Source organism: Salinimicrobium sp. WS361 (assembly GCF_050750585.1).
GTDB lineage: Bacteria > Bacteroidota > Bacteroidia > Flavobacteriales > Flavobacteriaceae > Salinimicrobium.
In genome coordinates this window covers 1-57,671 of record NZ_JBOJLM010000013.1, presented here as the reverse complement: position 1 = coordinate 57,671, position 57,671 = coordinate 1, and the positions used below count along the sequence as shown (strand labels likewise).

Below are 57,671 nucleotides of genomic sequence, written 5' to 3'. Positions count from 1 at the left end.
CTGGGCTACTACCACGGTACGAACTTTAACCGAACAAATTTTTATAGAAGTTCAGCCCGGGGATATTGTGGCTAAAGAGGCTACATTAAGATGGACTCCGGGAAGTGAGGTTACCGAAATTAAACTCAATCCCGGGGATATCACCCATACCATTACAGCAGAGGAAATGAATCAGGGGGTGGCCACGATTACAGGCCTTACTTCAGAAACAGAATATACTGCAACTTTACTCAATGGGGAGAAAATAAGAGGGATTAGAATATTTACCACAGGAATTGACATTGGAGATGGAATATTGGTTACTCCTGAAGACGATCTTTTGCAAATGATCGCCGATGCAGAAGAAGGTGCCATACTGGTACTTGAACCCGGTGATTACACTGAACAAACCGGAACTGTTACTCTTGATAAATCTATTACCATTAGAGGCTTGAGAAGTTTTGACAAGCCTTTGCTTACTTTGAATTTTGAAATTGTTGGAGGTGCTACAGATGTTGCCTTAATAGATCTTGAATTAAATGGGGGTGAAGGTGCAGCATTACTATCAGATGCAATAAGATATACAGGTGCCGGAAATTTCAATTCCTTATTCATTAGTGGAAGTAATATACATGATTATGGCCGCTCGTTTATTGCTGGAAATGAAACTGGTGCGATTTTACAAACGCTTACTGTGGAAAACAGTATTGTTTACAACATTTTAACTGCAGGTGGGGATTTTATAGATTTTAGAAGTTCAGATGTTCTGAATGTCCACATTAATGCAAGTACTTTTTATAACGTTGCCCCAGACCGTGATTTTATTAGGATGGATGCCAGTGGAACGTCTAATGAAACTGGTTTAACTGCCAATATCCTTATTGAAAACACCACCATTTACGCCAGTTCTAATAAAGATAGTAGCAGGTTGTTATATGTCCGGTTTGTATCGAATGACGTAACCGTAAGAAATACGTTAATCGTAAATACTGCATCCGAAGGTTATGCCGATAGATCTGGTATTGATGAATCTCCAACCTTTAGAGATAATAATTACTTCAATGCTCCAGGATTTTATGATACCTCGCAATATATTTTCGATGATAGTAACTATATGACACTTGATCCAGGTTTTGTTGATCCGTCAACAGGAGATTTTACTGTCACAAATCAAACATTAATAGATAATAACGTGGGTGACCCGCGTTGGAGATAAGATGGTAGGTTAGTTTAGATGCGAAAAAGGGGGTGCGTTGTAATGACGCAAACCCTTTTTTACACTTTACTGAGACAAGAGTATTTCAAGAGGATAATCCTTAAAAAAAAGAAGAAGAGCTACGCGCTTTTAAATTTAAAAGCAGTTAAGAATCCTGACATAGGATAGGATGTATTTTTAATTTTAAATCTTGTAAAGAATGATTAAACAATTACACTTCATATCCCTCTTTCTCTTAATAGGGATTTTTACTGGGTACTCCCAGGAGCAAAATATAGTCACTTATGATTTTACCGATGGGACTATAATAAGTGCTAAACAAAGCCCTGATGGCAAACTAACCCTGGGAGGAGATTACTCATTTCACTCAGAGACCTATGGGCTCAATCTCAAAATTGATCAGGAAATAAATGTTTCTGTGGAGGGGAGCGCTACCATACGCTTCATAGGTTCTAAACATTCTGGCCTTAACATGGTAGGTACAGATGTGTCTACAGGAGCATCTTTGGGCGAAGTACCAACAAAGGTAGTCAATGACCTTGAGGACACCTATGAATTTACCTATACAGGACCTGCTACAACTTTAAATTTTAAGACTGTTGCCGGAACAGGTAATGATACCTACCTTCCCGGTTTAGAGGTGGTTACTGAGCAGGCTGTATCAATCCCCTCTGAGGACCTTACCCAGGTTTGGGATTTTGGTGCATCACAACTCGATGAGTCTCAATATTTAAATATGTTGACTGAAGAGATCATCAATTCATGGTACGATGAATCCATTACGCCAGGAAGCTCAGATAATAAATTGCCAGATTTTACTGTTGGTGATCTAAGCTTGACCGGAGGCGGTAGTGATCGTTTACGAACTTCTAATACAAACCTGACCCGTTACGATGAAAATATTTCAGATTACGACGAATTTAAGGGAAGGATCTATATAAATTCATCAGGAGCCACAAACCGGTATTTCAGTATAGAGCTTAATGAGGATGATGTTGTAACTATATGGACGCTTACTCAAGAGGGTAACGGAAATATCCATTTTGAATATATTTCAGATCCAACCTTTCAAAACTATATCGTAGCTGTTGGAGAGGAACTTACTGAATTAAACTTTACTGCAAAAGCTGCAGGCACCTACCGTATCTATGATGATACAGATAAGCCTAGCTACTTTAGAATAGCACGTAAAATTGCTACCTATGCTGCACTTAGTGGAAATGTAGATCTAACTGATGCTGCAGGAATTCCCAATAACTATATCATAAATTTCACTAACGAGGCAGGAAAAACCTGGAGTGCCGAGGTTGATGGGGGATCTTATCAGGTAGATTTACCTGTAGGTTTTGAATATAGCATTTCACTGGAAGGAGCAGAAGGATATGAAATTACTAACGGTACAACTTTAAGTGTCGATGAAAGTACTTCCACTTACAACATTACTGTAGAGGAAATTGGCAGTGGCACATCTAATGGTCTACCAGATGTTTGGGATTTTGGGGCAGCACAACTTGACGAGTCTCAGTACAATAATAAATTAACTGAAGATATTATCAATTCGTGGTATGATGAGTCCATTCCTCCGGGAACTGCAGGCAATGTCTTCCCGGATTTTACTGAAGGTGATTTGAGCTGGGTAGGCGGCGGAAATGACAGGTTACGTACTTCTAATACCAACCTTACCCGATATGATGAAAATGTTTCATCTGAGGAATTTACGGGAAGAGTTTATATTAATTCGAGAGGAGCGCGCGACAGGTACATGAGTCTTGAGCTTAGTGAAGATGATGAAGTGACACTTTGGGTTCTTGGTCAGGATGGAGTTGGTCAACTTCATTTTGAATATGTTGCAGATCCAGACCTACAGGACGATGTTGTAAGTGTGGGCGGTGAACCCATGGAGGTAAATTTTGCTGCAAAAGCCAGCGGAACCTACAATATCTATGACGCGGCCGATAAACCAAGCTATTTTAGAATTATAAGAACTCCGGCTATTTACGCCAGCCTCAATGGAAATGTAGATCTTTCAGCCGCATCGGGGATTCCTGTTGATTATTCTATAACTTTTACAAATAGCGCTGGAAAAAAATGGAATGTCATACCAACAGATGGAACTTACCAGGTAAAATTACCGGTAGGTTATGAATATAATCTATCTCTCGAAGGAGCCAATGGTTATATTATTTCCAATGGTAGCAGCCTGGAGGTAACTGAAAGCACTATATCTTACGACATAACTATCCAAAAAGTAGAGATTTTTACTGTTTCTGGATCGGTGATTGGTCTGGGGAAAAATATCTCAGACCTGGCACTTACTTTTACTCCAGATCCAGATGCCAATAGTATTTATGTTCCTCAGCCTATGCTTGATGTTGATGCTGAAGCCTATTCTGTACAGTTGCAACCTAATATTGAATATACTATAGAGGCAGATGGCGTGAACGATTTTCACATCCCCGATAATACCGTTCAAATTACTGGAGCAACAACTACAGATATTGTTTTTAAACCAAAACCATTACAGAATGTAACAATCGAAACTAATGGATTAACTGAGGCTCAAAAAGGGGATTTAACGTTAACCTTTACAAATATTAATGAACCAGATTATTTTTATACTTTCTCAGATATAAATTCTGTAGCTCTAAGAGACGGGGTTTATGAGGTAAGTGTATCTGGTTTGGAAGCATATCCAGTAGAACTTTCCCTTACTTCTTATTTGACTGTTGATGGAGAAGCAGTTACCAAAACGCTTGACTTTGAAAATGTTTCAAATTGGACTTTTGACGATACAAATATTACTGTTGAAACAGAATATTATAAGGGTCTAATTTTTACAGGAAATATTAAAAATGAGCAGGCCAAAGGCCATCTGTCAGCAGGAAGCGAAGGCACAATTTCGGTTCCCATGCAGCCCGGACAGAAAATGGTGGTTACTTTTTATTATGCTGCCGATTTTACCATTGACGGCGGTGAGGCAATAACCACCAGCAGTGGCAGTACTTCACAAATGGAGTATGTTACCTATACTTATTCGGGTACCGAAGCAGGAATGGCTGAGATCACAATTAATGCTACTTCCTATATTACCAATATTGAGGTAATAGATGTGGTGGCTTATTCTGAAGTAATTACAGTAGGAAAAGATAAAGATTATCAAACCATAAATGCTGCTCTCGTTGCAATTTCAAGGATGGCCAGGCCTAATGATGAACGTGTAACGGTTCTTATAGATTCAGGAAATTACGAGGAAATGGTAGTAATTAAGGAAGATAATATTACTCTAAAGAACGCCGCATCCATTCCAAGTATTGAATTGACAAATGAAGGTGTAGGTATTGCAGATAACGCCGTTCGTATCACCTCCTATTATGGTTATGGTTACAACTATTATAGCCAGGGAACTGATAATAAAGGGAGCGAAGATGCGCTGGAGGTTAATAAAGCCAATGGAAGTCAACCATACAATAACGTTTCAGGAACTACTAATGGTTCTTACTGGAATGCTACTTTAGTGGTTGCAGCAGACGGTTTTATTGCTGAAGATCTAATTATCGAAAATTCCTTCAACCAGTATATCTCTCAAAAAGAATCTGAAGACGTAGTGGTAATGGTTAGCGGTAACAGAGGTGAACGTCCTACCGATTATGGCAATACCAGCGTGCAGGATCGAAGCTTTGTTGAACGTGCCGCTGCAATAGGAATTGCGAGTGGCTCAGACAAGATTATTCTTGACAAATGTCGAATCGTGGGAAGACAGGATTCCTTCTACGGAGGGTCTGATTCCCGTGTTGTGATCTATAAAGGAGCTATGATGGGTGCTGTAGATTACATTTTTGGCGGAATGACCGCTGTTTTTTACAAATCTGACCTGGTTCTTAATACCAGTGATGTAAGTAGTGATGCTGCTTATATTACTGCTGCGCAACAAGACGGAGGAAGAGGGTTCCTTATGTACGAGACTAATATTATTTCAACAATACCAGGTGTAAATACAGCTTCAAATCAGGGTTCCAAACCTGGCTTTTTTGGAAGGCCATGGCAGGCAAATACCAGCGAAGTTGTTTTCTATAATACCAATATTGCCGTTTCTACTTATCCAGGTTTTGAAGGAAAGTCTTTGATCGAACCAGAAGGTTGGAAAAGCTCCCTGGGTGGTGAATCTGAAAAAATGTACGAATACGGAACTTTAGAAGCTTCCGGAGAAAATCACATGAATGATCGTGTGTCGTGGTCTACGGTGCTCAATAGCCCTGTGCTTAATGATGACACCGAGATCAAACCTTTCAATTTCACTAAAGGGAATGATGACTGGGACCCGCTACCAAACCTAATAGCGACTGATGATTCCGATAATGATGGGATACTTGATGTGGATGACAATTGCGTATTCACACCAAATGCCGACCAGGCCGATTCTGATGGTGACGGGATTGGAGATGTATGTGATGATAGTGACGGCGACGGACTTGTAGATAGTGAGGATAGCTGTCCTAATTCTACTGAAGGAGCGACCGTTGATGTTTTTGGATGTGAAGTTTTTAATTTGCCATCAGATAATTTCAATATAGCTGTGCATGATGTGAGCTGTAATGGAAACGGAGACGGGTTTGTATCCATCACTGCCAAAGATCCAAATTACACCTATAATGTTTCATTATCTGGTGCAGGTACAGGTTCTGCTACACTTTCATCTTCTAACAACTTTTCAGCAAAGATTGAAAATTTAGCTGCGGGTAGTTATGATATCTGTATGACTGTTGATGGACAGGATGGATATGAGCAGTGTTTTAAAATAACAGTAGAAGGACCAACTCCTTTAGAAGCTTATTCTTCGGTAGATTATGCGGCTAATACTGTGACCTTATCATTAGATGGGGCCGACCTTTACACAATTGAACATAACGGGAATATCACGACCACATCACAATCTCAAGTAACCTTAGATCTTAAGCCAGGCACGAATAAATTTGCTGTCTATACAGATTCTGGCTGTCAGGGAATTTTTTATGATGAGGTATTAATGTCTGAAGAGGTTGTACTGTTTCCAAACCCAACCCGGGGAGATCTTAAGGTCTATATCAATGGGTTAGATCCCAATATACATGTTTCCCTGCTTGACCTTAATGGAAAGGAATACTTCTCAGGAAGAATGGAAATTCCTGCAGACAGATTGCTTCCACTCAACCTTACCAACTACAGGGAAGGTGTGTATTTCCTTCAATTGAAATCCGCCACGGTAAGTCAAACTATTAAAGTGATTAAATTATGAAAAACATAAAAAATATATCCTGTATAAAAATGTTCTTCATTATTCTGCTGGGCACTATAACAGTTTCCTGTTCAGAAGATGATGATGCCGAAATTATTTCTGCTACACCTCCCGGAAAGGCCGAACTGGTTATGCCGCAAAATAATACAGAATGTGAAGTAGGAGACGTTATTGCGAATATGGTCGAAGTAGCTTTTGAATGGAATGAAGCTATTGATGCAGAAAGGTATGATCTTTTAATTACCAATCTGGTAACGCAGGAAGTAACACAGCGACCTAACCTTACCTCGACCTCACTTGTAGTTAGACTCGAAAGAGGTTATCCATATTCATGGAGTGTGGTAGCGAAAAATGCGGGAGAAGAGACTACCAGTTCAGATCCTCATAAATTTTATGTTGCGGGTGAGGCAGGATCTAATAATGCACCTTTTCCGGCGACATTAGTTTCACCTGCTTCCGGGGTAACGGTATCTCCTGTTGATGGTAAGGTTACTTTAACCTGGGAAGCTGCTTCCGCAGATATTGATGGAGATCCTCTTACCTATACATTATTTGCTGATGAGGTTGATGGCAGCCAGGAACCATCTGAAGAATGGAAAGGGCTTACAGTTTCTACCATAGATGTTGAAGTAGAACCCAATACTGTCTACTACTGGCGTATTGAAACCAGCGATGGAAAGAATATTGCTTTAAGTAACACCTACTCATTCCGAACTGGAGATAATACTTCCTCAATAGACGGTAAAGTGGTTTCTACATCACAGGAAATTCTGGATGCAATTTCAGTAGCCATTCCCGGTGAAAATATATACATCCGTGGAGGTGATTATACCTTCGATGCTACCATAGAAATAAACACCAGTGGTAGTGCGGGTAATATGATCTCCTTGTTGGCTCATCCCGGTGATGACACCAGGCCAAAATTTGATTTTTCTTCAATGGCTGAAAATTCTTCCAATAGAGGTATAGAGTTGAAGGCAAATTACTGGCACATCAAAGGCATTGATGTTACTAAGGCAGGAGACAATGGAATGCAGATAACAGGAAGCAACAATCTTGTTGAGTTCTGTACTTTTTCTGAATGTGCAGATACAGGGCTTCAGTTGAACAGTGGTGCTGCGAACAATACTATACTTAATTGTGACTCTTTCTTCAATGCAGATTCTACACTAGAAAATGCTGACGGATTTGCCAGCAAATTAGATGTAGGTACCGGTAATAAATTCGTGGGATGTAGGGCGTGGCAAAACCTTGATGATGGTTGGGACGGTTATTTAAGAAATGCAGATAATGTCACTACTATTCATGAAGATTGCTGGTCAATCCAAAATGGATATCTCAAGGATGGTTCTGTAAGCGGTGGTGATGGAAACGGCTTTAAAACGGGCGGTAGTGATAACAAAGATTTGAAGCATAATGCGATTTACATAAGGTCTATTGCTGTAGGAAATAGGTATGATGGCTTTGACCACAACAGTAATAGAGGAGAGGTGACACTTTACAATTGCTCTGCTTATGATAACGGAACCAATTATGGTTTTGGCAGTACAAATCCACTTGAAAAGTTAACAATTAAGAATAGTAATGTTCTTGGGGAAGTTGGCAGCATCAATGCGACTACTCTTGATGTGACCAATAACAGTTGGATGGAGGGAGTTGAATCTTCTGTAAATGATTTTGTGAGTATAGATTATTCTGAATTAACAGGTCCCAGGAAGCCTGACGGTAGCCTCCCCGACGTTAGTTTTTTCCATTTAGAATCAGACAGTGATTTGATTGACGCAGGAGTGGATGTAGGCTTACCTTACAATGGTGCTGCACCAGATCTTGGAGCTTTTGAATTCTAAATAATTCCAATGATTAGAAAAAGAATATTTATTTAAAAAAATAAGTTTAGAAATCTACTCTACTAGGCACTATTAACCGGGTTTTTATAATCCGGTTGATTTTGCCTAATTAAATTTATGGTAGAAGGAGTCTTGAAGACGGAACGAAAGCCTTTAAGATCCAATATTATTAGAAAACTTTTGAAGAGAAAAAAATAAAAAATATGCGCAAGTGCCTGGAGAAAATAAAATTTTTAATTGCAGCTATACTGGTAGGCTTGCCCTTACAGGCACAGCAACTGGCTTTTCCTTCAGCCGAGGGCTTTGGAAGGTATGCAACCGGTGGCCGGGGCGGCATTGTTTACACCGTTACAAACCTAAATGATGATGGAGAAGGAAGTCTTAGAAAAGGCATTTTAAAGGATGGTCCTCGTACTATTGTTTTCGCAGTTTCAGGCACTATAGAACTCGAAAGGCCATTAGATATCAACAAAGGCAATCTTACCATTGCCGGGCAGACTGCGCCGGGAGATGGCATTACCATTAAGGGCTATCCTGTGGCAGTAAAAGATGATAATGTCATCATTAGATACATGCGCTTTAGGATGGGCGACATCAAAGGCATTGCCGATGATTCCTTTAAAGGACGGGGTGTCAAAAATGTCATTTTAGACCACTGTTCTGTAAGCTGGGCCACAGATGAAAATGCCTCTTTCTACCAGAATAAGGACTTTACAATGCAGTGGTGTATCATTTCTGAAGCGCTTAACAGTTCTGTGCATTCCAAAGGAGATCACGGTTACGGCGGAATCTGGGGTGGCGAAAATGTCTCTTTTCATCATAATTTAATTGCCAGCAACCACAGCAGAAATCCTCGTTTCAGTGGCTCAAAAACTACTGAAAATCTTGATGGGGAATTTGTGGACTTCAGAAATAATGTGATCTACAACTGGGAAGATAACAGTATTTACGGCGGTGAAAACGGTCGTTATAATATTGTAAATAACTATTTCAAACCGGGTCCGGCTACCGAAGATGAGGAGAGGATTTTAGAGCCGTATGATCCCTACGGAAAGTTCTATGTAAATGGAAATTTTGTTGAAGGTTCAGAAATGGTGACAGAGAACAACTGGAATGGCGGAGTGCAGGGAGATGATCCTGAAGCCGCACGTGTCAATGATCCTTTTGATTATAACAATAATGTTGACACCCAAAACGCACGTACAGCCTTTGACCTGGTGATGAAAAAGGCAGGTGCCAGTTTAAAAAGAGATGCGGTTGATATCAGGATTATCAACGAAACCAGAAGCGGAAAAGCCACCTACGGCAACGGAATCATTGACTCACAGGAACAGGTGGGCGGCTGGCCAAAATTAAGAAGTGGAACAGCACCCAAAGATTCCGATGAAGATGGAATGCCCGATGCCTGGGAAAAAGCCAAGGGTATTGACGCTACTAAAGAAAATGCCAATGGGCATGATCTCGATAACGGCTATACAAACCTCGAAATTTATTTAAATGAACTTGTTGATAAAGAAACCGAAACTGCAGCCGTTAATTCCGCTACTTATGATTTTATAGTTTCAGCCGATGATTCCGGGGATTTTAAGACTGTGCAGCAAGCAATCAATGCGGTGCCCGATTTTAGAAAAGCACGGACAAGAATTTTTATAAGATCAGGGATTTATAAAGAGAAGTTAGTACTTCCTGCTTCAAAAACCAACGTCACTTTTATAGGAGAAGACAAAGTTTCCACCATACTTACTTATGATGATTTTGCGCAAAAACTTAATGTTTTTGGAGAGGAAGTAGGTACCACAGGTTCCACTTCTTTCTTTGTCTTTGGAGACGGTTTTCACGCTACCAATATCACCTTTAAAAACAGTGCCGGACCTATAGGACAGGCTGTGGCAGTAAGAGTGGATGCTGATAAAGCCATTTTTGACAACTGTAAATTTTTAGGTTTCCAGGATACACTTTATCCGCACGGCAGGAACAGTAGGCAATACTACCGCGACTGCTATATTGAAGGTACTACAGATTTCATTTTTGGGTGGTCTACTGCAGTGTTTGAGAATTGTGAGATTTATTCTAAAGAAGGCGGCCATTACATCACCGCTGCTTCAACTGAAGAAGGTGCGAAGTATGGTTTTGTTTTCCTGAATTGCACGCTCACCGGTGATGCACCAAAAGGAACTGTTTATATGGGACGGCCCTGGAGACCTTTTGCTCAGACAGTTTTTATAAACACAAAGATGGGTGAGCATATTAAAAAAGAAGGTTGGCATAACTGGAATAAGCCACATGCCGAAGAAACGGTTCTTTATGCAGAATACAACAATTCAGGTCCGGGATGGGCACCTTCAGAAAGAGTGGAGTGGGCGGTACTACTTACCTCAGATTTATCAAAAAAATACACTGTAGAACACATTTTTGGAGGGACAGACGCCTGGAACCCTTCAGAAGTTTTGAACTTTTAAATTCCATAGAAAAATGATTAAATCCCTTAAATCGAGCATTTATTTACTCCTTCTGTTTATTGCATTCACCTCTTGTAAGGGAACTGAAGAAGAAACTGCCGCTACAGAAGCAACCCCAGTAAAAAAGGAACATAAATATTCCACCTGGATGGCCGATTCAGAAATTAAGAGAAATCCTGAAGGCTGGACACTTGATTTTAATGAAAAGCCAAAATGGGAATATACTCACGGGCTTATCATGACTTCAATGGAAAAGCTTTATAAGGTTACTGGCGACGAAAAGTATCTCAATTATATCAAGAATTTTGCTGAATTTATGGTGAATGAGGAGGGCGAGATCAAAACCTACAAGCAGTCAGATTATAATATTGACCGGGTACAGGGAGGCAGGTTCCTTATTGGCCTTTACAAAGAAACAGGTGACGAGAAATATCGCAAAGCTGTGGAAATGTTGAGGGAGCAGATGAGAGAACACCCACGTACTTCTGAAGGCGGCTTCTGGCACAAAAAGATCTATCCTTATCAAATGTGGCTGGATGGCCTTTACATGGGTTCTCCATTTCTTGCCCGCTACGCTGCGGAGTTTAATGAGCCGGAATTATTTGATGATGTCGCCAACCAGTTTGCACTGGTAAACAAATACCATTACAGTGAAGATTCTGGACTTTTCCACCATGCCTGGGATGAAAGTAAAGAACAACGCTGGGCAGATCCTGAAACCGGGCTTTCTTCAAATTACTGGGGAAGAAGTATAGGCTGGTTTGCCATGGCTGTAGTTGATGTCCTCGATTTCCTTCCGCAGGAACACCCCAAAAGAGATGAAATTGTGGATATCGCTCAAAAACTGGCCGAAGGTATCGTTCGTTATCAGGATGAAACCGGGGTTTGGTATCAGGTAGTAGATCAGGGGGAAAGGGAAGGAAATTACCTGGAAGCTTCAGCATCGAGTATGTTCGCCTATTTCCTGCTTAAAGGAGTGGGCGAAGGGTACCTTGATCCCAAATTCCGTGAAGCAGGAGTTAAAGCCTATGAAGGAATCCTGGAGCAGTTCATTGAGGAAAATGAAGACGGTACCATCAGCCTTACAGATGTCAACGGGGTTGCCGGCCTGGGAGGTGATCCCTACCGGGATGGTTCGTATGAATACTACATCAATGAAATCATTAGAGACAACGATCCAAAAGGAGTGGGGCCATTTATTCTTGCCTCACTTCAATATGAAAACCTTCAACAATAATCATGAGAAACACTAATATGAAGTCACTATCAAAATATTTAATCCTTTCACTCATTATTGCAGCAACAGCCTGCAAAAACAAGGATGACAAGAAGCAGCGTTTAATCCCTGAAGACAACAAAACTTCTCAGCCTCAAACTTATGCCGAGATCTCGGTGAAAAAGGACGGACAATGGGAAGGTCGAGAATACAGGGGCGGCACTTTCGAAAATGTGCAGGAACTTACCCTTCCCCCGGAACATACAGATCACTCTTACTACATTAGGTATGAAGGTCCGGGCTGGGAGAATGCACAGGTGGGGTATAGATTATATCTGGACTGGAGAAACGCTATAGATATCTTCGGAAAGAAAACTGACACTATGGTGCTGCCACAAGTGGGCCAGGACGGTTTCGATTCTTACCACGAAGAAGCTGCCTGGGGGATGGATATCCTAAAAGCCGGGAAATCTCTGGGAATTGGGAGCTACGGCCGCTTTATGAATGATACTGTAGCACACTTCAGAAATGTGGGAAACACCCGTGCGCAGGTCTCAAATTCTGAAGCTTCTTCTGAAGTGAAAATTGAATATTCAGATTGGGCAACAGGTGCAGACACTGTAGATCTTACTTCAAGCCTCACTATTTTTCCTGAAGGGAGATATACAAAAGCGACTTTAGATCTTTCAGAACCTCTTGAAGGTTTAACCACAGGGATCGTAAAATCCGAAAATATTGAGTTGCTTCAGAAGGAAAGTGAAGGCGGAGAGTGGGCATACATCGCCACTTATGGAACCCAGACTTTAATTAATGATCAGGACAAACTGGGAATGGCTTTATTCTATAAAACTAATGAAGTAAAAGAAGTAAAAGAAGGTCCACATGATCACCTGGTGATCTTTAATGAAACTGCAGAACCTGTAACCTATTATTTCCTTGCTGCCTGGGAACAGGAGCCGAACGGTATCTCTACAAAGGAGGCATTTATGGCTGAAATTGATAAGCTTTTAAACAGTCTTCAGGACTCCGGAAAATTAGAATAACATGAAAAGACTTAGAAATTTAGCAGCATTTTTGATTCTTTCAGTTTTAGGAGGAATTACAACAAATGCTCAAAAAAGCGAAAATTTTAAGTCAGAGGTCTGGGTGGCAGATCAGGGAGATGGAACATATATAAATCCCATTTTACATGCAGATTATTCCGATCCCGATGTGGTGAGAGTGGGCGATGATTTCTACATGACCTCGTCTTCGTTTAATTCTGCACCGGCTTTACCAATATTGCATTCCAAAGATCTGGTGAACTGGCAGCTTATAAATCATGCTTTACCAAGGCAGGTGCCCGACGAACATTTCAGCTCCCCCCAGCATGGGAATGGAGTTTGGGCACCGGCATTTCGATACCACGAAGGTGAATACTACATCTATTGGGGAGATCCCGATTTTGGGATTTACATGGTGAAAACAAAGGATCCTGCCGGGGAGTGGGAAGAGCCTGTACTGGTGGAATCCGGGAAAGGACTTATCGACCCTGCGCCCCTTTGGGATGAAGATGGAAAAGCTTACTTATCCCATGCTTTTGCCGGAAGCCGGGCAGGAATTAAGAGCATTCTGGTAGTGAAACCCATGAACTGGGAAGGCACAAAAACTACCGGTGCCGGGAAGATCGTTTTTGATGGACATGAAGATCATCCAACTGTAGAAGGGACTAAGTTTTACAAAAAAGCGGGCTATTATTACATTTTTGCCCCTGCCGGAGGAGTTTCTACAGGATGGCAGTTAATTCTGCGGTCTAAAAACCCTTACGGTCCTTACGAGGAGCATGTTTCTTTGGCTCAGGGAAATACCGATATCAATGGGCCTCACCAGGGAGCGTGGATCGAACTTGAGAATGGCGAGGACTGGTTTATCCATTTTCAGGATAAAGGGGCTTATGGTCGTATCGTTCATATGCAGCCCATGACCTGGAAGGACGGGTGGCCTACCATGGGAGAAGATAAGGATGGTGACGGTACCGGGCAGCCGGTAATGTCTTTCCGCAAACCAAATGTCGGAAAAACTTATCCCGTAGTTACGCCCAAAGATTCAGATGAATTTGAGGGCAATGATATAGGTCTTCAATGGCAATGGCAGGCAAATCCTCAAGCTACCTGGGCCTTTGCTAATCCGGCAAAAGGACAGTTAAGGCTTTATGCGCACCAGTTGCCAGACAACAGTAAAAATCTTTGGGATGCACCCAACCTTTTACTTCAGAAATTCCCTGCAGATGAATTTACCACTACTACCAAACTGACTTTCCATCCCAATGAAAAGCTGGAGAATGAAAAAGCCGGACTCGTAGTGATGGGAATGGCTTACGCTTATCTCGCTCTTGAAAGTGAAAATGACGGTATTTATTTAAAGTACGCAGTAAATAAAAATGCTGAAGAAGGCAATGAGGAGCAAGAGCAGGTGATAAAGAAGCTCGATGGGAATTCCATAGTGTTACGCGTGAAGGTGAACAAGGATGAAACCTGCACATTTAGTTACAGTGAAGATGGTAAACAATTCACTCCGGTGGAGGGAAGTTTTAAGGCCCTGCCCGGAAAATGGATAGGAGCAAAAGTGGGAATTTTCGCCACTCAGGAAGAGAAGATCAACGACTCGGGTTATGCCGATTTTGACTGGTTCAGGTTTTCCAAAAAATAAATAAAAAAAAGTGATGAAAAAGGACATTTTTAAAGCCTTAGCAGCAGTGTTGTTCCTGGTGTTTGGAACAAACCCGGTGGAGGCACAGGTAAGCCTTCAGCAGATGTATGAAGGGCTGGAATTTGATATGCCTGAAGTTAAGGAAACTTCCTTTCCCGATTATTCCAGGTCAATTACCGACTTCGGGGCACAATCGGGAGGCACCTTCAAGAATACTGAGGTCTTTAAAATGGCAATTTCAGAGGTGAATTCTAAAGGTGGTGGAAAAGTAATTGTTCCCCGCGGGATTTGGCTTACCGGTTCTATTGAGCTAAAGAGTAATATCAATCTCCACCTCGAGGATGGAGCATTATTGCTGTTCAGCAGGGATTTTGACGATTATTCACTAGTACATACTAGTTTTGAAGGCTTAAATACAATTCGAAATACTTCTCCCATTCATGCTACCAATGTAGAAAACATTGCCATTACGGGTACCGGAACTATTGACGGGAACGGGGATGCATGGAGACCTGTCAAAAAGGGCAAAATGTCGGCAAATCAATGGAAAACCCTGGTGAATTCCGGCGGAGTGCTTTCAGACGATGAGAAAATGTGGTTTCCTTCAGAAAATTCGAAATTAGGATATGATCTTTCCACAGATCAAAACGTACCAGATCTTGAAGGGATTGAGGCACATCGAAAGGTGAAGGATTATCTTAGACCGGTGATGGTGAGTCTTGTCAACAGCAAGCGAATTCTTCTCGACGGGCCTACTTTCCAAAATTCTCCTGCATGGAATATTCACCCGTTAATGAGCGAGGACATAATCATTAGAAATATCAATGTTCGTAATCCCTGGTATTCTCAAAACGGGGACGGTCTGGATATCGAATCCTGTAAAAATGTATTGGTCTATAACAACACCTTTGATGTGGGTGATGATGCCATCTGTTTCAAGTCGGGTAAAAACAAAGACGGCAGGGACAGAGGTATGCCAACAGAGAATGTCGTGGTGAAGAATAATATCGTTTACCATGGCCACGGCGGAGTTGTGGTAGGTAGTGAGATGAGTGGCGGAGTTAAGAACGTCCATATTTCAAACTGTACCTTTATGGGAACCGACGTCGGACTGCGGTTTAAATCTACCCGCGGAAGGGGTGGAGTAGTGGAGAATATCTATATCTCTAATATTGATATGCTCAATATTCCTACAGATGCTATAAGATTCAATCTTTTTTACGGCGGAAAGGCTCCAGTCCTTGATGAGGGTGAGGAGGAAATGGAAGAAGTTCGCGATGAAACTCCTATGCCAGTAACTGTAGAAACTCCGTCGTTCAAGAATATATTTATGAAGAACATTCGGATAGTTGATTCTCACAGGGCAGCCTTTTTTATGGGTCTGCCAGAAATGAACGTGAAGAATATCAGGATTGAAAACTCAATTTTGGAAGCTGAAAAAGGGATCACAGCTATAGACGTAGATGGTCTGGAATTGATCAACGTTAAGGTGATCGCAGGGGATGATTCTGCCATCACTTTATACAACACCAAAAATGTTGACGTGAAGAATCTTTCTTTTGCTGAAAACGGAAAAATCCCGGTGCGGGTTCTGGGCACTCTATCCAAAAATGTAAAATTTGAAAAGGAAGATTTTTCTGCTGCAGGTAGACAGATCGAGCAAGATAAAAAGCTTCCCAAAAAAGCAGTAATCCTTAACTGATATGAGCCTCAAATCTTTAATTTTAATTTGTTCCGCGTTTGCAGTTCTTTCATTTCAGAAAGAAGAAGTGACCAAAGTTTATCTCATAGGAGATTCCACCATGGCCGACTATAGTAATAACTATGATCCCGGCAAGGATTACATGAAAACCCGGTATCCTATAATGGGATGGGGGCAGGTGTTTCAGGAAAACATGAGCAAAGAGCGGCTAAAACCTTTGTCGCATATTATAAATGCCGATTCTGTAGTTGTCGACGACCGCGCCAGGGGAGGGCGCAGTACCCGAACGTTTTTTGAAGAAGGAAGATGGTCATCGGTTTATAAGGATCTCAAAAAGGGAGATCTTGTACTAATGCAGTTTGGGCATAATGATGCGGCTGAAAATAAGCCGGAGCGGTATGTAACTGTAGAAGGATATAAAGAATACCTGCGGCTTTACGTAAACCAAACCCGTCAAAAAGGTGGAATTCCGGTGATTCTAACACCCGTGAATCGGAATTACCCATGGGAAGACGGGAAGCTGCAAAACGTGCACGGAGAGTATTATACGGCTGCTGTAGAAGTAGCCGAGGAACTAAATGTGTACCTTATCGATCTCACGCAGAGGTCTATGGATCACTTTACTGAAAAAGGAAAAGAATATGTGACAAACAAGTATTTCATGAACTTTGGCCCCGGGATATACGAGGCTTATCCCGAGGGTAGTAGTGATAATACCCACTTCCAACCCGAAGGGGCCAGGGCAGTGGCTCAACTGGTTTATGAAGGATTGGTAGATCTAAAGCTTCAGAAGAAAAAAGTAGAGCGTCAAAAATGACATTTTTGAGCAGGAATTTTTTTAGTCGTTTCAGGCGGATTTTAACGCTTAGGAAAACCTTTTCGCCGAAAAAATTCTATATTTGTGTAATCGATTGCATAAATACCGATCCCAAGAGGGAAAGGGCTGAAGTTAGCGGCTTCAGCTCCTGAATAAAAATCAAGTAGAACAGAAAAAACAAAATCGAAATGACAAAATCTGAATTGCGTTACGCACATCACCCAAATGATGTAAAAAGATATACCACCCAGGAATTGCGGGAGCACTTTTTGATCCCCGAACTTTTCAAAAATGATGAGATCAATCTTACCTACTCCATGTATGACCGTTTTATCGTGGGAGGAGCTTTTCCCGTAGAAAAAGACCTGAAACTTGAAACTATAGACGACCTTAAAGCTGAAAACTTCCTGGATAGAAGAGAACTGGGAGTGATCAATGTAGGGGGAACCGGAGTTGTCGAAGTTGATGGAAAGGAATTTCAGCTTGCGCATAAAGAAGCTCTTTATGTTGGAAAGGGTGTCAAAAATGTCATTTTTAAGAAGTCTTCTGGAGAGCAACCTGTTTTCTATTTGAATTCAGCTCCCGCCCACAAAGAATATCCCACCAAAAAAGTTGGAAAAGAAGATGCCGAAATAGTTCATTTGGGAGATGAGAAATACGCCAACAAAAGGATCCTCAATAAACTCATTGTAAATAGCATAGTTGAAACCTGCCAGTTACAAATGGGGATGACCGAACTTGTTGAAGGCAACGTTTGGAACACTATGCCTCCCCACACCCATGAACGTCGTATGGAGGCTTATTTCTACTTTGATCTTGAAGAAGGTCAAACCATAAGCCACTTTATGGGTCAGCCAGATGAAACAAGACACATCTTTATGAAGAACCATCAGGCGGTTTTATCTCCGGAATGGTCTATTCACGCCGGCGCCGGAACTTCAAACTATACCTTTATCTGGGGAATGGCAGGTGAAAACCTGGATTACGGGGACATGGATAAAGTAGATCCCGATAACCTGAAGTAATGATGGAACTATTTGATCTAACCGGAAAAACGGCATTGGTTACAGGTTGTAACCGCGGAATTGGTTTTGCAATGGCCCAGGGCCTTGCAGAAGCAGGCGCAGATATCATCGGGGTTTCTACCAGCCTTAAGGCAGAAGGTTCTGAAATTGAAAAAGCTGTACAGGCTGCAGGAAGAAAATTTTCAGCCTATCAATGCGATTTTTCAGACCGAAAGAGTCTTTACGCTTTCATAGAAAAAATAAAATCTGAAAATGCTATCATAGATATCCTGGTGAATAACGCCGGAACAATCATGAGGAAACCCGCCGCCGAACATCCCGATGAATACTGGGACAAGGTGATCGAGGTGAATCAAAATTCTCAGTTCATTTTGACCCGGGAGATCGGGAAAGAAATGATCAAGAGAGGAAGTGGGAAAATTATTTTTACAGCCTCCCTTCTCACTTTCCAGGGTGGAATTACAGTGCCGGGCTACGCTGCTTCAAAAGGTGCCGTAGGGCAACTTGTAAAAGCCTTTTCTAATGAATGGGCCTCAAAAGGAGTACAGATCAATGCAATTGCTCCCGGTTATATTGCTACAGATAATACAGCAGCCTTAAGAGAGGACGAAGATAGAAGTACTTCAATCTTAGCCCGTATTCCTGCAGGAAGATGGGGAGAACCCGAAGATTTCAAAGGACCTGTGGTCTTCCTCGCTTCAAAAGCCAGTGATTACATGAACGGGTCTGTTGTATTGGTTGATGGTGGCTGGATGGGTCGCTAACTCCATAATTTTTGAATAAACAGTTGAAAATGAAATCCAATAAATTTATATCAGACGATTTTTTGCTCTACAGTCAGCAGGCAAAAGATCTATATAACAACTATGCCAAAGAGCAGCCAATAATAGATTATCACAATCACCTTTCTCCAAAGGAAATTGCTGAAGACCGGCGCTTTGATAATATCACCCAGGTGTGGATTGCCGGCGACCATTACAAGTGGCGTGCAATGCGTACCCTGGGCGTGGATGAGAAATATATTACAGGAGATGCTTCAGATAAGGAAAAGTTTATGGCCTGGGCAAAAACTGTCCCTCATACGCTTCGTAATCCGCTTTACCACTGGACACATCTTGAACTTCAGAGGTACTTCGGAATTGATGAGCTTCTTAATGAAGATTCCGCAGAAAGAATTTATGAGGAGGTGAATAAAAAGCTTCAGCAACCTGAATATTCCTGCCGCGGACTCTTGAAGAAGATGGGAGTGGAGACGCTTTGTACTACCGAAGATCCCCTGGACACTCTGGAATATCACAGGCAATTGGCTAATAATGACTTCGGAATTAAAGTGAGCACCGCTTTTAGACCAGATAAAGCAGTGCTTATTGAAGCTCCTTCCTTCAATTCTTATGTAGATCAACTGGCCGAAGTTGCCGGGTCTTCAATTGGTTCTTATAAGGATCTTAAGAAGGCTTTGCGAAATAGGATCGAATTTTTCCACGAGAATGGCTGCAGGTTATGTGACCACGGATTGAATTCAATTTCCTTCGAGGAATTCACAGATGAAGAAATAGGTTCTATCTTCTCGAAAAAGAGAAATGGAGAGGAATTAACCGCCGTGGAAGCTGATAAATTCAAAACTGCAATGCTTACTTTCTTAAGTGAGACTTACCATGAATTCGGGTGGGTGCAGCAGTTTCATCTTGGAGCTTTAAGGAATAACAACAAGCGTATGCTGGACGAACTGGGGTCTGATACAGGTTGGGATTCTATTGGAGATTACTCCCAGGCAGAAAAGCTTTCCGGGTTCCTTAATAATCTTGATGGAAAAGATAAGCTCGCAAAGACAATTTTGTACAACCTTAATCCTGCAGATAATGCAGTGTTTGCCAGCATGATAGGAAACTTTAATGACGGGAGTGTAAAAGGTAAAGTGCAGTTTGGATCTGGCTGGTGGTTCCTTGATCAAAAACAGGGAATTATAGACCAACTTGATGCCCTGTCTAATATGGGATTAGTAAGCGTGTTTATTGGGATGTTGACAGATTCCAGGAGCTTCCTTTCTTTTCCGCGGCATGAGTATTTTCGAAGAGTTTTATGTAACTTGTTTGGCGAAGAAATGGCTAAAGGAGAATTGCCCAATGATATGGAATTAGTGGGACAAACTATAGCTAATATTAGTTATAAAAACGCAAAAGAATATTTCAATTTTTAAAGCAGCTGGACTTGTTGCAAACAGGATCTACAGCTGGAATATAGATTTAATAAATAGAGTTTTATGAAAAAAGTAGTGACTTTTGGTGAAATAATGTTACGCCTTGCCCCGCAGGAACATCTTCGATTTTCACAGGCAAATAATTTTGATGTAGTCTACGGTGGTGGAGAATCTAATGTGGCTGTGTCTTTGGCCAATTATGGAGTGCCTGTAGATTTCGTTACCCGCTTGCCAAAAAATGATATTGGTGAATGTGCGCTTATGGAAATGCGCAAGAGAAATGTAGGTACAGATAAGATCATTTTTGGAGGAGATCGTCTTGGAATTTATTTTTTGGAAACCGGGGCAGTGAGCCGTGGGAGTAAAGTAGTTTACGACCGTGCTCATTCGGCCATGTCTCAAATTGAGAAAGGAATGGTTGACTGGGATGAGGTTTTCGACGGTGCAGGATGGTTCCACTGGACAGGGATCACCCCCGCAATTTCCCAGGGAGCAGCCGATGCCTGTCTTGAGGCTGTAAAAGCTGCAAGAGCAAAGGGAATCACCATTTCAACCGATCTTAACTATCGTGCAAAACTTTGGAAATACGGCGTAGAGCCGGAGGCAATTATGACCGAGCTTACTTCTTACTGTGATATTATCCTCGGAAATGAAGAAGATGCCGAAAAGCACTTCGGAATCAAGCCGGAAGGTCTTGACATTACTACTCAGGGACAACATGTAAAAGCTGAAGCTTTTCTTTCTGTTTGTCAGCAAATGATGGAGAAGTTCCCGAATGCTAAGAAAGTAATTACAACTTTAAGAGGTTCACTTTCAGCTTCCCACAATACATGGGCTGGAGTTCTTTACGATGGAGAAACAATGTTCAAATCTCCTGAATACAACATTACCCACATCGTAGACAGAGTGGGAGGAGGAGACTCCTTCATGGCAGGATTGATCTACGGACTTTTGAAATATCCTGAAGATGATCAAAACGCACTGAACTTTGCCGTAGCCGCTTCAGCATTGAAGCATACCATCAAAGGAGATGCGAACCTGGTAACTATAGATGAGGTTAAGAAATTAATGGGCGGTGACGCTTCAGGTCGTGTGGCCCGATAATAATATAAGATATGGCTCAATATACAAGAATAGAAGTAGCATCTGTAATGAAAGAGCAAGGGATGGTTCCCTTGTTTTTCCATTCTGATGTTGAACTGGGGAAAAAATTACTCAAAGCCTGTTACGATGGGGGAGGACGCCTGTTGGAATTCACCAGCCGCGGGGACTTTGCTTTCGAGGTTTTTGGAGAACTTAATAAGTACGCGATCAAGGAACTTCCCGGAATGATCATGGGAGTAGGATCGGTCACAGATGCTGCAGCTGCATCTCTCTACATGCAACTTGGAGCGAACTTTATTGTGACTCCGGTGTTAAGGGAAGATATCGCAGTGGTTTGTAACCGTAGAAAAGTGCTTTGGTCTCCGGGCTGCGGCTCTCTTACTGAGATTGCCCGGGCAGAAGAACTTGGTTGTGAAATCGTAAAGCTGTTCCCGGGAGGAACCTATGGGCCTAATTTTGTCAAAGGGATAAAAGGTCCTCAACCATGGACAAGCATTATGCCTACTGGTGGCGTTTCTCCAACAGAGGATAACCTTAAAGGCTGGTTTGACGCCGGGGTGACCTGCGTGGGAATGGGATCAAAACTTATCTCAAAAGAGGTGATATCCAATAAAGACTATGCAGGTCTCGAAAAGATGGTTAAAGAAACTCTTGATCTAATTAAAAGACTAAGAAAATAGATATTTAAAAGAAAGCTACGGGTGAGATTACCCGTAGCTTTTTCACTAATTGCCCATGCAGGAAAAAGCTTCAGAAATAAATAAGATTGTCACCTTTGGTGAGGTTTTAATGCGTCTATCACCATCAGATAATCGGAAGCTTTTGCAGGCAACTCAGATGGACTTTTTCTTTGGAGGGACCGAGATGAACGTGGCAGCATCTCTTGCGCATATGGGCATCGAAGTTCAACATGTGACCAATGTCTCTAACGATATAGTGGGAGAGGCCGCTTTATCTACTCTTCGGAAATATGGGATTGGCATATCTGCGGTTAAGAAGGTAGATTATCCGCTGGGATTATATTTTCTGGAAGTTGGTTCTGCGATGCGATCCAGCCAGATAGCCTACAACCGGGTGAATAGTTGCTTCGCCAATATTACCCCAGGTCAGGTTGATTGGGAAAAGGTGCTGGAAAATTGCAACTTCATGCACTGGAGCGGTATTTCACCGGGGGTTTCAGAAGGAGCATATCAAACTTTAAAGGCAGGGCTGGAAATTGCCCGCCGCAAAGGTGTCATAGTTACGGCAGATCCTGCCTACAGGAGTAACCTCTGGAAATATGGCAGGAGCAGCCAGGATGTACTTCGGGAATTAATCTCTCTTTCTACGATTTTTATAGGAGGTGTCAACGAGATCAATGAGATCCTGAAAACCGACTTCGCTGCAGACGAAAAAGGATTTAAGGCAGCCAGCCGTGCTTTAATTGCTGAATTTCCGGAAATCAAGAAAATTTTCGACAAGGTTCGCACCAGTGTAAATGCCTCCTGGCAAAAAATTTATGGGAGAGCCTGGAATGGAGAAAAATTCCTTACTACCAATGAATTGGAAATAACAAATGTGGTGGACAGGATAGGTACAGGTGATGCTTTCGCAGCGGGAGTATTATATGGTTTACAGCATTTTGGCGACAAAGAAGCACTTGATTATGCCAATGCTGCGTGTGCTTTAAAACATACGCACGTTGGAGATGTGAACCTGGTGAGCGTAGAGGAAGTATTGGAGGTGGCGAATGGAAAAACCGATGGAAGAATTAAAAGATAAGATATCAATTTACCAGAAGAACGATGCCCGATCGATTATTTAGAATTATCAATGATTAGAAAATGAAGATCCTTAGAATTAAAAATATTTCTCGTTTTGGATTTTTTCTATTTCTGCTGCTGGCAGTAGCAGGATGTGACAGCCAAAATGAAGTAAAAGAAATTAAACTCGGTCACGGTCTTGACACTTCCCACCCGGTACATAAAGCCATGGTTTATATGTCAGACCGTTTGTATGAAAAATCGGGAGGGACAATGACCATAGATATTTATCCTAATCAGCAATTAGGTTCAGAAAGAGAATGCCTGGAACTCTTGCAAATAGGCAGCCTTGGAATGACAAAGGTATCTACAGGGGTTCTTGAAAATTTTGTCCCCAGCCTTCAACTCTTTGGTCTCCCGTTTCTGTTTAGGGATAGGGAACACCGGTTTGAGGTACTGGAAGGAGAGATAGGAGAAAACTTCCTTAATAAGAGCATTGATAAGCGGTTAAAGGGTCTGACGTTTTACGACGCTGGTAGCCGGAGCTTTTACAGCAAAACTCCTATAAATACTCCTGAAGATCTTAAAGGTTTAAAAATGCGGGTGATGGAAAGTAATACAGCCATAAATATGGTAAAACATCTGGGAGGTTCTCCCACTCCTATAGCCTGGGGGGAATTGTATACCGCCCTGCAACAGGGGATCGTGGATGGAGCCGAGAATAACCTGCCGAGTTTTTACCTGTCGCGCCATTATGAGGTGTGTAAATACTTTGTAGTGGATGAACATACTGCACTGCCCGACGAATTATTGATTAGTACCATGGTATGGAATGATCTTTCTCCCCAGCAGCAAAAATGGTTAAAAGAGGCCGCTATGGAATCTTCAGAATACCAAAAGAAGATCTGGAGGGAAGCCGAGTTAAATGCTATGGAAGAAATCCAGAAGGCAGGGGTAGAAGTAATATATCCTGAAAAAGAACTTTTTCGGGAAAAAGTCCAGCCCATGTATGAAGAATTCTCTCAAGACCCTGAGATGAAACAGTTAATTGAGGCCATCCAGGAAATAAAGTAGTTTATGAGGAATAAAATAAATAGAGTTTTAGGGAGCTTCTTAGTTGTACTCCTTGTGCTAATGGTTTTGTCTGTCTTATGGCAGATCTTTTCAAGATATTTAATGAACTCCCCCAGTTCCTTTACCGAGGAACTGGCAAGATACCTGTTTATCTGGATTGGGATTTTAGGGGCAGCCTATGCATCAGGTCAACAAACTCACCTGGCCATTGACATATTGCCTCCCAAGTTAAATCCCACTAATAGGATAAGGCTTCGCATCTTTATCAATATCCTTATCATTCTCTTTAGTCTCACAGTCCTGGTCATTGGAGGAGGGAATCTGGTATACGTAAACGATTTACTGGGGCAGTCTTCGGCAGCATTGGGAGTACCGCTATCCTGGGTATATAGTATAGTGCCGGTAAGTGGTTTGCTGGTCATATATTATAAGGTGCACGAAATAATTCATTCAAAAACTTATTTAGTATGATGTCCGAGGTATTAATTTTAGTGCTCTCCTTTGTGATCCTTCTATCAATAGGAGTTCCTGTTGCCTGGTCAATCGGGATTTCATGTATACTAACTATCCTGGCATCTATAGACTCCCTGGCTGCCTTTACAACGGTGGCGCAGCGTATGGCCACAGGTCTCGATAGTTTTTCACTGTTAGCAATTCCCCTGTTCATTTTAGCAGGTCAAATAATGAATCAGGGAGGGATCGCCAACCGTCTCATTGCCTTTGCCAAAGCCCTTATGGGGGCGTTACCGGGAGGGTTGATCTATGTAAATGTAGTTGCGGCAATGCTTTTTGGTGCTATTGCAGGATCTGCAGTGGCAGCTACTTCGGCAATGGGTGGAATCCTTGGTCCGGCTATGGAAAAGGAGGGATACTCAAAAGAATTTGGTGCAGCAGTTAATATCACTTCTTCAACCACAGGTTTGGTAATTCCACCATCAAACGTACTCATTGTTTATTCCCTGGCCAGTGGAGGAGTATCTATTGCTTCGCTGTTCCTGGCAGGATATCTTCCCGGTATTCTCATGGGATTAGCTCTTATGCTCGTAGCAGCAGTCTGGATCAAGAAGAAAAAATATCCTGCGGGAGAACCAGCTAACCTGAGGAATATCGCTGTTACCTTTTTACAGGCGCTTCCCAGTTTATTACTGTTGGTAGTTGTAATTGGAGGAATTGTTTCAGGGATCTTTACAGCCACCGAAGCTTCAGGGATTGCAGTATTGTATTGCCTCATCCTGTCCTTTATTAACAGGGAATTAAAAGTGAGTGACCTTCACAGTGTGTTCTTAAGTTCTGTGGGAACTACAGCTATTGTGATGTTGCTTATCGCCACCTCCATGAGTATGTCATGGGTAATGTCCTACGAAAATATTCCGCAGGCTGTAAGTGATGCTTTGTTGAGTTTAAGTGATAACATCTTTGTAATTCTTCTAATCATCAATTTACTCTTACTCTTTGTAGGAACCTTTATGGATATGACCCCTGCAGTTCTCATTTTTACGCCCATATTTTTGCCTGTAGTAACAGCTCTGGGCGTGGATCCTGTGCACTTCGGAATAATGATGGTTATGAATTTATGCGTGGGACTATGTACTCCACCTGTAGGCTCTGTGCTCTTTATTGGCGTTAGTGTGGCTAAAACCAGTATTCAAAAAGTGATTAAACCACTAATGCCGTTGTATGTCGCAATGTTTATTGTATTAATGCTGGTGACTTTTGTGCCAGAGATTACCATGTGGTTACCGAATTTGTTTGAGTAGATTTTAATATTGAGAAAATTATAATGGAAAGATTAAACAGGAAAAATAGCGGATTCACTCAGAAATTACCCATTAAAGTCATCCAGTTTGGAGAAGGGAATTTTTTGCGCGCATTCGTTGATTATCTCATAGATAAATTAAATAAGGAAACAGGATTTAATGCAGGTGTTGCCGTTGTGCAGCCCATTAATGCCGGCCTGGTGGAGATGCTAAATGAACAGGATGGATTATACAACCTGTTTATGAGAGGCGTCAAAGGCGGAAAGGAAATTCAGGAGAACAGGACCATTAGCTGTATTCAGAAGTCCCTAGACCCCTACAGGGATTACCCGGCTTATTTGGATCTTGCTACCGAAGAGGAGCTCCAGTTTCTCATTTCCAACACCACCGAAGCCGGCATTTCTTTTGATCCAGCAGATGAACTTGAAAAAGTACCTCATAACAGTTTTCCTGCCAAGGTTACTGCTTTACTCTGGAAGAGATTTCAGCACTTCAATGGAGATCCAGATAAAGGATTGACCATTATTCCATGTGAATTGATAAACTACAATGCAGACAACCTCAAAAAGATCATTTTAGAGTATGTAGCACTCTGGAACCTCGGAGAAGATTTCCGCGGATGGATAGAGAACAGCAATACCTTTCACAATACGCTTGTAGACCGGATTGTTCCCGGTTATCCAAGGGCCGAAATCGATGATTATCAAAGTCAGCTAAAATTTGAGGACAAACTCATCGTTACAGCCGAAGTTTTCTTGCTTTGGGTGATCGAGGGAGGAGAAGATTTAAAAGCTAAGTTGCCTTTTGATAAAATAAACGAAGATGTTCTCATTGTAGATAGCATTCAGCCGTACAGAACCCGAAAAGTAAGGATCTTAAATGGCGCTCATACCACCATGGTTCCCTTCGGAATTTTAAGCGGAAAAGAAACTGTAAAAGAAACAGTGGATGATGAATTCACTGGAAAGTTTGTCAAAAATGCCATTTTTGAAGAGATAAATCCTACGCTGGATCTTGCTGAAGAGGAATTGAACTCCTTTGCTTCAGAAGTACTAGATCGCTTCAGGAATCCATTTATTAAACATCAGCTTGCCAGTATTGCTCTTAATTCGATTTCGAAATTTAAGGTTAGGGTGTTGCCAAGTCTGCTGGAATATCAGAAGAGAAAATCTACTTTGCCCACGCGACTTACTTTTGCCTTTGCCTGCTTGATCAGGTTCTACAAAGGAGAGTGGAAAGGGGAAAAACTACCTGTTCAGGATGATGCTCAAATAATTGATTTCTTCAGCAAAATCTGGGAAAATTCAAACTTTGAATCAGTTGCAGGGGAGGTGCTTAAAAAAGAGGAATATTGGGGGCAGGATCTTACAGCTGTCCCAGGTCTGAAAGATCACGTTGCAGTGGCACTCAAAGAACTGGAAGAAAAAGGTGTGGAAGAGGGCTTCAGATCTTTCCGCGAAAAAACACAGATCAAAAGTTAGAAAAATGCAGACGAAAATAATTAAAGTTCATCCCGAAGATAATGTGGCTGTAGCTCTTGCCAATTTATGGCAGGGCGAGGTTTTATCTATGGATGATATACAAGTTGAAGTCTTTAATGATGTTGCGGCTAAACACAAAATAAGCCTGGTAAACCTGGAGGAGGGTGACAAGATCTACATGTATGGGGTATTGGTGGGTAAGGCTACACAACCGGTAAAAAAAGGTGAAGTACTTACAGTAGACAATGTAAAGCATCAGGCCGAGCAGGCACAAAAGAAAACAGAAACTACCGGATGGAATGCACCCGATGTTTCTAAATGGAATAACAGGACCTTTAATGGATACCACAGACCCGACGGGCAGGTAGGAACAAAAAATGTCTGGTTGTTCTTCCCGCTGGTCTTTTGTGAGAACAGGAATATAGAGCTTCTAAAAGAGGTTTTTGAGAAGGAACTTTCCTTTAAGCAACCTTCAAGAGAACAACTGTTGCTTCGAAGCTTAATCCAGGGCGGGAACGCACCCGAGACCCTTCAAAAAGAAGAAGAGAAGAACGAGATTTTTGACAATATTGAAGTAAAATTCATCACCCATCAAGGTGGTTGTGGTGGTATAAGGCAAGATTCTGCTTCCCTGGCGAGGCTGTTGGCCGGTTACGTCAACAACCCCAATGTGGCGGGAGCAACGGTGCTTAGTTTGGGCTGCCAAAACCTGCAGATAGATATCTTTAAAAAGGCGCTTGAAAGGATCAACTTTGACAATGGAAAACCCGTCTTGCTTTTTGAACAGCAGCAAATGGGAACCGTAGATGAAATGATGAGTAAGATCATCAGCGATTCATATGCTGCTATTAAGGAGGCTAACGATATTACAAGAAAACCCGCTCCTCTTTCAAAACTGAAGTTAGGTTTGGAATGTGGAGGATCTGATGGTTTTTCAGGAATTTCTGCAAATCCGGCTTTGGGTTATGCTTCAGATCTTCTTTCGGCACTTGGTGGTTCGCCTATACTTTCAGAGTTTCCTGAACTCTGCGGAATAGAGCAGGAATTGATCAACCGCTGTGTAAGTGATGACCTGGCTGAAAGATTCCTTGAGTTGACCAGAGCCTTTGAACAATCGGCTATTGATGCGGGATCTGGATTTGATATGAATCCTTCGCCGGGAAATATTAAAGACGGACTCATTACAGATGCCATGAAATCTGCCGGGGCTGCGAAAAAAGGAGGAACATCTCCAATTCAGGATGTGCTGGATTACGGGGACTATGTGACCAAACCGGGACTTAATTTGCTATGTACTCCCGGGAATGATGTGGAAAGTACCACAGCAATGGTGGGGGCAGGGGCTAATGTCGTGGTGTTTACAACAGGTCTGGGAACCCCAACGGGTAACCCTGTGGCGCCGGTAGTTAAGGTTTCTTCTAATAGCACTCTTGCCCGCAGAATGCCAGATATTATTGATCTTGATGCCGGTGGTGTAATTAAGGCTGAAAAAACCATTGAACAAATGGGAGAGGAGATCCTGGAGTTCCTTATAAGTGTAGCGAATGGAGATGTCGCTACCAAAGCAGATGAGCTCAATCAGGATGATTTTATTCCGTGGAAAAGAGGGGTGTCTTTATAGACACCTTTTTTATTTCTAAACGGCCAATTTTGATAAGCTTCGGTCGGAAGATTTTCTCACCACAAGTTCGGGAGAAAGCACTACTTTTTTCTCAATGCTGAGCTCCTGGTTGCTGTCCACCTGCTCCAGAAAAACCTGGGCTGCAATTTGTCCCATTCGAAGTGGGGTTTGATCCACAGAGCTCATAGGCAACTCCATATACTGGGTAAAGGGTTCATTACTGAAACCGGAGATACAGAAATCTTCAGGAATTCGTACTCCGTGCTTTCTAAGTTCCTGTACTGCTCCCAGGGCTGTATAATCACTCGCTGAAAAAACAGCATCGGGTTTCTCTTTTAGTTCCCACATTTTGCGAGCGGCAGCTGCGCCAGATTCTACACTACTAAGTGTTGTGAAGATATAACGGGGATCGGGCTTCAGTCCGTGGCTCTTTAGAGCACTTATGTAGCCGTCATGCCTGTTCTTATAGATCTCCAGATTTAGATCCCCCGAAAAATGTGCAATTCTTTTGCACCCCTGGGAGATGAGATGTTCGGTAGCCATGAAGCCGGCTTTAAAATCATTAATTACTACAGAACTTACGCCGGGTACATCAAGTTTCCTGTCAAAGAAGATTAGCGATTTCCCCTCTCTTAGAACTTTGTTGAAATGATCTGTATTGGTAGTGGATTTGGAAATAGACATAAAGATCCCGTCTACCTGGGTGTTTAAAAGGGTATTTATTTGCTCCACTTCGGTGTCCATTTGCTCATGAGTCTGGCAAATGATCACGTGGTATCCGTGAGGGCCCAATTCTTCTTCAATTCCCCTAATGATGGTAGAAAAAAAATTTCGGTTTATGTAAGGAACGATAACCCCTACATTTTTACTTTTTCCGCTTTTAAGAGCCTGGGCAAGCCGGTTTTGCTTGTAGTTCATTTCCTTGGCGGCGGCAAAAACGAGTTCGCGTGTTTTACTACTAATCTTCGGGTTATTATTAAGAGCCCTGGACACTGTAGCAGCACTGACATTCAATTTTTTTGAGATGTCATAAATGGTAACCTTACCCTTATCTTTCATGGAAGAAGCTAATGCTAAATATGCAACAAATTGCATTACAAAGATATTAAAATATTTCTATGGATTGAACCTGTTTTTAACATAAAATGAATATTGAACCGGAATTTATCTGAATAATTGCCCCTCAGGTTGAAAAACAGCCGATTTTGGCCAAAACTTTTCAGAAGTAAATCTTGGTGAAAACAGAAAAAAACCCCTATTTTAGTGCAATCGATTACACCTAATTATAAATAAAATACATTTATGAGACATCCATTTAAGATAATCTTTGGCCTTTTGGTAGTACTCTCGGTTTTCTCCTGTAAGAATCAAAATGAATCTGTCGCTACCTCTCCGGAGACTACTGCCGATCTTAATTTTGATGATCCATGGAAGCAGGCAGATGCTATAGTAGAAAGTATAAAACTCCCTACTTTTAGAGATGAGGTTTTTAATGTTCTGGATTATGGAGCTTCAGCAGATGGAAGTAAAAGCAGTGACGCAGCTTTCAAAAAAGCTATTGAGGCCTGTGTTGCCGCAGGTGGAGGGAAAGTTTTGATTCCCGCGGGGGAATACCTAACAGGGCCCATACACCTAAAGAGTAATGTAAACCTTCACCTGGAAGAAGGTGCAGAAGTGAAATTCTCTACAAGGCCAGAAGATTATCTTCCGGTGGTACATACCACTTTTGAAGGAATGGAATTCATGAATTATTCTCCTTTGATCTACGCTTACAAGCAAAAGAATATAGCCGTAACGGGAAAAGGGACCTTTAACGGCCAGGCAAGTAAAGAAAACTGGTGGCAATGGAAAGGTCAGGAAGAATATGGATATGTAGAAGGAGATGTACAGCAGCAGGATGACCACAACCTGCCCCGGCTTAGTGACATGGTGGAAAAAGGCACTCCTGTAGAGGAGCGTGTGTTTGGGGAAGGCCATCAATTTAGGCCGTCATTTTTTCAGCCATTTGAATGTGAAAATGTGCTTATAGAAGGAGTGACCTTTATAAATGCACCATTTTGGGTAATGCACCCCGTGAAATCAAATTATGTAACGGTCAAAGATGTTAGCGTGATTAGCCACGGACCAAATAACGATGGCTGTAATCCGGAATACAGTAAAAATGTCCACATCACAGGCTGCCTTTTTGATACAGGAGATGACTGTATTGCGATCAAATCGGGTAGAGATAACGACGGAAGACGTGTAGGGATCACCAGTGAAAATATCGTAGTGGAGAACTGTACTATGAAAGATGGGCACGGCGGCGTTGTTATGGGAAGTGAAATTTCCGGCGGAGTGCGAAATGTTTATATCCGCAATAATACCATGAACAGCCCCAATCTTGATCGTGCCATTAGAATAAAGACCAACACCAGGAGAGGTGGCACCATTGAAAATATTTTTGTTAAGGATTTGAAAGTGGGACAGGTTAAAGAAGCTGTTCTGAAGATAAATACTCATTATGGTATTTATGCTAACCAGGAAGGAGGGCATATGCCGGTGATAAGGAATATTCTGCTTGAGAATGTAGAAGTAGAAAACGGGGGAGAATATGGCGTGTTAATACTGGGAAGAGAGCAATCCCCTGTTAGCAATGTAAAACTTAAAAATGTGAATATTAAAAATGTGGAGGTGCCGCTCAGGGTAGAGCACGCAGATGATATCATTTTTGAGAACACTATCATTAACGGTAAAGAATACTAAGTCATTTGTTGTAGACTAAAAATTTAAATCCCTGATGAGAGGAATATTTATTCTACTGTTGGTTGTTTTAACCGCTTCCTGCGGAAGATCAGATCGGGAAGAGATCGTTTGGAATATTGACAATATCCGGGAACTGGGAGAACATTCTGTTACTGTCCATGGAGCGCCAAAGACAGTCGAAGGTAAGGAAAAGGAATATCTGGAGTTTGATGGCAGGAACGACGGTCTGTTAGTAGATGCCAATCCTGTTTCGGGAATGGAAGAATTTTCTATAGAAGTAGATTTTAAACCTTATCGGGGATTTCCGGAAAACAGGGAGCAGCGGTTTCTGCATATACAGGATCCGGAAAATGAAAACCGGCGGATTCTTCTGGAATTAAGATTAAATGACAATGGGGAGTGGTACGGTGACTGGTTTATAAAATCTGAAAATGAAAGCCTTACCCTTATTGATTCAACCCGAACTCACCCGGTGAACGAATGGTATACCATCAGCATGATCTATAGCAACGGAAATGTTCGGGGTTATGTAAATGGAAAAGAAGAAGTGTCGGGAAATTTTCAGTATCTGCCTATTGGTGAAAATGCGAAGACTTCCATAGGTACACGAATGGATCAAAGATCCTGGTTTAAAGGTGCAATTAGAGAAATTCGGTTCATTTCTGAAGCCGGTTTTTGATACCCCAATACAATTAGCAAAGAGAATAACTTATACGATAAACCAAAAAAGATGAGTCTCCAAAAATGCCTTTTTTCGGTCTTCTTATTTTTTTGTTTGTGTCCTCATACAATTGCGCAAAAGAATGAGATAAAGCCCTATTCCATTGGCACGACCTATGAAAAGCTGAAAAAGGACTACCCTTTTATTGCTCCTGTAGAATCCCAGATTTCTGAAAGAATTGAGGTCCGGGAAAATTTGATTTACAAAACAACTTCGGAAAAAGAGCTTACTGTAGATGTATATTTACCTAAAGCTGAAAAAGGGGGAAAATTCCCTGCAGTTTTACTGATTCATGGAGGAGGCTGGCTTACCGGAAGCAAAGAGAATCTGCGACCCCTGGCACAAAAACTTGCTGCTGAAGGTTATGTGGCCGTTACTGCCTCCTACAGGTTGGGTACAGAAGCCGTTTATCCTGCCGGTGTGGTTGATCTAAAAGATGCGCTGAAGTGGATGAAACAAAATGCCGAACCATTCAAAATAAACATCGACAAAATTGCCATTTTAGGCACCTCAGCAGGAGCGCAGCTTGCTAATTTGGTAGGAGTTACTTCTGATTCTGAAATTAATAAATCAGATAATGCTAAAGTTTCAGACGAAGTGCAGGCTATCGTAAATATAGACGGAATCGTTTCCTTCATTCATCCCGATGCCGAAGAAGGCTGGATGGCCGCCACCTGGCTGGGAGGTTCAAAAGCCGATAACTTCGAAACCTGGAAAGAAGCCTCGCCGCTCGAATATGTAGATGGCGATACGCCTCCTACTTTGTTCATCAACAGCTCCTATCCACGATTTCATGCAGGACGTGATGATATGGTGAGAATTCTCAATGAAAACCAGATCTACCACGAAGTGCATACTATAGAGAAAACGCCCCATGCTTTTTGGCTGGTCCATCCCTGGTTTGATGAAACGGTGGAACTCACCACCAATTTTCTTGATAAGATCTTCTATAATTCTTCTTCAGCAAGGGAGAAGTACAGGGAAATAACAGTTTCCAAAGACGGAACCGGAGATTTCAGCAGCATTCAGGAAGCAATAAATTCCACCCGCGATCTTGGTCCGGGGGAAGTGGTGATCAGGATTAAATCTGGCACTTACAATGAAAAGCTGGAAATTCCTTCCTGGAAACATCAGCTTACCCTCATTGGGGAAGACCGGAAGAATACAGTGATCACAAACAATGATTTTTCAGGAAAAATTGATCCGAGTACCGGAGAAAAATTATCCACCTTTACCTCTTATACGGTACTGGTTCGGGGGAACGATATTAGAATCGAAAATCTCACGATCCAGAATACCTCCTGTGGAGAAGGGCAGGCAGTGGCTTTACATGTGGAAGGCGACCGATTTATCATGAAAGATTCCGATATTCTTGGCTGCCAGGATACCCTGTACACCGCAACCGAAGGGAGCAGGCAATTGTATATTAACTGTTTTATCGAAGGCACGACCGACTTTATTTTTGGCGAAGCCACGGCAGTTTTTGAAAGCTGTACCATTAAGAGCTTAAAAGATTCTTTTGTCACAGCAGCTGCAACTCCGCAGAATCAGGAGTTTGGATACGTTTTTATTGACTGTAAACTTATTGCAGCCGAAGGTGTCAACGAAGTTTACCTGGGCAGGCCCTGGAGACCTTTTGCTAAGACGGTTTTCATTAACACGGAACTTGGTGATCACATACTTCCTGATGGTTGGGAGCACTGGCCGGGGGATAAGATGTTCCCCAATAAGGAAAGGACAGCTTATTATGCCGAATATAACAGCAGCGGTCCCGGAGCTTCTCCTGCCACGAGAGTGGAATGGTCCCACCAACTAACTTCAGAAGAAGCCGAAAAATATACTCTGAAGAACATTTTTACTTCAGGGAATGACTGGTATTGGGCAACAAAAGCGCTGCCGTAGAATCAATAAAACTGCTCAAAAATGAAAAAACTGATTGTGTTTTTTATGATCTTCTGTTCATTGCAGATCATCGCTCAGGAGAAGCCGACGTTATTTCTCATAGGTGACTCCACAATGTCCGACAAAAAGGATCCCGATAAAAATCCGGAACACGGCTGGGGACAAATGCTTCCGGAGTTGATGACTTCAGAAATTGATATTGAGAACCATGCAGTCAATGGTCGCAGTACCAGGAATTTTATTGCTGAAGGTCGCTGGGAAAAGGTCAGAGAACAACTGAAGCCGGGGGATTTCGTGTTTATTCAGTTTGGGCACAATGATCAAAAGGTAAATGATCCAGCCAGGTATACGAATCCTTTTACACAATACAGAAGCAATCTTGAGAAGTTTGTGAGAGAGACAAGGGAGAAGGGAGCGACGCCAATTCTTCTGAGTTCTATCGTGCGGCGGAATTTCAATGAAAATGGGGTGCTGGTAGACACTCACGGGCAGTATCCTTTGGTGGTGAGAATGGTCGCCGAAGACATGAATGTACCTTTTATTGATATGCAGTTGCTTACTGAGCAGTTGGAGATTTCTTACGGTTCACAGAATTCAAAACAGTTGCACTTGCACCTCGAACCCGGCGAAGATCCCTACGAGCCAAAAGGAGTAACCGATGATACGCACCTTTCCAAAACGGGTGCGACAATTGTTGCTACTCTAGCACTTCAGGAGATCGCAAGGCAGGATCTGGAGTTGAAAAAATATATAAATGATGATGTTCTTTCCCGCGAGATCCTCGGAGATCCCTCAGTTGGAGATGTTGTATATTCTGAAAAAATACCGTGGAGAAAAGCGTTGAGGCAGGAGGAGCAGTGGTATGGCAGTAAGGAAGCTCAAAGAATTGCAGACAATGTATTGCTTTATCAACATCACAACGGAGGTTGGTACAAGAATAATGACATGTCCAATGAGCTGACTCCCCAGGAGAAAGAAGACCTGATTGAGGCAAAGGCAAAAGATGCCGGTACCACTATAGACAATGGCGCAACGCATACCCAGCTGCGGTATTTGGCAAAGGTCTACAAGGCTACTGGAAAAGAGGAGTATAAAAAGGCATTTTTGAAAGGTGTGGATTTTCTTCTTGAGGCCCAATATCCCAGTGGCGGCTGGCCTCAATTCTATCCCATAAAAAAAGGATATTACGAGCACATTACCTATAACGACGGAGCAATAATAGGGGTCATGAGGTTGTTGCGGGACATAGCAAAAAATGAAGAGCCCTACACCTTCGTGGATGCTGGCATGAAGAAAAAAGCCCGTAAAGCTGTTGATAAGGGCCTTGAAATAATTCTTGCGACTCAGGTAAAAGTAGATGGGAAGCTCACAGTTTGGGGCGCTCAGCACGATAAAAAAACGCTTCAGCCTGCGAAAGCAAGAGCTTATGAATTAGCCTCATTAAGTGGTAAGGAAAGTGCCGAAATTGTGCGGTTTTTAATGGAAATCGAAAATCCTTCCGAGGCGGTAAAAACCTCCATTCGAAGTGCTATGAAGTGGTTTGAAGATGCCAAAGTAACGGGGAAAAGAGTGGAGTGGATCAAAGGATCTGATCTTCCTGAAGGTCGTGATAGAATTGTAGTCGAAGATCCTGAGGGTGGTCCCCTGTGGGGAAGATTTACCGAAATTGGAACTAACAAAATCATGTTCATAGGACGTGACGGAGTGGTGAAATATAATCTCGATGAAATTGAGCATGAACGGCGCACCAACTATAGCTACATCGATAATTATGCTGAAGATCTTTTAAATGAAAAATATCCCGAATGGGAACAAAAACATACCTCTCAAAAATGATAAAAGGAAAGAACTTTTTTAAAGAAGCTGAAGCTGAATGGGAACCTGCCGGAGAAGGAATCACCCGGCAAATTACCGGCTATAACACACAGCTGATGGTGGTGAAAGTGAAATTTGAAAAAGGCGCGGTGGGATATGTGCATGATCATTTTCATTCCCAGGGAACTGTCGTGGCTTCAGGAAAATTTAAGATAAGCATTGACGGCAAATCTGAAATTCTGGAAATCGGCGACGGATTCTTTGTACCGCCGAATGCCAAACACGGTGCCGAATGCCTTGAGACGGGAATGCTGATAGATGTATTTAGTCCGGTACGGGAGGATTTTCTAAAATAGAAGACATGAAAAAAATTATTGTACTGTGGGTAATTTCCTTAATTGGAATAGATGCTCAGGCACAGTTATCTGAACAGGAAAGAAAGGCCGCCATTGAGGAGATCGTGGAAAGAATTCAGCTTCCGGAGATTCCGGATTATCAGGTTTCAGTAAAGAAATTCGGAGCTAAAGGGGATTCGGTTTCAAATAATAAAAGAGCTTTTGACAAAGCTATGAGCCACCTGAAGAAAAGAAAAGGCGGGACACTCATAGTTCCGAAGGGAGTTTATACAGTCAATGGTCCGATTCATTTCGTGAGCAATGTAAACCTTCATCTGGAAGGGGGTGCAAAGATCAGGTTTGGGGAAGATCCTAAAGATTATCCGATGGTGCTTACCAGTTGGGAAGGCACTATGCTGTATAATTATAGTCCGCTTATCTACGGAAACGAACTTGAAAATATAGCAATTACCGGGAAAGGTACTATTGACGGTGAAGGTGGAGGCGCATGGTCAGCCTGGAAACAACTCGAGGATAAGGATAAACAATTGAGCAGAGAAATGAATCACTCCGGAATTCCTGTGGAGCAAAGGATCTTTGGAGAAGGGCATTACCTGCGCCCGCAGTTGATCCAGTTCGTCAATTCAAAAAATATCCTGCTCGAAGAAGTTACCATTGAAGATTCCCCTTTTTGGTGCGTTCACCTGCTAAAGTCCAAAAGCGCAACCCTACGCGGACTCAAATTTGACGCCCATAACTTTAACAATGACGGGATAGATGCAGAATACGCCAGTGATATTCTCATTGAGGACGTGAAATTTGATAACGGAGATGACAATATCGCGATTAAAGCCGGTAGGGATCATGAAGGACGTGCAAATACAGCTACCCCTTCAGAAAATATAGTGATAAGGAATAACCTGTTAAAAGGTCTCCACGGAGTGGTGATTGGCAGCGAAATGTCTGCCGGGGTCCAAAATGTTTATATTGAAAATAATAAAGCTTGGGGCTATCTCAAAAGAGGAATTTACTTCAAGACCAATCCGGATAGGGGAGGATTTATCAGGAATATTACATCAATGACATAGAACTCCAAAAGGTGGAAGACTGCTTTTATATTACTGCCAACTATCACGGGGAAGGAGAAGGGTTTAATTCAAAGATCTCAGATGTTTTCATCACCAATGTTACCTGTGAAGAGGCTACAGGAACAGCAGTGGTGATCCAGGGTTTTGAAGAAAGTAAAGTTGAGAATGTAAAACTTACCAATATTAAAGTGAGCAAGGCCAAAAATGCAACTTCCATAACCAACACCAAAAATGTCATTTTTGACGAGGTGATCATTGGGGAGGAAGCTACGGTGCCTACTTCAGTTTCAGGAAAGGAGCCACAATAGATTGTTTTAGAGTTGATAGACAGGTAAGATTATTCTGGATCTTCAACTTTGACAAAGCTTAAAATGATCGTAACTTGAATTTAAATTGAACCTATGATTTTTGAACAAAGCTGGAGATGGTATGGACCTCATGACCCGGTGAGCCTTAAAGATATTAAACAGGCCGGTGCCAATGGCGTTGTGACTGCTCTACATCATATTCCGGTAGGGGAGGTGTGGAGTATGGAGGAAATTCAAAAGAGAAAAGACCTTCTGGAAGAAAGCAATAAAAGAGATCGATTTCCGCTACACTGGAATGTGGTTGAGAGCCTTCCGGTTCATGAACATATAAAGCAGGGGAAAGGCGATAAAGCGACTTTTATAGAAAATTACAAGGAGAGCCTGCGGAATCTCGGCAAAAGCGGTATTACCCGTGTCTGTTACAATTTCATGCCTGTCCTTGACTGGCTAAGAACAAATGTGCGGTATCGACTGGAGGACGGCAGTACAGCCCTGCTGCACGACCTGCAAGACCTTATTATTTTCGATCTTTTTATCCTGAAAAGGGAACGCGCAGAAGAAGATTATGATCCCGAAATGGCAGAACGGGCAAAATCCAGATATCCTCAAATGCCACAGGAAGAACTCGAGAGGCTTCGGGAAAGTCTGCTAATGGCATTGCCTGGAGATAGAAAAGGATTTACGCTGGAGAAACTTCGGCAGGGACTTGAGAGTTATAAAGGGATTTCAGCAGAACAGCTTCGGGATAACCTGGTAGATTTTCTAAAAGAGATAATTCCTGTGGCAGAAGAAGCAGGAGTGAAGATGGCAATTCATCCAGATGATCCGCCTTGGCCTGTTTTGGGTTTACCCAGGGTTGTTAGCGATATTGATGATCTAAATTATATTTTCAGTAAAGTGCCACAAAAGGCTAACGGACTCACTTTTTGCAGTGGCAGTTTTGGCGCTTCAGAAAAGAATGATCTTCCCGGGATCATAAAAACTTATTATGACAGAATCCATTTCGTACACCTGCGATCTGTGCAACGGGAAGCAGATTCGCGGTTTTATGAAGCCAATCATCTGGAAGGCAGTGCAGAGATGTACAAGCTGGTTCGCACTTTCTATGAGTGTCAAAAAGGGCAAAAAAGGGAGCCGATCCCTATGAGGCCCGATCATGGACACCAGATGCTTGACGATTTAGAGAAAACCACTTACCCCGGATATTCTGCAATTGGAAGACTTAGAGGTTTGGCAGAATTAAGGGGGCTGGAAATGGGCATTGAAAGATCTTTAGAAAATTAATGATAACAAAATATGAATAATTTACAAGATAAAGTAGCGGTAGTAACCGGCGGGAATGGAGTTCTGGGAGGAGCTATTGCCATGGGCCTGGCTGCCCAAGGAGTGAAGGTTGGAATCCTGGGTAGGAGTGAAGATACCGTACAGGCACGGGTAAAAGAGATTGAAAATGCTGGAGGAAAAGCCCTTGGGCTCGTTGCCGATGTGCTCGACGAAGAAAGTTTAGTGGCAGCAAAGAAAAAAATTCAGGAGGCGTTCGGGAAAGTGGATATCCTGGTCAATGCCGCCGGCGGAAACCAAAAAGGAGCAACAATAACACCCGATCAAAGTTTCTTTGACCTGGACCTGAATTCCTTCGATAAGGTGAATCAGCTCAATTTTAAAGGCACAGTGCTACCTTCTTTGGTTTTTGCCAGGGAAATGGTAGCGCAAAAGAGCGGGAGCATTATAAATATTTCTTCCCTTGCAGCGCAACGGGCGCTTACAAGAGTGCTGGGATATTCTGCAGCTAAAGCGGCAGTTAACAATTTTACCAGGTGGCTGGCTGTGGAAATGGCTCAAAAATATGGCGACGGAATCAGGGTAAATGCCATTGCCCCCGGATTTTTCATTGGGGAACAGAACCGGGACCTTCTATTGAAGGAGGATGGAAATCTTACAGCACGCGGGGAGACCATAATTGGTCAAACTCCCATGAACAGGTTTGGGAAACCCGAAGAATTACAAGGTGCAGCCAACTGGCTTGCTGGAGATGGTTCCTCCTTTGTGACAGGAACCGTAATTGCCGTGGATGGAGGCTTTGGAGCCTTTAGCGGAGTTTAAAATTTGAAAAATATGGACGCATTGGGAAAATATTCATTTGGAGTAGGGGATAGATTTGGGAAAGAAGGAAAGGCGCAACTTGAAGCCATTTTGAAAATTCGGAAAGCAGGAGTAGAGGTCATTCCGGTCTGGAACAAGTCGAACCGGGAACATGAAACAGTGGGAACACGTCCTCAAAGCCTCCGGGAGGAAGCCGATAATGCGGTGAAGGCTGCCGGTTACGAAGGTGATTATTTCGTAGATGCAGACCATATCAATTTTAAAACTGTAGATCCCTACCTGGAAGTAAGTGATTTTTTCACCATCGATGTAGCCGTATTTATAGGTAAACCGGCCCCCGAACAGGAAGAGGAGCGATTTCTTAGCTTTTTTAGAGAATATTCGGGGGAACTGAAGATTCCGGGAATTGAGCGGAAAATGCAGATCTCCAAAATCCAGCTTCGGGAAATGCTTGGTAATTTTCTATTGGCGGCAAAGAATGCGGGTGAGGTCTACTTCTACATTCAGGAAAATAAAAAGGAGGAGGTTTACATAGAGGTTTCAATAGATGAGGTGGCGAATCCTCAAACCCCTGTAGAGCTGTTCTTCATTTTAGCTGCTCTTGCTTATTACAAGGTTCCGGTAAATACTATAGCGCCTAAGTTTACTGGCAACTTCTATAAAGGAGTAGATTATCAGGGAGATGTCAAACAATTTGAGAAGGAATTTGAGGAGGATCTGCTGGTGATAGATTTCGCTGTGAAAGAATTCGGGCTGCCACAGGATCTCAGGATCAGTGTACATACCGGCAGTGATAAGTTTTCGGTCTACCCCGTGATACGCAGGCTCATTCAAAAGCATAATGCAGGGCTTCATCTAAAGACAGCGGGAACAACCTGGCTGGAAGAACTCATTGGCATAGCAGAAAGTGAAAGAGAAGGATTCCATTTCAGTATAGAGCTTTACCGGGAGGCATTGGAGCGTTATGATGAATTGACCAAGGATTATAAGTCGGTACTTTCGATAGACAAATCGAAATTACCTGCGCCCGAAGATTTCTCCTCGGGGAAGGAATTTGCTGCTGCCCTGCGCCATGAGCCAGACTCTTCAGAATATAACCTGCACTTTAGGCAGTTGCTGCATACCGCGTACAAAATTGCTGCGGAAAAAGGAGATGAGTTTTTTGCCCTTTTAGAGAGGTATAGAGAAAAGATTGAAGAGAATGTAACAGATAATCTTTATCGAAAACACCTGAAACCTTTGTTCCTGGCTGATCATGAAAATAACAGCTTCTAAAGTTCCCTTGAGCTTCTTCAAAAGACGAAAAGCTTTTACTAACCTTAATAGCGGCAGAATTTAATATCTTAAAAGCTTTCTGATTTAAACATTTTCCACACCAGTATAACTTTTAGTAGTAGTATATCTGGAAGACCTTCAGCAGGTGCTCAAAAATGGCTTTTTTGAGCACCTTTTGTGCTTTAAAAACTTTCCGCAGATTATAATATTCCTTCGGAAGAATATCAGGTGAATTCGAGTTCGCGGGTTCTTAGCCTGGGGCTTTTCTTCTTAAACTTTCGCCCGTACCATAACAAGAATCCTGTGACAGGCAGGCTGGCGCAGATGAGGCTGGCAAAGAAAGCAATTATTTTCCCGGATAGGCCGGCAATTGCCCCTACGTGGATATCGTAGTTCATTCTCATGACCTTTTCTGAAAAACCAGCTTCTTCATAAATCCCATAGATGCTTGGGGTTTCAATTTCCTCCAGGGTATTTTGGTCATAAAAGCGATAATCTGCAGTGTAATAGATTCCGTCGTGATAGGCTACTTCCACATAAATACTTGAAGAATCGGTGTAAGGATAATGTATCTCGAGATCTACAGCTTCAGGATATTCCTTTTTCAGGTCTACAATAAGCGATTCTATAGGAGGATTTTCTGTGATTTTAAAAGTCCCTGATGTGTTATCGGGAATAGTGAAAACCACTTCTTTTTCTCCTCCCATACCTTTATACACAGCGCTTGCAAACCATTCAAATACCATCACCAGGCCTGTGAACACAACAATAACTGCCACAAAGCTTACATAAAATCCCATTACGGAATGTAAATCGAAATTTTTTCGCTTCCACTTGGTGCTTTTCTTCCAGTCGAATGACAGGCGTTGCTTTTTCATTTTCCTGTTTTTGGGCCACCAAAGAATAATACCGGTAACCAGCATAAAGAAAAAGATGAAAGTACTCCAGCCTACTACCTGGCTTCCAATTTCATGAGGGAGCCACAGATACATATGCCCATCGAGAATAAAAGGAAAAAAACCTGTCATGTGGTCTTCCACTTTAAGGACTTCACCCGTGTATGGGTGCAGGTAAACCGACTGGTAAAATTCAGGTTCCAATTCATAGAAAATAACCTCGATGGGTTCATTTTCTTCTGCGTAAAGTGTCCCGTGAACATACCTCCCGGGCAATTCTTCTTCAGCAAGAGCTTTTGCCTCTAAAGGGGTGAGAATGGAGGTGTCTCTTTTCTCTATTTCCGGAAGATCATTGGTGAACATCCTGATCTCCTCCTGGAAAACCCATAGACATCCGGTAACAGCAATAATAAACACAATTGCACCAGTAACCAGTCCAAGATACAGGTGGATTTGCCTAATCCATTTTTTAAGGTTCGATTTGCTCTTCTTATTCTTATTTTTCATGAGAAATAAAAAAGACCGCGAGCGCCAGTAAGCTTTACCCGTGACCGGTTGAATTACAGTTAATAATGCCTTTAATAGTCTTTCCTCTAATCTTAGCGTCTTGTGTAATAGCGGCCGAAACTTTCTGTTTTCCATTTAATACAACAAGGAAGACAAAAGTAGAAATGGCAGCTCTATTACTTTAGATTAAGTCTAAATAAAAGCGGCAGCTAAGTTAATTAGCTCAAAGAACTTCTCCAATTGTTATTTAGACTTTTTTTAAATAAGAAGGTAATGTAAATGAAACAGCGTAAAAAGCTCCCATAGAAAGAGTACGTTAGTAGGATCACTTTAGTTAGCGGGCTCAATTTTATGTGTGGAGTTTTTTTTTCAGAACATCATTAAATTTTCTCTCTACCGGTGATTCACATTATTTAAATAGCCCCAACTTTAGTTCTTGATCCAGAAAAAGTAACACAACAGATGAATTGACAACTGTAAGACAGTTACAATCAGAGAAGGAATTCAACTTAAAGGACATTTGGGTAGAGATCAAACGCAGGCACGATCTTTCAATGAAGGGTTTTAAGCTTAAAACAATATCGTAGTTCTCATCGATAAACATCAATTAAGATATCTGCTGTTTTAAAAAATCAAATTGACCTGATGAATTGATCAATTTGCTGAAGCCGAACTAAAATGATACTGCACTCCAATTTCAATTCCCACACGTAAATTATGTGTCGCCTTAGCCTCCCATTCCGGTTGTATCTCAGGGTCTGCTGTAAAAAGCGGCCGATCGTCTGCATTTGTGAGATCAAATCCATAACCTACACCTGCACTTGCAGAAAAATTTGAAGAAAGGAATTTTTTTAAACCTATTGATCCAATCAAACCAAAAGTAATTTTTTCAAAATGCCAGTCGACATCATTGCTATACCTGAGTTCACCATTTTTATAGTTGATGTTTTTACCTGGAGCATATATCAGCTCAAAATCATTTCCCGTAATAACTGACATATAATCTGTGAGGAAAGAAATTTTAATACCTTGATTTAAAACCAAAAACAAATCTTGCTCTTTATTTATGGGCAAAGAATACTGTACAGTTAGCGGAATTTTCAAATAATTAAATTCCGATTCCATGGGGTAGCGGGGGCCGAAGGCATTGGCAATTTCTTTAAAAAACTGATGTGAATATTCAAATCCTGTTTTAAAACCCCAATTAGAATTCCAATTTTTTTCCATTGTTATTCCCACTGCATATCCATTAGGAATATCCTGCTGGTCTTCAAGATTCAAGGCTGATGAATTGAGCCTATCAAAATAAAAGGTGGAGGCATTGATTCCCACCTGCCAATTCTCTAATGACTGCGACTTACCAATAAAAGGTAAGAGAATAAATATTAATATCGTCAATTTATTCATGTTATCCATTTAAAAGAATGTGTTTAGCTAATCGTGATTGTCTGAGAATGGGAAGTACTTAAAATAAAAAAAATAAATAAGGAATAGTAGAGTTTTTTCATAATGGCACTTGAATTTGGGGGTGATGGCCAATTAATAATTAGTCTTATATTTAACAATAATGCAAATTTATATCCGTAAAATCAAAAAATAACAGCTGTTTATTGCTAATGCATGTATTTTAAAAATTTTTTTAAGACCTGTCGTTGTAATCTATCTTCTGGGATTTGTAACAACAAAATATCTTCCTTGCTTCTGTATAGAAATTTAAAGGATGCCCGCAGAATAAAATTATCCAAAAATGGTGATGAACTAATAGCTCGTATTGTTATCAAAGCCTATATATATGTTAGCTGATATTGTTTCAATCGATCTTTATGAATAATACATGAAATTAGAAAAATAAAATTAGAGCTGACAAATTACTAACGGTTTGCAATGGGAGGTCTCTAATAATAAGGCGTCCGTGAGAAAAGTTCTTTTTTGGCGACTATCAGCTCATGTACCTTACAGTTAATACCGTCGCCACAACAATAAGCCTCAACAACAGCATCTTTCCATTCTAAAGTAAAAGCCTTTAGAAGCTAGTTTAGAGGTGTGAAAAACGTAGAGTTCTTTCTTCACAGGATTACCTACAATATTCAGCTAATCCACAACTTTTGTTCTTAATTCCTATCAAATGAAATCAAAAAAGAATTTATGCGGATGAAAAAGGGGAATGTTTTACCTATGTTGTACCTAAGAAATAAAAAACCGAGATATCTTATCCCGGTTTTCCTTTATCTACTGGTAGCGAGAACGAGATTTGAACTCGTGACCTCCGGGTTATGAACTTGATGTTTTATCTATGCAATTTCAACTAAAACCATGCAAAATGTTTGATTTACAGTGCTTTATATAATACCTGATCTTAATTAGAAGGTATTAAAATCAAATTATTCTGTACTTATTCTGTACTATTCTGTACTTATTCTGTACTAACTGCCTAAACATTTCACTATCTTTACTAAGTTTTAAATCAGATCATTATGGCTAATGTAAAGATTGTTTTACGGAAGAACATGATAAGAAAGGATGGCACAATTCCCCTTGCATTGAGGATTAGTGAAAATTATAAAACAAATTATCATTGGCTTGGACAATATGTTTTTGAAAAGGACTGGGATAAAACTGCTGGAAAAGTTAAGAGAACTCATCCCAATTATAGAAAATTGAACAATTTTTTGATGAAAAAGTTGACAGAGGTCAATGATATGTATTTTGAGTCGAAAGATCGTATTACTCCCAAACAAATCAAACAAAAATTAAAAGGTCCTGGGGGCTTAAAATCTTTTTTTACATTAGCAGCTGAACGTATAAAGGACAAATATGAAAGGGGAACATTCTCTGTAGCCAAATCCGAATTGTCAATCCTCTATAATTTAGAAGAATTTTTACATCTAAAAAAATCTAAAAACAAATCTACAGTTATCAAAGAGATCAAAGAACGACGTAGAGAGCGTATAAGTAGGGCAAAAAGGGCCGAATATATGTGGATGGATGGAGTGAACTATTTTCAAAAAAGTACAGCTTTACGATTTCAGGAAATTGATGAGGCATTTATAAATAAATATAAAACTTTTTGTCTTTCTTATTTAAACCAAACAACCAGAACTGTTACTAATCAGCTTATTTTTATTAGAACACTTTTTAACCTAGCAATAAAAGAAGGAATTATTGATCAAAAGTATTATCCTTTTGCAGGGGAAAAAGAGAAAATTCGAATTGGTTCTGGTAATAAAATCGGTCTAACTATAGAAGAGGTTGAAAAAATAGAAGCTCTGAAATTTGAAGAAGGTGCTTCAATTTGGCATACTCACAATGTTTGGCTTTTTGCCTTCTATTTTGCAGGCATACGTATTTCTGATGTGGTTAAACTGAAATGGTCTGATTTTAAAGATAATCGTCTTTATTATGTAATGAATAAGAATGATAAGGCGTTGAGCTTAAAAATTCCTGATAAAGCCGAAAAAATATTAAGCTATTACAGAAAGGACAAGATACTTTATAATGGATATATATTTCCTTTTCTTAAAAATGTCCATCCTAAAGATGCTGAAGAAATTTATATAAAAACAAAAAATGCTACCAAACTTCTCAATAAATATCTAAAACGAATTGCAGAGGAATGTGGTATAGATAAAAATTTATCCAATCACATTGCAAGACACAGCTTTGGGAATATTGCAGGTGATAAAATTCATCCTTTGATGCTGCAAAAGCTCTATCGACATAGTAATCTAAAGACTACTCTGAATTATCAGGCCAATTTCATTCATCGAGATGCTGATGAAGCTTTGGATAGTGTAATAAATTTTTGAATAGGTGAAGATTTTCTTGTGAAGAATATAATTAGTAACTAATTTGAGAAGGTGAAATTCTTGCTTTTATGGAAAATCATGAGTGCGGCAGGGTTAAATTGCCTCTCCCGTTTTAGAGTGGTTTTATTTAGTCGTAAATTTTGTCAATTCAAGACAAATAAAGTGGATTTAATAATGGATAGGCATTGGTGATTCTTCAAGATCTACGATGTGTTAGTTTTAGCCACTTATTCTTTAAACTTAAGATAAGTTGCTTTTCAATATTCATGATAGCTTGTACCCTTGGTATTTTCTTCCTTAGCTTCTAATTCATTTAGATCCCTAGATTGAGCTCCATTAGAAATTTCAGAAAAGTGAACCAAGCAAAATAGCGCCAGTATGTAGAATATTCTGCTGAGATAGAGGAAAGTGGTATGATCCAAATAAATAGATGCAAAACCTGTAAGATTCGAAAGTGCCAAAGCCAAAACCCCTACTAAAAAAGAAGCTGATATTTCGTTGCTGTACCGATCATAAACAAGAATAGCACCTGCTATTAAAAGAAGAGAAGAAAAACCATGTAAATAAAATAATAATGTTAGAGCAATATCATTATTACCGGCTGTCAAAGTATTTCCAATAACAAAAACAAAAATTCCATTTACAGCAAATACTATTGAAAAATATAGTTTCTGAAAAGAACTCATGTGGAACTTTTCTAAATTCTCTTTTATTTCGAACAAAAGTAAAAGATAGGCTGAAGAGTGTAGAGCAAAAAAAGCCTGCTGTGCAATAGTTGATTCAAAATCTAGAATAAATATGTCTGCGATAAGAAAAAGCAGAAGAGCACCTAATAAAAAAACTTTTTTAGAGGAATCAGTGACCAGAAAATATAGACAGTAAATTCCAGAACAAAGAATTCTACCCCACCTACTATTTTCCTCGTTTAATGCCCAGATTAATACAACATTCACCACCACCAGGGCAACAACAATGGATAAGGAAATGATTTTCGAAGACTTCATAATATTTTGTTAAAAAGACAAACATACTACTTTCACCTGATAATTAGGTTTTTCATCGATTATTATTAAAAACAAATCGTTTTTATTAAAAAGCTGCAGATGGACGGCCATAATTTCTAGTGAAGATTTGTAAAAATCCATTAAGAAAAAATAAAGGGGAGAAGAAAGCAAGAGGATCACACGCTGCGCGATGTCATAGGTTTACAAGCATTTCCGTCTCTAGTTTAAAAGATCATTACTAATTTTGCGGCAAATGCTCTGGTAACCCTCGTCATTAGTGGATCTTTTGCGGCTAGCGTTACTATTTTGAATAAACCTGCTTTCATCACAGATTTATTAGTTTGATAGATTTGGACTTGCAGCACTTGCTGTGTTTTCATTACGGGCGCGAGGAATTATTAGAAATAGCCTCTCCTATGGTAATACAAGGCATCCTAGAAAATGTAAAAACTATAGGAAGGGATTTTTCTGGTTTAAGATCAGTAAAGGAAAATCGCCCAGCCTTCGATCATAACCATATACCTTAAACTGGAAAAACAGAGGAGGACCCCTGCAGTGCCTATAGTTTAGAAATTCATAGTCGTTCCTCTTCTAGGAACTTACAATTTACCATTAAATTTCTTAATAAGAAAAAGGATGCGGTTGATAAGTCATTTAGGTAATGTGGCCTCAAAACATTGTATTAGTTCGGGGGATTTGGGCTTGCAGCAGTTTGCTGCGCTTCGTTCGCTTTTATTTTAGGTGCCCAACATCTAATAGTAATTGTTGATTCATGCCATTCTTGTGATTTTGACTAGACTGAGGATATGTCCTGATCTATCATCAGCAGACTTTGATATTGGCTCTTTCTCAAATTCACTGAATAAAGAATTCTAAGAGCATTTTTTATTTATTATCTTCTTTTCTAACTTAACATGGAAGAAAATAGGTGGAGAGATTGAGAGAGGTTTCACCTCCATTTGTAAAAAAGTCTGAAATTATGCCTCAAGAAAGTATTGACCTCCATTTTACCACACTACACTTTTACGAAAATTATGTGATTTCACAGCCAAAAGAAGGAGTTGTTATTGATTATTCAGAAGTGGCAGATGTAATAAAAATTTGTTCAGAATTTTATGATAATAAAAAGTTCGTTTATTCATAGGAGGGTAAATACCCCGAGGCTTGCCTCGTTAGTAAATGTTGTAAAGTTAGAAAACGTGTTCCACTAAAATGCTCCGTGGGCTTGCCCCGGAGAAATTTACTTATCCAAAAGGGTTCATGATTTCAATGTGAATCCAGTAGCTTATTATAAGCTTGTAAATCTAAGGAATCTCGTAGGTTTTGGAGTGGTTAGCCGGAAAGCATCATCTTTGAACATGGCTACTTTTGAAAGAAATTTCTCAAAAGTTCCTTTTGCCATATTTCTAGATATTGAAAAAGCACAAGAGTGGGTAGAGTCGGTACTTAATAAATGATTTTGCTAGAAGGTTTTTCCTGTTAATTTGTTGCATCACAACATAGTATTAGTTCGGTAGTTTTGGGCTTGCAGCACTTCACTTCGCTGCGTTCGCAGGTTGGGAGTCTAGAAATAATCTGGTTAAATATTTCCCAATATTCCTTTTCTTTTTCGTAAAAACTTTATTTTTAATGTTAAATCACCAGAATAACATTCCCCCAATTTCCCCTGAGGTTAAAATACTCCTCTTTGGATACCAAAGTGGAGTTCAATCTCTCATTTATTCAAAAGATGGAGATAATGATTAAGGATAATTCCAAAGTTTGGAGGCTACTTGTTCTTATTGGCAGTGTGATACTGGCCGCTTATGTTGTGCTGAAGTATGTTTCCTAATCTTAATCAGGGAAAGGTTATGTGATCCTTGATGACTAAGATTTCAAATCTTCTTTTTTTTTTCGCCCGCAAAGAATTAATTCAATTTTTATTGTAAAAGATCCATATCCTCTCCTATCTTCTGATCAACTACCCTTGCATATATTTGAGTGGTTGACAATTTTGAATGTCCCAGGAGCATAGAAACGGTTTCTTTGGGCACACCATTGGATAGGGCAATTGTTGTTGCAAATGTGTGCCTTGCAACATGAAAACTAAGATTCTGCTGAATCTTGCACTGGTCTGCAATCTCTTTCAGGTAATTATTAGTCTTTCGATTGCTATAGACTGGAAGAAAACTTTGTGATACTGGATTCTCATATTTCTGCAGAATCTCACGAGCCTTTTCCAAAAGAGGCATCTTCATTGGAGTTTGACTCTTTTCTCTCCTGCAGTATATCCAATCCTTTCCGTTAACTCCCTGGATTAAATTATCAATAGTGAGATTTTTTACGTCTATATAAGATAAACCTGTATAGCAGGCGAAAAGAAATATATCTTTTGTTGTCTAAAAGTATGACGTTTGAATCGTGTCTCCTCAATAAAATTTAGTTCTCTTTGATGGAGATAAGCACGGTGAAATTTTTTAAACTTCATTTTGTAATTCCGGAAAGGATCCTTTTCAAGCCATCCTAGTTTTATTGAGAGATTGGTGAGCTTTAAACCTTTCCAGATGTTTCATTATTCCATTGTTACTTAGCTGTTTCTTTCCCTTTTGTCCTTTTGCCTCCGAAGAAATTTATCAAAGCCGGTGACAAACTGGTAAGAAATGTTTTTCAGCTAAATGTCCACGGTCTTGTGATCCTTCACCAGATAATCGGCCAAATACTTTTCAGTTGCCCCAAAATTTTTTAAAACTTCATATTTGAGGACATCCCCATTGTTGTTTTATGAGGCTCAATTACATCCTTAAGTGATTTATAAGAAGCGTCTGAGCATTAGAACTTCGATTTTATAGTCTGGGCTGTAACAATCTTATCTTCTTTCAATAGATCTTCATTACACTGGAGCAACTTGGCATGTTTAGCATCAAGGTAGTTGTTAAGGGTAACGGCTTCAGGATTTCTTCCTTTGATCCTATGGGCACGTTCATCCCAGACTTTTGAATTGCAATACCGAGACAAACTAATCTCAGCTCTTTTGCCATTAACAGTTACCCGAGCATAAATAGGTAACCAATTATTTTTAATTTTTGCCTTATTGAGCCAAAAACGAATCCGAAAAGTGGGTTTTGATTATATCGTTGATTTTTAGGCAACCGATTTAACGTTTGAATGAAAAGTCAAATCACTCTAAAGCCCCTAAACTACTGGAAGGTAAGAAATATAAGTAACCGATTAGGAAACCGAATAGATCACATTTTAAATCAATATTAAAAAAAAATGATCTTCAGCTTTATTAAGGTACTGAAAATCTTTAATTAGGTATTATTTGGTGCCATTTAATATAGCAAAAGTCGGGGTAATGCCATTACTGTGGTAAATTCTATGTTCCTGAAAGGAGATGTTTTCAGCGTTGCTGTAGCACGAGCTGTCGTGCCATCCCATCCAAAAGGGGGAATTAAACCGTCCCCAATAGAGTCCATAAAAGATCTTTCCTTCCTCCAAAAGAAATGGTGAAGTTAGAGCCCAAAATTAGCCTTGCAGGAGTTGGTAATGTAGTAATAGCAAACCAAGTTACTGATATTAGAACAAGTTGACCTCTCTTTTCTTAGTCATTCTATAAGAAGAGTCTAGAATAATGCAACATCTTGTGACTACAATTAAATTCCTTTTCTTTCTAATTGAAAAAAGCAGAATTTCATGTTAAAAAAATAATTCCTATTAACATTTTATTATATTTGGAATTCATGAAGAAAGTTTTTTTAAATACTTTTTCTTTTCTGATGGCCATTTTGGTCCTCTTTTCCACGATGTCTTTCACTGTGGAGAAGCATTTTTGCGGTAAGAGTTTGGTAGGACACGCTGTTTTTTCTTCTGTAAAAAAATGCAAGTCCGAAACACACTCCTGTGGAGTGGATAGTATGATGGGCCATATGAAAATGGATAAAGAGGCTTGTTGCTCAGACGAAACCGATCGAATTGAGGGTCAAGATGAATTAAATTTTGCTTCTACCTCTTTCGACTTTATACCGCAGACATTTATTATTCCGTTGTCTTTCATTATAGTTGATCTTCTACCTGAGTTATCTCCGGAGGTAATCAATTATCCTCCTTATCAACCTCCACAACTGGTTTACGACATACAAGTCCTTTGCCAGGTATTTACCATCTGATTTACAGGCGCATCATTCATTGATGCTTATGGAGATTCGGCTGTACATTAAATGTATGCGCTGATATCTTCCCAACTTTATTTCAGATTATCCAATTTTAAAACAACTCACTTTATGAAAAGTAAAATTTTATTGATACTAACCCTGTGTGCAGGGTTAGTAGGGCAGTTATCTTATGCCCAGGAAAAAACAGTTACCGGAACTGTGAGCGACGAGAATGGCATGCCTATTCCCGGAGTAAATGTGATGGTGAAAAATACAACCAATGGAACCCAAACTAACTTCGACGGGGAATATTCAATAACGGCACAGGTGGGCGATGTTCTTAACTTTAGCTATATCGGAAAGAAAATAGTTAACAAGACCATTGGTGCGTCTAATGTGATTAACGTAGAAATGGTGAAAAACGCCGAATCGCTCGATGAGGTTATGGTGGTAGCTTATGGTTCAGCCAACAAACGAAGTTTTACAGGAGCGGCAGAAACAGTGACCAATGAAGCTGTGACTAGAGGGGCTACTGCCAGTTTTGAAACGGCCTTACAGGGAAAGGTTTCAGGGGTAAATATTTCTACTTCAGGCCAGCCTGGAGGTCAGTCTAATGTGCAAATTCGGGGGATTGGATCTATAAGTGGTTCAACTCAGCCTCTGTACGTTCTAGACGGTGTGGTGATAAATACTGATTCAAATTTGAGGGCGGGTGATTTTATGACCGGAAGTACGGGTTATAACCCTTTGTCTACTATCAATTCGGAAGATATTAAGAGTATAACGGTTCTCAAGGATGCTGCAGCTTCTTCTCTTTATGGTTCAAGGGCGGCTAATGGAGTGGTGATCATCACTACCAAGAAAGGTAAAAGAGGGGAGACTGAAATTGCTCTTGGAGTAGAAACCGGTTGGAGTGAGAATCTTACCGAGGAAAAGCTGATCAACAATGAGCAGTTCAAAGATCTGTGGATAGAAGGGCAAATAAACCAATATATTCAGAATAACGAGAATGCCGAGTTCAAAAGAGTGTATGCAGACAATAGCTTGTATAGTACATACCAGAGTCAGGCTGTAAGCGATTACCAGAATATCTACGGAACTACAAATGCCAACGCAGATTGGATGGATGCTATCTACCAGACCGGCTTCATGAGAAAATATAATCTCTCGGCCAGGGGCGGAAATGAAAACACTTCTTTTTTTGTTTCTGGAAATTATCTCGATCAGTCAGGGACAATAATAGAGACCGGGTTGAAACGATATTCAGGTCGTGTAAATCTTGAGAACCAGGCAAAGGACTGGATTACATTAGGAGTTAATCTTTCTGTGGCCAAATCTGAAAGGGATGCAGCTAACATCGACGGAACTTATGCGGGAGGCCTGAACCCGTTGTACATGGCGAGAGTGCTGCCCCCTGCTGCCCCCATTTATGATCCAGAGGGGTATGGAGGATTTGCTAACCTCCCGAATGAGATCGAAAAAAATGCAAATCCTATAGGTGTTCTAAAAGTGGGTGAGTATGAAAATAAGGAATTCCGTGTCAGAGGAGATGCTTCTGCAGAATTTCAAATTATAGATCCCCTAAGTTTCAAGACCACATTTGGAATAGACCAGCAAGCAATAGATGAAACCCTGTATGACAATAAAGAGTTTGGTGCAGGGGGTGGCATCTGGAATGGAGTTCTTAATCGTGTAAAAAGTGAAGTTTTCCAATACACTATTTCGAACATTCTAAACTATAATAAAATGTATGGGAACCATGGGTTGGACGTTCTGCTCGGTCAGGAGTCGCAGGTTTCTGAGATGAATTCTATCAATGTATATGGTTATGACGTTCTCGACAGTGAATTACTGTCGGCAAGTAGTATTGGTGCTCTATGGTCGCATACTGGTTATGCAGAAAATTACTCTTTACTCTCCTATTTTTCACAGGTGGCTTATAACTATAACCAAAAATATTATCTCTCGTCCAGTTTTAGAAGAGACGGATCTTCAAGATTCGGAAAAGATGCCCGATGGGGAACTTTTTGGTCAGTGTCTGGCGCCTGGGTCGTAACTGAAGAAAGCTTTTTAGATGTTGATGGTTTGGATTATTTAAAGTTTAGAGGTAGTTACGGGACAAACGGGAATCTGCCTCCCCAGTATTACGCAGCTTTGGCATTTTTTGAAACTGACGGGAAAGGGTACGGAGGAGAATCAGGTCTGTCTTACGGGCAACTGCAAAACCCAGATCTTTCTTGGGAACAAAGTAAAAATTTCAATTTGGGAATAGATCTTAACCTCTTCAGCGAATTTGATCTTTCTGTGAATTACTTTCATAAAAAGACAGAAGATCTGTTGTTGAATGTACCAGTTTCTTCTACAACAGGTTTCCTGACCCAACTACAGAACTATGGAGAAATGGTGAATAAGGGTTGGGAATTTGAAATCGGTTATACACCTTATACTAATGACAATTTCTCCTGGAGAACCAGTGCGAATCTCACTATTCTTGACAATGAGATCACGAAACTGAAAAATACTATCGTATCTAATTATAGTTCAAGATATGGGCAGGATCCTTTGATCATCAAAGAGGGAGAAAGTATTTATTCTTCCTACCTGAGAGAGTATGCAGGAGTAGACCCTGAGACAGGAATGGCCCAGTATTACGTGCTGGAAAACGGGGAAAGAACCGGAGAAATTACAACAGATGCCCAGAGTGCAGGTTTTGGTATTTTCGGGGATGCTCTGCAGGATTTACAAGGAGGCTTCTTTAACGAGTTCAATTATAAGAACTTTTCTCTCGATTTCTTATTCACATTTGGAATGGGAGGAAAGGTGTATGACCGAACAGCCTTTAAAAGGGATGATGACGGTTACGCTCCACAGTTCACCAATACGGTGGCTCAGTTAAGTCCTTGGAATCCTAATAATACAGATGCTACTGTGCCGATCAGGATCAACGGAAATCCAACTTTTTCCAATGATGTGTCCACCAGGCACCTCTATGATTCAGATTACTTGAAGTTAAAGAATGTGAAGCTGAGTTATAGGCTCCCGGCAATTTGGAATACTGTAAAAGGCGGATCTGTTTATGTGCAGGGGGACAACTTACTGTTGTTGACAGAACTTGACGGATATGATCCCGAGGCAGTTGTCGATGGAGTGAATTTCTTCCAGGTACCAACAGCAAGAACCCTAATGCTGGGACTTCAATTACAATTTTAGACTAAAAAGCAAGAAAATGAAAATATTAAAAAACACATTAGTGATCATAGGTATACTATCCCTTCAGGGATGTAGCGAGGATGTACTCACCCAAACACCAGACCATGTTATTTCTGAAAATCTGGTCCTTAGTTCTGTAGAAAAACTGGATAAATTACTAATCGGTACCTACAATGAAGTTTCCCGGAATACATATCTGGGAAGGGTTTTGTATAAAAGAGCGGCTGTTAAAGGAACAGATTTCAGGTTTGTAAAAACCACTTTTAATCCAAGGGATTACGAATCTATTGCTTATAAATACGAAGAAAGCGCGAACAATAGTGGAAGCTGTGAAGAGCTTTGGAGACAGTCTTTTAAAGCGATAAACAACCTCAATCTCATCATTGCCAACATAGATGCAGCTGAAGGCAATGCTGCTGCAAAACAGGAAATCCTTGGAGAGGCTTTAGGCCTTCGAGGAATGGTCTATTTTGACCTCGCCAGAACTTTTGCCTACCCCTGGATAAGGGCCGGTGCTTCTTCACAAGGCCTGCCTCTTAAACTTTCCTCGGAAGAAGTTGTGGTTGAAAGAAGCTCCCTGGGAGAAACTTATGGCCAAATTCTTCTTGATCTCCAAACGGCACATGATCTCCTGGAGGAAAATACCTGGGAGCAGGGTAGTACTAATTACCTTACCAAGACAGGTGTGAAAGCTTTGCTGGCCAGAGTTTATTTATATAAACAAGACTGGGAGAATGCTTTAAATTATGCTGAGCAGATAATTGCAGCCAGAGGAGAATCCAATCTTATGGGTGTAGATTCTTATGTCTTCACTGACTATAATTCTGAATCATTATTTGAGTTGAGTATCACCAGCCAGAACTCTTTAGGGAGTAATGGTCTTGGAGCCCAGTTTGACGTGAAAGACGGTGGGCAGGGAGATGTTATTGCCACTAAGACCTTTGTGGATTTGTTGGGGGCATATGAAAATGATCCGCGCGCCGCTCTCCTCGAGGAGGATAAGGAAGGTACACAGCAGGCTTTTGTAAAATATACTAACAGAAGCGAAGGCGGAGGGCTGAGTGCTCACAATATTCCTGTTCTCAGGTTGTCCGAAATGTATTTAATTGCAGCAGAAGCAGCCGCGCACGGTGCCGGCGGAGGTGAATCTGAAGCTTTGAACTATTTGAATACACTTATTGAAAACAGAACAACCAACTTTGCTTCCCATCGTGTAACCGAAACGGGGGAAGCTCTTAAAGAAAAAATTGCCGAAGAGAGGAGAAGGGAGCTGGCCTTGGAGGGTCATGGCGTATACGACTATATTCGCAGAGGACAAGCCATTATTCGTCCGGGAGATGAACATGTGAATACAGGAGTAGATGCAGCCAATCTTGATATCCAGGCGAGTGATAACAGAACAATCTGTCCTATCCCTGCGAGTGAAATACAAGCTTCGGGAATGGATCAAACAGAAGGGTATTAAAACAAATAAATTTTCAATTCAGGAGATGAGATCTTAAGAAAAAGCCTCTAATCTCCTTTAACAATGTAATAATGGTAAGAAGACAAACAGCCTTAAAAATTAGACAGGCCCATAGGTACTTGGGAATATTTCTAGGACTACAATTCATTATGTGGACCGTGAGCGGATTATACTTCAGTTGGACTGATATAGACGAGATCCATGGAGATCAATATCGAAAGACTGAAATGAACCACGCTAGTTTTGAAGGGCTTTTAAGTCCATCCGAATCGTCAGGAATGAAGGTGCATTCTGTCGAACTGAAGGAGATCGCCGGAGATCCCTACTACTGGATCAATCACAGTATGTTACATAATGCCCGTACCGGCGAAATGAAAATGGGATTAACAGAAGCTGAAGCTCTATCTATAGCAGACCAGAATATGATAGATGGTTTGGAAGTGGAAAATGTGGAGAGGATAACTGAAACCGGTGATCACCATGAATATCGCAGTGGCCCTCTGCCCGCATATGTAATTTCTTATAATACTCCCGAAAATATTCGAGCATATGTATCCATTGCTGATGGAACTTTTAGGACACTGAGACACAGGGACTGGCGGTGGTTTGATTTCCTCTGGATGACCCACACCATGGATTACGATGGCAGGGATGACTTCAATAACTTTGTTCTGAGAGCCTTCTCTTTACTGGGATTGATCACCGTATTGAGCGGATTTGTGCTTTGGTACATATCTTCCCCCACTATTAGGAAAATTATTAATCCTAAGAAGAAAAAGAAAAAGAAATCCCGCGTTTAACAATTATTAACCTGGATTCCCCTGGCGGATCCATTACTACTCTTTTAAGGATAGAATTGAATTAGCCAAAAAGGCTGTCAAAAGACAGCCTTTTTTATTCATAGGAGGGTAAATACCCCGAGGCTTGCCTCGTTAGTAAATGTTGTAAAGTTAGAAAACGTGTTCCACTAAAATGCTCAGTGGGCTTGCCCCGGAGAAATTTACTCATAGGAGGGTAAATACCCCGAGGCTTGCCTCGTTAGTAAATGTTGTAAAGTTAGAAAACGTGTTCCACTAAAATGCTCCGTGGGCTTGCCCCGGAGAAATTTACTTTTGATAGATTGAGGTTTGGTTCTGAAGTTAATCCTTTCTGTGGAAAACCGGA

Annotated in this window: 42 protein-coding genes (1 of these 42 running past the window's edge); 36 read left to right on the top strand and 6 right to left on the bottom strand. The window is 40.9% G+C overall.

What is annotated here, in order from left to right:
• The 20 genes from ACQ93I_RS13040 to ACQ93I_RS12945 form a co-directional block, all read left to right on the top strand.
• Positions 1-1,195: the 3' portion of a DUF5123 domain-containing protein gene (locus tag ACQ93I_RS13040; protein WP_431698882.1), read on the top strand. Its footprint begins 359 nt before the window's first position; 1,195 of the gene's 1,554 nt are visible here — the last part of the coding sequence; its start codon lies off the left edge, out of view; it ends in the stop codon at positions 1,193-1,195.
• A gap of 199 nt (positions 1,196-1,394) precedes the next feature.
• Positions 1,395-6,467, top strand: a complete 5,073-nt coding sequence (locus tag ACQ93I_RS13035; RefSeq protein WP_431698881.1) for a pectinesterase family protein — start codon at positions 1,395-1,397, stop codon at positions 6,465-6,467.
• Complete coding sequence (locus ACQ93I_RS13030) at positions 6,464-8,314, top strand: right-handed parallel beta-helix repeat-containing protein (RefSeq protein ID WP_431698880.1); 1,851 nt, start codon at positions 6,464-6,466, stop codon at positions 8,312-8,314. The genes ACQ93I_RS13035 and ACQ93I_RS13030 overlap by 4 nt, the downstream gene beginning before the upstream one ends.
• Positions 8,315-8,517: 203 nt before the next feature.
• On the top strand, positions 8,518-10,773 hold the full coding sequence (locus tag ACQ93I_RS13025) for a pectinesterase family protein (RefSeq protein WP_431698879.1): 2,256 nt from the start codon (positions 8,518-8,520) through the stop codon (positions 10,771-10,773).
• Between the two features lie 13 nt (positions 10,774-10,786).
• Positions 10,787-12,010 carry a glycoside hydrolase family 88/105 protein gene (locus tag ACQ93I_RS13020; protein ID WP_431698878.1) on the top strand — a complete coding sequence of 408 codons (1,224 nt, stop codon included), beginning with the start codon at positions 10,787-10,789 and terminating at the stop codon, positions 12,008-12,010.
• Positions 12,011-12,027: 17 nt separating this feature from the next.
• The gene (locus ACQ93I_RS13015; protein ID WP_431698877.1) at positions 12,028-13,032 is read left to right on the top strand and encodes a DUF4861 family protein; all 1,005 of its coding nucleotides are present in this window, start codon (positions 12,028-12,030) and stop codon (positions 13,030-13,032) included.
• A gap of 1 nt (position 13,033) precedes the next feature.
• Complete coding sequence (locus tag ACQ93I_RS13010) at positions 13,034-14,677, top strand: glycoside hydrolase family 43 protein (RefSeq protein ID WP_431698876.1); 1,644 nt, start codon at positions 13,034-13,036, stop codon at positions 14,675-14,677.
• Positions 14,678-14,690: 13 nt separating this feature from the next.
• Positions 14,691-16,379 carry a glycoside hydrolase family 28 protein gene (locus ACQ93I_RS13005; RefSeq protein ID WP_431698875.1) on the top strand — a complete coding sequence of 563 codons (1,689 nt, stop codon included), beginning with the start codon at positions 14,691-14,693 and terminating at the stop codon, positions 16,377-16,379.
• A gap of 67 nt (positions 16,380-16,446) precedes the next feature.
• Entirely contained in the window at positions 16,447-17,196 is a 750-nt protein-coding gene (locus tag ACQ93I_RS13000; protein ID WP_431698874.1) for a rhamnogalacturonan acetylesterase, read from the top strand.
• Positions 17,197-17,384: 188 nt separating this feature from the next.
• Positions 17,385-18,221, top strand: a complete 837-nt coding sequence (kduI, locus tag ACQ93I_RS12995; RefSeq protein WP_431698873.1) for a 5-dehydro-4-deoxy-D-glucuronate isomerase — start codon at positions 17,385-17,387, stop codon at positions 18,219-18,221.
• A complete protein-coding gene (locus ACQ93I_RS12990) occupies positions 18,221-18,985 on the top strand; it encodes an SDR family NAD(P)-dependent oxidoreductase (RefSeq protein ID WP_431698872.1) in 765 nt (254 codons plus the stop codon). The genes kduI and ACQ93I_RS12990 overlap by 1 nt, the downstream gene beginning before the upstream one ends.
• A gap of 29 nt (positions 18,986-19,014) precedes the next feature.
• Positions 19,015-20,418: a glucuronate isomerase gene (uxaC, locus tag ACQ93I_RS12985; protein ID WP_431698871.1), complete on the top strand. Its 1,404-nt coding sequence runs from the start codon at positions 19,015-19,017 to the stop codon at positions 20,416-20,418.
• A gap of 63 nt (positions 20,419-20,481) precedes the next feature.
• A complete protein-coding gene (locus ACQ93I_RS12980) occupies positions 20,482-21,522 on the top strand; it encodes a PfkB family carbohydrate kinase (protein WP_431698870.1) in 1,041 nt (346 codons plus the stop codon).
• An 11-nt stretch (positions 21,523-21,533) separates the two neighbouring features.
• Positions 21,534-22,202, top strand: coding sequence for a bifunctional 4-hydroxy-2-oxoglutarate aldolase/2-dehydro-3-deoxy-phosphogluconate aldolase (locus ACQ93I_RS12975; RefSeq protein ID WP_431698869.1), 669 nt, complete (start codon positions 21,534-21,536; stop codon positions 22,200-22,202).
• Between the two features lie 55 nt (positions 22,203-22,257).
• On the top strand, positions 22,258-23,283 hold the full coding sequence (locus tag ACQ93I_RS12970) for a sugar kinase (protein ID WP_431698868.1): 1,026 nt from the start codon (positions 22,258-22,260) through the stop codon (positions 23,281-23,283).
• Between the two features lie 62 nt (positions 23,284-23,345).
• The gene (locus tag ACQ93I_RS12965) at positions 23,346-24,338 is read left to right on the top strand and encodes a TRAP transporter substrate-binding protein (protein ID WP_431698867.1); all 993 of its coding nucleotides are present in this window, start codon (positions 23,346-23,348) and stop codon (positions 24,336-24,338) included.
• Positions 24,339-24,341: 3 nt separating this feature from the next.
• Positions 24,342-24,809, top strand: coding sequence for a TRAP transporter small permease (locus ACQ93I_RS12960; RefSeq protein WP_431698866.1), 468 nt, complete (start codon positions 24,342-24,344; stop codon positions 24,807-24,809).
• Entirely contained in the window at positions 24,806-26,095 is a 1,290-nt protein-coding gene (locus ACQ93I_RS12955) for a TRAP transporter large permease (protein ID WP_431698865.1), read from the top strand. Before ACQ93I_RS12960 ends, ACQ93I_RS12955 begins: the two co-directional genes overlap by 4 nt.
• A gap of 23 nt (positions 26,096-26,118) precedes the next feature.
• Complete coding sequence (locus ACQ93I_RS12950; protein ID WP_431698864.1) at positions 26,119-27,576, top strand: tagaturonate reductase; 1,458 nt, start codon at positions 26,119-26,121, stop codon at positions 27,574-27,576.
• Positions 27,577-27,580: 4 nt separating this feature from the next.
• A complete protein-coding gene (locus ACQ93I_RS12945) occupies positions 27,581-29,197 on the top strand; it encodes a UxaA family hydrolase (RefSeq protein ID WP_431698863.1) in 1,617 nt (538 codons plus the stop codon).
• 15 nt (positions 29,198-29,212) lie between these two features.
• Here the strand turns inward: ACQ93I_RS12945 and ACQ93I_RS12940 are convergent, their stop codons facing one another.
• Positions 29,213-30,292, bottom strand: coding sequence for a LacI family DNA-binding transcriptional regulator (locus ACQ93I_RS12940; RefSeq protein WP_431698862.1), 1,080 nt, complete (start codon positions 30,290-30,292; stop codon positions 29,213-29,215).
• 207 nt (positions 30,293-30,499) lie between these two features.
• On the opposite strand from ACQ93I_RS12940, the gene ACQ93I_RS12935 reads away from it, so the two are divergent.
• The 10 genes from ACQ93I_RS12935 (at position 30,500) to ACQ93I_RS12890 (ending at position 41,489) form a co-directional block, all read left to right on the top strand.
• Positions 30,500-31,942 (top strand): glycoside hydrolase family 28 protein, encoded by a 1,443-nt coding sequence (locus tag ACQ93I_RS12935; protein ID WP_431698861.1) that lies wholly within the window; start codon positions 30,500-30,502, stop codon positions 31,940-31,942.
• 34 nt (positions 31,943-31,976) lie between these two features.
• Entirely contained in the window at positions 31,977-32,621 is a 645-nt protein-coding gene (locus tag ACQ93I_RS12930; RefSeq protein ID WP_431698860.1) for a LamG domain-containing protein, read from the top strand.
• A gap of 237 nt (positions 32,622-32,858) precedes the next feature.
• A complete protein-coding gene (locus ACQ93I_RS12925) occupies positions 32,859-34,565 on the top strand; it encodes a pectinesterase family protein (RefSeq protein WP_431698859.1) in 1,707 nt (568 codons plus the stop codon).
• Positions 34,566-34,586: 21 nt separating this feature from the next.
• Positions 34,587-36,401, top strand: a complete 1,815-nt coding sequence (gene pelA / locus ACQ93I_RS12920) for a pectate lyase (protein ID WP_431698858.1) — start codon at positions 34,587-34,589, stop codon at positions 36,399-36,401.
• On the top strand, positions 36,371-36,736 hold the full coding sequence (locus ACQ93I_RS12915; protein WP_431698857.1) for a cupin domain-containing protein: 366 nt from the start codon (positions 36,371-36,373) through the stop codon (positions 36,734-36,736). Before pelA ends, ACQ93I_RS12915 begins: the two co-directional genes overlap by 31 nt.
• Before the next feature lie 5 nt (positions 36,737-36,741).
• Positions 36,742-37,803, top strand: a complete 1,062-nt coding sequence (locus ACQ93I_RS12910) for a glycoside hydrolase family 28 protein (protein ID WP_431698856.1) — start codon at positions 36,742-36,744, stop codon at positions 37,801-37,803.
• A gap of 11 nt (positions 37,804-37,814) precedes the next feature.
• Entirely contained in the window at positions 37,815-38,111 is a 297-nt protein-coding gene (locus ACQ93I_RS12905; protein ID WP_431698855.1) for a glycosyl hydrolase family 28 protein, read from the top strand.
• Between the two features lie 93 nt (positions 38,112-38,204).
• The gene (gene uxuA, locus ACQ93I_RS12900; RefSeq protein WP_431698854.1) at positions 38,205-39,395 is read left to right on the top strand and encodes a mannonate dehydratase; all 1,191 of its coding nucleotides are present in this window, start codon (positions 38,205-38,207) and stop codon (positions 39,393-39,395) included.
• Positions 39,396-39,407: 12 nt separating this feature from the next.
• A complete protein-coding gene (locus tag ACQ93I_RS12895; RefSeq protein WP_431698853.1) occupies positions 39,408-40,214 on the top strand; it encodes an SDR family oxidoreductase in 807 nt (268 codons plus the stop codon).
• Between the two features lie 12 nt (positions 40,215-40,226).
• Positions 40,227-41,489, top strand: coding sequence for a tagaturonate epimerase family protein (locus tag ACQ93I_RS12890; RefSeq protein ID WP_431698852.1), 1,263 nt, complete (start codon positions 40,227-40,229; stop codon positions 41,487-41,489).
• Between the two features lie 224 nt (positions 41,490-41,713).
• Here the strand turns inward: ACQ93I_RS12890 and ACQ93I_RS12885 are convergent, their stop codons facing one another.
• Together ACQ93I_RS12885 and ACQ93I_RS12880 are read right to left on the bottom strand one after the other, a co-directional pair.
• Positions 41,714-42,892, bottom strand: coding sequence for a PepSY-associated TM helix domain-containing protein (locus tag ACQ93I_RS12885; protein WP_431698851.1), 1,179 nt, complete (start codon positions 42,890-42,892; stop codon positions 41,714-41,716).
• 654 nt (positions 42,893-43,546) lie between these two features.
• Complete coding sequence (locus ACQ93I_RS12880) at positions 43,547-44,308, bottom strand: outer membrane beta-barrel protein (protein WP_431698850.1); 762 nt, start codon at positions 44,306-44,308, stop codon at positions 43,547-43,549.
• Between the two features lie 1,058 nt (positions 44,309-45,366).
• On the opposite strand from ACQ93I_RS12880, the gene ACQ93I_RS12875 reads away from it, so the two are divergent.
• Positions 45,367-46,698 carry a tyrosine-type recombinase/integrase gene (locus ACQ93I_RS12875; RefSeq protein WP_431698849.1) on the top strand — a complete coding sequence of 444 codons (1,332 nt, stop codon included), beginning with the start codon at positions 45,367-45,369 and terminating at the stop codon, positions 46,696-46,698.
• A gap of 257 nt (positions 46,699-46,955) precedes the next feature.
• Here the strand turns inward: ACQ93I_RS12875 and ACQ93I_RS12870 are convergent, their stop codons facing one another.
• On the bottom strand, positions 46,956-47,702 hold the full coding sequence (locus ACQ93I_RS12870; RefSeq protein WP_431698848.1) for a hypothetical protein: 747 nt from the start codon (positions 47,700-47,702) through the stop codon (positions 46,956-46,958).
• Between the two features lie 979 nt (positions 47,703-48,681).
• Here ACQ93I_RS12870 and ACQ93I_RS12865 point away from each other — a divergent pair.
• Positions 48,682-48,846, top strand: coding sequence for a hypothetical protein (locus ACQ93I_RS12865; RefSeq protein WP_431698847.1), 165 nt, complete (start codon positions 48,682-48,684; stop codon positions 48,844-48,846).
• A 775-nt stretch (positions 48,847-49,621) separates the two neighbouring features.
• Here the strand turns inward: ACQ93I_RS12865 and ACQ93I_RS12860 are convergent.
• The gene (locus ACQ93I_RS12860) at positions 49,622-50,032 is read right to left on the bottom strand and encodes a site-specific integrase (RefSeq protein ID WP_431698916.1); all 411 of its coding nucleotides are present in this window, start codon (positions 50,030-50,032) and stop codon (positions 49,622-49,624) included.
• 478 nt (positions 50,033-50,510) lie between these two features.
• A complete protein-coding gene (locus ACQ93I_RS12855; protein ID WP_431698915.1) occupies positions 50,511-50,741 on the bottom strand; it encodes an Arm DNA-binding domain-containing protein in 231 nt (76 codons plus the stop codon).
• Positions 50,742-51,355: 614 nt separating this feature from the next.
• On the opposite strand from ACQ93I_RS12855, the gene ACQ93I_RS12850 reads away from it, so the two are divergent.
• The 4 genes from ACQ93I_RS12850 (at position 51,356) to ACQ93I_RS12835 (ending at position 57,307) form a co-directional block, all read left to right on the top strand.
• Positions 51,356-51,847, top strand: a complete 492-nt coding sequence (locus ACQ93I_RS12850; RefSeq protein ID WP_424494145.1) for an HYC_CC_PP family protein — start codon at positions 51,356-51,358, stop codon at positions 51,845-51,847.
• A gap of 114 nt (positions 51,848-51,961) precedes the next feature.
• Positions 51,962-55,042: a SusC/RagA family TonB-linked outer membrane protein gene (locus ACQ93I_RS12845; RefSeq protein WP_431698846.1), complete on the top strand. Its 3,081-nt coding sequence runs from the start codon at positions 51,962-51,964 to the stop codon at positions 55,040-55,042.
• Between the two features lie 16 nt (positions 55,043-55,058).
• Entirely contained in the window at positions 55,059-56,507 is a 1,449-nt protein-coding gene (locus tag ACQ93I_RS12840) for a RagB/SusD family nutrient uptake outer membrane protein (RefSeq protein ID WP_431698845.1), read from the top strand.
• A gap of 71 nt (positions 56,508-56,578) precedes the next feature.
• Complete coding sequence (locus tag ACQ93I_RS12835; RefSeq protein ID WP_431698844.1) at positions 56,579-57,307, top strand: PepSY domain-containing protein; 729 nt, start codon at positions 56,579-56,581, stop codon at positions 57,305-57,307.
• Positions 57,308-57,671 lie beyond the last annotated feature (364 nt).

Bases quoted from the DNA above. Each gene is read 5' to 3' on its own strand.
- uxaC (WP_431698871.1), top strand. From the start codon at position 19,015: ATGAAATCCAATAAATTTATATCAGACGATTTTTTGCTCTACAGTCAG.
- ACQ93I_RS12880 (WP_431698850.1), bottom strand. From the start codon at position 44,308: ATGGATAACATGAATAAATTGACGATATTAATATTTATTCTCTTACCT.
- ACQ93I_RS12930 (WP_431698860.1), top strand. From the start codon at position 31,977: ATGAGAGGAATATTTATTCTACTGTTGGTTGTTTTAACCGCTTCCTGC.
- ACQ93I_RS12980 (WP_431698870.1), top strand. From the start codon at position 20,482: ATGAAAAAAGTAGTGACTTTTGGTGAAATAATGTTACGCCTTGCCCCG.
- ACQ93I_RS12875 (WP_431698849.1), top strand. From the start codon at position 45,367: ATGGCTAATGTAAAGATTGTTTTACGGAAGAACATGATAAGAAAGGAT.
- ACQ93I_RS12965 (WP_431698867.1), top strand. From the start codon at position 23,346: ATGAAGATCCTTAGAATTAAAAATATTTCTCGTTTTGGATTTTTTCTA.
- ACQ93I_RS12890 (WP_431698852.1), top strand. From the start codon at position 40,227: ATGGACGCATTGGGAAAATATTCATTTGGAGTAGGGGATAGATTTGGG.
- ACQ93I_RS13005 (WP_431698875.1), top strand. From the start codon at position 14,691: ATGAAAAAGGACATTTTTAAAGCCTTAGCAGCAGTGTTGTTCCTGGTG.
- uxuA (WP_431698854.1), top strand. From the start codon at position 38,205: ATGATTTTTGAACAAAGCTGGAGATGGTATGGACCTCATGACCCGGTG.
- ACQ93I_RS12840 (WP_431698845.1), top strand. From the start codon at position 55,059: ATGAAAATATTAAAAAACACATTAGTGATCATAGGTATACTATCCCTT.
- ACQ93I_RS12895 (WP_431698853.1), top strand. From the start codon at position 39,408: ATGAATAATTTACAAGATAAAGTAGCGGTAGTAACCGGCGGGAATGGA.
- ACQ93I_RS12940 (WP_431698862.1), bottom strand. From the start codon at position 30,292: ATGCAATTTGTTGCATATTTAGCATTAGCTTCTTCCATGAAAGATAAG.
- ACQ93I_RS12870 (WP_431698848.1), bottom strand. From the start codon at position 47,702: ATGAAGTCTTCGAAAATCATTTCCTTATCCATTGTTGTTGCCCTGGTG.
- ACQ93I_RS12990 (WP_431698872.1), top strand. From the start codon at position 18,221: ATGATGGAACTATTTGATCTAACCGGAAAAACGGCATTGGTTACAGGT.
- ACQ93I_RS12945 (WP_431698863.1), top strand. From the start codon at position 27,581: ATGCAGACGAAAATAATTAAAGTTCATCCCGAAGATAATGTGGCTGTA.
- pelA (WP_431698858.1), top strand. From the start codon at position 34,587: ATGAAAAAACTGATTGTGTTTTTTATGATCTTCTGTTCATTGCAGATC.
- ACQ93I_RS13015 (WP_431698877.1), top strand. From the start codon at position 12,028: ATGAAGTCACTATCAAAATATTTAATCCTTTCACTCATTATTGCAGCA.
- ACQ93I_RS13030 (WP_431698880.1), top strand. From the start codon at position 6,464: ATGAAAAACATAAAAAATATATCCTGTATAAAAATGTTCTTCATTATT.
- ACQ93I_RS13025 (WP_431698879.1), top strand. From the start codon at position 8,518: ATGCGCAAGTGCCTGGAGAAAATAAAATTTTTAATTGCAGCTATACTG.
- ACQ93I_RS13010 (WP_431698876.1), top strand. From the start codon at position 13,034: ATGAAAAGACTTAGAAATTTAGCAGCATTTTTGATTCTTTCAGTTTTA.
- ACQ93I_RS12950 (WP_431698864.1), top strand. From the start codon at position 26,119: ATGGAAAGATTAAACAGGAAAAATAGCGGATTCACTCAGAAATTACCC.
- ACQ93I_RS12975 (WP_431698869.1), top strand. From the start codon at position 21,534: ATGGCTCAATATACAAGAATAGAAGTAGCATCTGTAATGAAAGAGCAA.
- ACQ93I_RS12885 (WP_431698851.1), bottom strand. From the start codon at position 42,892: ATGAAAAATAAGAATAAGAAGAGCAAATCGAACCTTAAAAAATGGATT.
- ACQ93I_RS12835 (WP_431698844.1), top strand. From the start codon at position 56,579: ATGGTAAGAAGACAAACAGCCTTAAAAATTAGACAGGCCCATAGGTAC.
- kduI (WP_431698873.1), top strand. From the start codon at position 17,385: ATGACAAAATCTGAATTGCGTTACGCACATCACCCAAATGATGTAAAA.
- ACQ93I_RS12970 (WP_431698868.1), top strand. From the start codon at position 22,258: ATGCAGGAAAAAGCTTCAGAAATAAATAAGATTGTCACCTTTGGTGAG.
- ACQ93I_RS12910 (WP_431698856.1), top strand. From the start codon at position 36,742: ATGAAAAAAATTATTGTACTGTGGGTAATTTCCTTAATTGGAATAGAT.
- ACQ93I_RS12960 (WP_431698866.1), top strand. From the start codon at position 24,342: ATGAGGAATAAAATAAATAGAGTTTTAGGGAGCTTCTTAGTTGTACTC.
- ACQ93I_RS12865 (WP_431698847.1), top strand. From the start codon at position 48,682: ATGCCTCAAGAAAGTATTGACCTCCATTTTACCACACTACACTTTTAC.
- ACQ93I_RS12915 (WP_431698857.1), top strand. From the start codon at position 36,371: ATGGGAACAAAAACATACCTCTCAAAAATGATAAAAGGAAAGAACTTT.
- ACQ93I_RS13035 (WP_431698881.1), top strand. From the start codon at position 1,395: ATGATTAAACAATTACACTTCATATCCCTCTTTCTCTTAATAGGGATT.
- ACQ93I_RS12845 (WP_431698846.1), top strand. From the start codon at position 51,962: ATGAAAAGTAAAATTTTATTGATACTAACCCTGTGTGCAGGGTTAGTA.
- ACQ93I_RS13020 (WP_431698878.1), top strand. From the start codon at position 10,787: ATGATTAAATCCCTTAAATCGAGCATTTATTTACTCCTTCTGTTTATT.
- ACQ93I_RS12955 (WP_431698865.1), top strand. From the start codon at position 24,806: ATGATGTCCGAGGTATTAATTTTAGTGCTCTCCTTTGTGATCCTTCTA.
- ACQ93I_RS12935 (WP_431698861.1), top strand. From the start codon at position 30,500: ATGAGACATCCATTTAAGATAATCTTTGGCCTTTTGGTAGTACTCTCG.